This window comes from Streptomyces sp. KMM 9044 (genome assembly GCF_024701375.2).
Taxonomy (GTDB): Bacteria; Actinomycetota; Actinomycetes; order Streptomycetales; family Streptomycetaceae; genus Streptomyces.
Map to the genome: position 1 here is coordinate 515,964 of NZ_CP113910.1, position 55,868 is coordinate 571,831.

Below are 55,868 nucleotides of genomic sequence, written 5' to 3' on the forward strand. Positions count from 1 at the left end.
GCGGGGGTGCGGGCGCCCTGGCAGCGGCGGGCGAGGGTGACGGCACGGGTGCGTGCGGTGCGGGCGGCTCCCGGGTCACGGTGGGCGGTGGCGGCCTGGGCGTAGGCCTCGGCCGCGAACAGCAGGAAACCGCGCTGTTCCAGCTCCCCCGCCGCACGGTCCAGGGCGGGGCCGTCGGTGTGCGCGAGGGCGTCGGCATGGGCGGCGAAGACACCGGTGAGCCGCCCGGCGGCCCGCTCGGGGGTGCCCAGGCGGACGGCGTCGTAGGGGTCGTGGGAGGGGCGGCCGACGTGGGGGGCACCAGGGCCGTGCCGCACACTTGTGGTGCCGCCCGACTGTGCTTCGGCGAGGGCGAGTTCGGTTCGGCAGGAAAGGGCGGAGGGCGTCGTACGCAGTCCCTCGCGGGCCCATGCGGCAGCCTCCCGCACCTCACCCCGCAGCCGCGCGAACCGGGCCCTCAGCGCCGCGTACCCGGCGGGCACCGGGGTGCCCTCCGCCACCAGCCAGTCTCCCACGGGCGCCGGGACCGTCCGGACGTCGTCCTGTCCGACCAGCGTGGTGAGGGCGGCGGCCTCGGCGGCCAGGGCGGGTCCGTACTCCTCGGGAGCGCGGGCCAGCCGTCGCGCCCGCAGCCTGCCGGCCGCGGCCCGCAGGACGGAGCCGTGCAGGGCTTGGGTCAGGCGAAGGATCCCCTGGTCGTCGACGTGGACCAGCCCGTCGTCCTCCAGGCGTTCGAGGGCGTCGAGGGCGAGACCGTCCGGGCTCTCCGGGCTCACCCGGTTCACCGGCAACGGTTCGGCGAAGGCAAGGCGGTCGAGCGTCTCACGCTCGCCGGGGCCGGTGCGGGCGAGCAGGTGGGCGGTGCGCTCGCGGACGGCCGGGGTGAGCGGCACCGGGCCGCGCCAAGCCCACCCGGCGGTGCCCGGTACGCGGGTGAGCCGACCGCGTTCCCGCAGCGCGCCGAGGAGTTCGCGCAGCAGCCGCAGGTCGCCGCCGGCGAGGCGGTGCAGCCGGTCGACGGTGAGCGGCTCCAGGGTCCGGCCGTCCGGACCCGCCGCGACCAGGGGTGCGGTCTCCTCGCGGGGCAGTGGCTCCAGGGCCAGGCGGGACAGCAGTTCACCGGTCCACAGCCGGGACACCGCGGCGGGCACGGGGGCCCCGTCGGTGACGGCGATCAGCAGCCGGGTGTCCGACCGTACGGCGAGTTGGTGGACCAGGGCGGCGGAGGAGTCGTCGAGCAGGTGGGCGTCGTCGACCAGCAAGGTCCTTGTTCCGGAGAGGAGTCGGACCGCGCGGTGCAGGGTGACCGGTTCCGGCAGCAGCGGGGCGAAGGCGGCGAACGGTATCCGGTGGGTCTGCGGGATTCCCGTGACCCGGACGCAGTCGGTACCGCGGACGGCCTCGGTCACGAGCCGGGTCTTGCCCCGCCCCGCCGGCCCAGCCACCACGAGGCCGCGCCGGGCGCCGGTCAGCGAGCGCCGTATCAGATGGAGTTCGTCCCCACGGCCGGTGAACGGCCAGACCGGCAAGGGCTCCGGCGCCACCGCGCCCGTCGCGTACGGCGGGCGTCTCCCGTCCCGCTCGGCCGGCGTGGACGGCGTCTTCGGCGTGGTGTGCGCGGGTGGTGTGGTGCGCGTGGCCGTGGGCCCCGGGAAAGTCGTCACAGCAACAGGAGCGGGGATACTCACTCTTGATACAGGGCGCGTTGAGTAGACCCCGACTCAGGCGCCGAAGACCCTGCGTGGGGCACCCTGTCTCCCATGGCCCCTCGCTACTGCTCGCTGCCGCGGCAGCCGGTCCCCGCCTTCGCGCCGGGGCTCGCCGCCGAGCGGCTCGGCGCGCTGACGGCCGGGCGGCGGATGTGGGTCAACGGCACCGTGGTGCACTACTGCTTCTTCCGCGGCGACACCGGCGGGTCGGTCATTCCCGTGCCGGGAACCGGCCGGACCCGCTGGGTGTCGTGGGGTGGCGCCAAGACGCAGCAGGACGTGGTGCGCTCGTGCTTCGCCGAGTGGCAGGACCTCGGGATCGGGCTCACCTTCGCCGAGGTCCGCGACCACTCGGAGGCGGAGCTGCGCATCGGCTTCCAGTCCGGAGGCGGTTCCTGGTCGGCCGTGGGCAAGGAGGCTCTGCCGGCCGGTCTGCACGAGCGCACCATGAACTTCGGCTGGGATCTGACCGCGCCCGGGGAGCGCGGGACGGCCCTGCACCAGATAGGGCACGCCCTGGGCATGCTGCACGAGCACCAGAGCCCCCGCGCCGGTCTCCACTGGGACGACGAGGCCGTGTACGCCGAACTCGCGGGCCCGCCCAACCACTGGAGCCGGGAGCGGACGCACCGCAACATCCTGCGCAAGCTGGACGCGAACGAGGTCAACGGCCCTGTCTGGGACGCCGATTCGATCATGGGGTACGCCTTCGCGCCGGGGCTGATCCTGGAACCGGAGCAGTACCGCGGGGGCGTCCATCCGCCCGGCACCCTGTCCGCGGCCGACAAGGAGTTCGCCCTCGGCTGGTATCCCCCGGCCGAACGGCCCGGCCCGCCCACCCTGGTGCCGTTCCGCTCGATACCGCTGGGCCTCGGCCCCGGCGAACAGGCCGACTTCCACATCGATCCGGTGGAGACCCGCGCATACACGGTGGGCACCTTCGGCGACGGCGACCTGGTCGTCGTGCTGTTCGAGGAGCGGGACGGTGAGCCCCGCTATCTCGCCGGGCACGACGACGGGGGAACCCCGCGCAACGCGACGCTCGCGGTCCGGCTCGTCAAGGGCCGCCGCTACTTCGTCCGGATCCGCCTGTACTCCGCACGGGGTTCGGGCGAGACGGCGGTCATGTGCTGGTAGCAGCACCGGGCCGCCGCGACGGACGCCACGACCACTGTCCGGCGCCGGGGGCGGTCGGGCGTCGGTCACCTTCGGGGGAGGGTGACCGGCGCCCGGCCCACGCCACCCGCCGGTCCCTCGGGAGCGGACATGCTTTGCGGGACCGGCGGACGCTGTTGCTCCGTTGCGGAGAGTGACGTCGGTCTGTCGACGGGGCGCAGGGAACGGGTCTCGCGAGGAGGCGGTCCGGCCCCGGCCGGCCCCTCCCGGATGCGGTGCGTGACCCTCCCCCGAATGGAGCAGCAGAGTCCCGGTGGACGGCGGTCGGCCGGGGCGTTCAGCAGGGGCGGTCGCCCGCGATGGCGACACGCTCGGCGACCCGGCGCTCGCTGCCGTAGTCGTTGACGGCGTAGTGCTGGGTGGCGCGGTTGTCCCAGAAGGCGATGTCCCCCGGCTGCCAGCGAAAGCGCACCTGGAACTCCGGAACGTGTGCCTGCTGGAAGAGGTACCGCAGCAGCCGGTCGCTCTCGTCGCGGGCCATCTCGGTGATGTGGGTGGTGAAGGAGGTGTTCACGAACAGCATGCGCCGCCCGGTCTCGGGGTGGGTGCGCACGACCGGGTGTTCCACGGGCGGGAAACGGTCCTGATGGGGGATCAGCCGCTCGGGCCCGTAGAACCTGGCGAAGCCGGGGATGAAGTCGTGCACGGCCCGGGCGCCCTCGATACGGTCCTTCACCTCCTGGGGAAGGTCGTCGTAGGCGGCCGCCATGTCCGCCCACATGGTGTCCCCGCCGAACGGGGGCACCTCGCGCACCTGGAGAACGGCGCCGAGCGCGGGCCGCTCCCGGAAGGTGACGTCGGCGTGCCAGACGTTCTCGTAGGTCGGGGCGGCTGAGTCACGCTTGTCGAAGCGGACGACGTCCTCGGTGGAACCGGTGGCGAGCAGCGGGTTCGTCTCCAGTTCGCCCCAGTGGCCCGCGAAGGCGCGCTGTTGGTCGGAGGTGAGGTGCTGGGCGCGGAAGAACAGCACCTTCCACTCCAGCAGAGCCCGGTTGAGTTCCTCGCGAAGCTCGGTGCCGAGCGGGCGCGCGAGGTCGACCCCCTTGATCTCGGCGCCGATCGTGCGCGCCTGCGGGACGACGCCGAACCGTTCGTAGGGGCGTTCCTCCCGCCCCTCGGGCAGCCGGCGCAGCGTGCGCCGCCCCTCGTACATCCCGTCCTGCGGGATGCGCGCTTCGCGCAGGACGGTGGCCGGACCAGCATGCGTGACGGTCATGAAGTGCTCCTTCTCGTGTCTGCTTCGCCACGGTGTCCGGCGTCCGCGGAGGACGGGGGGTGCGGACGGTCTGAAAACTGCCGGGACGGCCGGGCGCAAGGATGTCCGGAGCGTCCGCCGGGAAGACGGAGGCACGGTCCGGATTCAGGGGCGGGGTGCGTCGAGCCTGCGGCTCGGAGGCAGCCGGTTATCGACCGGAGCGTTCACAACCGATTCGGTCCGGGACGCGCAGAGGCCCCGTCGTCGTGTTGAACCGGTGTGTGGTCACAGCACTGATTGTGTGATCTCCGTCGACTTCTGTCAACGGGGCGTCACGGGGAGGGAACAGCGGACGCCTGGAGGCCGGGCGTCACCGGAGTCCGCCCTGCCCCGTTCGGGGTCTCCCCCCCCCTCACCGGAACACTCTCCTGCGCGGGGCCGGTGGGCCCGCGCGGCGTCCTGGCTGCTCACGGTCCGTCTCGGCCGGCCAGGCAGCAGTCACCGCACTTGGAGCCGTTCGGCGCACGGTAGTAGAGGCAGCAACTGCGGCGTCGGAACGTGAGATCCGGTCCGGTGATCATTCCCGTGCCCGCAAGCCGTCCGGTACTCAGCAGTTCGGCCGTGAGGCCGGTGAGCGGCTCGCGCAGCCCGGGGCGGGCCCCCAGCAGGGCGTGGGACGCCCCGACGAGCGCGGAGGCGGCGTTCCCGTCCAGCAGACGCGGAGCGATCCTGACACGGAGTCCGGCCGCGAGCCCCCGCAGATGGCCCATCACCTGCTCGTTCAGGGTGAGAACGGGTTCGGGCAACCGCTCGGTGTACCAGCCGGCAGGGCGGGGCAGACGGAGGGCCGGTCCGTCGTCGGCACGCTGCAACTCCGTCAGGTCCAGGACGATGCCGTGCAGCAGTGCGCAAGCGAGGGCGGGGGACCACAGGCGTGCCGCGTGTCCGAGGTGGACGATGGACACACCGATCCGCGGTTCGCGGGTGTGGTGCCGGTGCGCCACGGCCTCGGCCAGGTCGGTGAAGCCCCTCGCATAGGAGTGGTCGAGCGGATGCCAGCCCTCGTCCCGGCCACCGACGTGCACGGCGAAGAACCCGCCGAGGGCCGTCACGTCCCGGAGAGCCGCGGCGACGGCCCCGGCAGCCGCCCGGGCATGTTCGGTCATGTCGGGGCGCTTCCCTTCCGGCGGATGTACCGACACAGGGTCGATGAATGGGTGAGCGTGGTCTCAGGAAGCCGTACGCCGCCGCGGTGGAGTGATGGCGTACAGGTCGAGGATCTCCGGCCGGGGCACTGTTCCGGGTCCGCCGGCGCGTGCCCAGGCGGCGATGTCCTCGATGGCGTCCGGGTCGTTGACCAGTCCGAGCCAGACGGGCCGGGCGCCGGCGGCCCGGCCCGCCGCGGAGGGCTGGACGACGATGACGTTGGCCTGTTCGCACACGTCCAGGCACTCGGACACCCGCACAGGTACCTCCGCGCGCAGGCGCGCTGTCTGCGCCGTGTGGTCGACACCGATCACCTTCGGGCTGCCACAGCAGCAGTCCCTGCACACGACGACTCTGCAGGGCGCCGGGGCGGGCCCCGGGGTCGCGACGTCGACGGACGTCGTTCCGGCCGTGCTCGCTTCGGCGGGCATGCGGCATCGTTCCTCTCTCCGGGGAGATCCGCCCCGGGACGCGTCGAGGAGGCGACCGCGTGAGTCTCCTGGCTCTCGGGTCGATGCGCGCTCCGCGCCTTCCCGCCCTGGTGCGGGCAGTGGTCATGTGCGGGTCTCGCTCGCCGATCACAGTGGCGGGACCGCGCCGGATTCACACCGGCTTCCTCGTTCCGCCGTCGCCCTGTCGTCGGCCATCATTCCATCGCGCGGGCCCTCGCACCACGATGGCCCCCGCCCGCGTCCCCGAGGGGACCGGCCGGGCGGACCGGGCGTACGCGGTGCGCGCGGAACAGGGCCGGGCCGGATGCGCGGGATGCGCGGCACCCGTCGGGCCGTCGTGTTCGTGCACGGACGGGAACATCGTTCCGCCTCGCGGGCGTGCGGTGCCGTCACGGGCGGCCCGGCCGGACGGTCCCGTCCTCGGTCGCGCCGGACACCACGGCGACGGGGATCCCGGCGACGACGTACGCGTGCTGCGCACCCCCGCGCGCCTGCCTGGCCCCGGGCTGCGTCCTCATCCTGGACCTCGCGGGCAAGGAACCGCTCGCCCGCGAGGTCGTCCCGTCCAAGGTGGTGCGGCGCGGTGACGGCCCGACGGTGCGGACCGGCACGACAGCAGGGGTGTACGGCCGGTCCCGTACGCCCTTTCGCCCTCGCCCCAAGGAACCGCTCGCCCGCGAGGTCGTCCCGTCCAAGGTGGTGCGGCGCGGTGACGGCCCGACGGTGCGGACCGGCACGACAGCAGGGGTGTACGGCCGGTCCCGTACGCCCTTTCGCCCTCGCCCCGGGGAAACGTAGTATCACCTGGTCATCGCCGCGACGGGAGACAGGAAGCCGGTGCGAATCCGGCACGGTCCCGCCACTGTGACCGGGGAGCGCCCCTCCGACACGCCACTGCGCGCCGCGCGGGAAGGCGGAGGGGAACGTCGATCCGGGAGTCAGGACACTGGCCTGTCGCGGGCCCGTCCCAAGGAGCGCGGACTCCAGGAGGCTTCACGTGTTTCCCTTGCTCACCCCTGCGCGAAAGCGCCAGTGCCGTCGCACGACGGCCGCGGCGGTCGCACTGTCGGCGGTCCTGCTGACCGCCGGCTGCGGCTCGTCCGACGACGGCGCCGGCCACGCGAAGGCCACCTCGACCGTGCCCGGAGGCTTTCCCGTCACCATCGACAACTGCGGTGTGAGGACGACGTACGGCACACCGCCGTCCCGGGTGGTCACCATCCACCAGCACCCCGCGGAACTGATGCTCGCCCTCGGTCTGGAGGACCACATGGTGGGCACCGCCTTCCCCGACTCGGCCGTACTGCCGGAGCTGAGGAAGGACTTCGAGACGGTACCGGAACTCGCCCAGAGGGAACCGTCGTTCGAGAGGATCCTCGACGCCGAACCCGACTTCGTCTACGGCGGCTACGGCAGCGCCTTCGCCGAGAACGAGGGCCGCTCCCGCAAGGCGTTCGCCGATGCCGGCATCGACACGTACCTCAACCGTGAGTACTGCGGCGGGAAGCAGCTGACGATGGAGGACACCTACGCCGAGGTCCGCACCATAGGCCGGATCTTCGACGTGTCCGACCGTGCCGACGAACTGGTCGCCGACCTCCGGGGCAGGGTCGGCGAGGCCGCGTCCGCCGTCGAGGGGGAGCCGGAGGTACCGGTCTTCGTCTACGACAGCGGCGACAAGAGCGCCTTCACCGCGGGCGGCAAGGGCCTGGGCACCGAGCTGATCCGGCTGGCCGGCGGGAAGAACGTGTTCGCCGACCTCGACGAGGTCTTCGGTGACGTCTCCTGGGAACAGGTTGTCGAGCGCAGGCCCGAGGTGATCGCCATCTACGACTACGCCGGCGCAGGCGGCGTCGAGCAGAAGAAGAAGTTCCTGCTCTCCCAACCCGCCCTCGCCGACGTACCCGCCGTCAGGAACAAGCGGTTCGTCGTCCTCCCACTGACCGCGACCCTGATCGGTATCCGGTCGGCGTACGCGGTCGGGGACCTGGCCCGCGGGCTGCATCCCCAGAGTTTCCGATGACGCGCACCGTCACCGGACCATCCGTGGGGCCGGTTTCGACGGAGGGGCGGGAAAAGGGCCGCACGGCCACGGCCGGCATCCTGCTCGTGCTGGCCGTTCTGCTCGTGGCCTCCGCCACGGCGGGCCTGGCCATCGGCTCGGTCCAGGTACCGCCCGGCCAGGTCTGGGGCATCGTGACGCACGCGCTGGGCGCCGACTGGACGCAGCCGGCCTGGTCCGGTGCACGGGAGACCATCGTGCTGGACGTACGGGCGCCACGCGTCCTGCTCGGAGCCGTGACCGGCGCCGGCCTCGCGGTGGTGGGCGCCGCCCTGCAGGCGCTGGTACGCAACCCGCTCGCCGAGCCCTACCTGCTCGGGGTCTCCTCCGGGGCGTCCCTCGGCGCGGTCGCGGTCATCGTCTTCGGCGTCAGCGTCGTCGGTCCCCTCTCCCTGTCCGCCGCCGCCTTCGCCGGTGCCCTCGGCGCACTGCTGCTCGTCTACTCCACCGCCCGCACCGGCGGGCGCATCACCTCGACGCGTCTGGTCCTGTCCGGGGTGGCGATCGCGGCGGTACTCACCGCCGTGCTCAACCTGCTGCTGCTCACCACCGACCGCGGCAACGAGGCCCGGACCGTGCTCGCCTGGACTCTTGGCGGCCTCGGTGGCGTCAACTGGGGCACTCTGTGGCTGCCGGGGCTGACGGTGCTGCTGGGCATCGGCGTTCTCCTGGTGCAGGCCCGGAACCTGAACCTGCTGCTGGCCGGTGAGGAGGCGGCGACGACCATGGGCCTGGACGTGGCCCGCTTCCGGGCCCGGATGTTCGTCCTGCTCTCCCTGGTGACAGGTGTCCTGGTCGCGGCGGCCGGCCCGATCGGCTTCGTCGGCCTGATGCTGCCGCACATCGTGCGCCTGTTCGTCGGCGGCGAGCACCGCCGGGTGCTTCCCACCGCCGCGCTCGCCGGGGCGGTCTTCCTGATCTGGGCCGACATCGCCGCCCGCACGATCGCCGCACCCCTGGAGATACCGGTCGGCGTGCTCAGTGCGCTGTGCGGCGGGCCGTTCTTCCTGTGGCTGATGCGCCGGGACGCCCGGCGTAACACCGACCGAGGAGTGGCATGAGCGCCGCGACCGACCTGTCCGTCGAGGGTGTCACCCTCACCGCCGGTGCGCGCCAGTTGGTGCGCGACGTGTCACTGACCGTGTCCGCGGGACAGGTGGTCGGGCTGGTCGGCCCCAACGGCAGCGGCAAGTCCAGCCTGCTCAGGGCTGTTTACCGCGTGCTGCGCCCCGTCGCGGGGACGGTCCGTGTCGATGGCACCGACGTCCGGTCGATGCCCGTACGGCAACTGGCACGCACGGTGGCGGCGGTCGTGCAGGACTCGGCCGCGGACTTCGACCTCGCCGTCCGTGAGGTCGTCGCCATGGGCCGCACCCCGCACCAGCGGCTGCTGGCCGGCGACACGGCGGAGGACGCCGCCGTCATCGACGACGCACTCGCCGCGGTGGATGCCACCCGACTGGCCGACCGTCGCTTCGACCGGCTCTCGGGCGGCGAACGCCAACGCGTCCTCATCGCTCGTGCCCTCGCCCAGCGGCCCACCCTGCTCGTACTCGACGAACCGACCAACCACCTGGACATCCGCCACCAGTTGGATGTCCTCGGCGTGCTGCGCGGGCTGCCTGCGACCGTGCTGCTGGCCCTGCACGACCTGAACCTGGCCGCGTATTACTGCGACCGCCTCCACGTCCTGTGCGAAGGCGAGGTCGTGGCCTTCGGCCCGCCCGCCGAGGTCCTCACGCCCCGACTGCTGGCCGACGTGTACGCGGTCGCGGGCGAGGTGACCGTCCATCCGCGTACGGGCGCCCCCCAGGTGACCTTCCTTCCGGGTGGGCGTCGGCGCGACCCTGCGGCGGACGCGCCGCACCACTGAACTCGCATCCGGCCCGGCGGACCGGTCGCGCCGGTCCGGGAGGACGTCCGCCTCCAGCCGGTCCCCAGGAATGGTCAAGGGCCGGTTTCGGATCTCTCCGAGACCGGCCCTGATCCGTGACTCCCACGAGTCGGGACGACAGGACTTGAACCTGCGCCCCCTTGACCCCCAGAAGTGTGGGTCACCGGTTTCGTCGGCGCACAACAGACTTGATCCGGGGCGTGTGGTGCGTCGACAGCCCTACCGTGCACCATCGCGCACACCGTGTGGTCCCCGACTCGTCCCCGAGCCGCCTCGGAAGAGCGCCGTACACCGGCCGTCGGTGGCACCGGACACCACACGCCACCTCCATGGGAACGCCCCCTTTCCGGGACGCCTGCGCAGTCGACAAGGGCCGGCCGCCTCTTGAGCCGCCGGGCCCGTGGACGCGGATCGCGTCCTGTGCGGCGCGTCGTCAGTCCGCCCTCACTGGATGCGTAAGGTTCGCTCCGGTCGCCGGGTCGAACACGTGAGCCTTGGCCATGTCGGCCTGCAGTTCGACGGGTTCGCCCTCACGGGCACGCGTGGCGGCGTCCAGGCGGGCCACGAGGTGACGGGTGTCGGCGCCGGTGTCGCGCAGGCCCGAGTCCTTGGCGACCTCGTCCAGTTCGGTGGTCGTCGCGGGCCCGCCCTCCGCGGTGAAGTAGACGTACACATCGGATCCCAGCGACTCCAGTACCTCCACGACGGCGGTGAGGACCGGGCCCGTCCGGTCCCGGTCGGGTGACAGGGCCACGTCCTCGAACGCCTCCGGTCGCAGCCCGACGATGACCTCGCGGGGCGCGTTCTGCCGTTCCAGCGCCTGCCTCGTGCGGTCGTCGAGGGGCAGGTCACCCAGGGACGAGCGCAGGACACCGCCCTCCAGCGCGGCGTTCAGGAAGTTCATCGCCGGGGAGCCGATGAAGCCCGCGACGAAGAGGTTGCGCGGCAGGCCGTACAGCTCGGCAGGTGTGCCGATCTGCTGGACCAGACCCTGTCTCATGACCACGACCCGGTCCCCGAGCGTCATGGCCTCGGTCTGGTCGTGGGTGACGTACACGGTGGTCGTGGCGAGGCTCCGCTGCAGCCGGGAGATCTGGGTGCGCATCTGTACCCGGAGTTTGGCGTCCAGGTTGGACAGCGGCTCGTCCATCAAGAACGCCTTGGGATCACGGACGATCGCCCGCCCCATGGCCACCCGCTGGCGCTGGCCGCCAGAGAGGTTGGCGGGCTTGCGGTCCAGGTGCTCGGTCAGGTCGAGGATCCGGGCGGCTTCCGTCACCTTGGCCTCGATGGTGGCCTTGTCCACCTTGGCCAGGCGCAGCGGGAAGCCCATGTTCTCCCGGACGTTCATGTGCGGGTACAGGGCATAGCTCTGGAACACCATGGCGACGTCGCGTTCCTTGGGAGCGAGGTCGTTGACGACTCGGCCTCCGATGCGCAGGGTGCCCTCGGTGATGTCCTCAAGTCCGGCGATCATGTTCAGGGTGGTGGACTTGCCGCATCCCGACGGGCCGACCAGGATCACGAACTCGCCGTCGGCGATCTCGAGGTCCACATCCTTCACGGCGAGGGCCCCGTCGGGAAAACGCTTGGTGACTCCCTCAAGGATGATCTCGGCCATGGATGGTGCCTCCTTGACTTCACGCCCCCGGGTCCGGGACTGCGGTCGGTGCTCCGGACCGGTGGCCTGTCTGCCGTGGTGGGCCTGTTCATCCCTTGACTGCCCCGGAGGTCAGTCCGGCGACGATCCGCCGCTGGAAGAACAGGACGAAAACGATGATCGGGATGGTGATGACCACAGCGGCGGCGGCGATCGACCCCGCGGGCTGCTGGAACTGGGAACTCCCGGTGAAGAACGCGATCGCGGCGGGCACTGTGCGCGCGGACTCGGTGGAGGTCAGCGAGATCGCGAACAGGAAGTCGTTCCAGCAGAAGATGAACACGAGAATGGCCGTGGTGAACACGCCCGGCGCGGCCAGCGGCACGATGACCATCCGGAAGGCCTGCGCGGGCGTCGCCCCGTCGGCCTTGGCGGCCCTCTCCAGATCCCAGGGGATCTCCCGGAGGAACGCCGAAAGGGTGTAGATCGCGAGCGGCAGGGAGAAGGTCATGTACGGGATGATCAGCCCGACCCAGGTGTCGAAGATCCCGATGATCCGCTCGATGTTGAACAGCGGTGACACCAGGGAGATCGGCGGGAACATGGCGATCAGCAACGACATGCCGATGAGCACCCGCTTGCCGGGGAAGCGCAGTCTGGCCACCGCGTAGGCAGCCATGGTGCCCAGCGCCACCGCGATCACCGTGGCGATCAGGGCGATGCCGATCGAGTTGATCAGCGCACGGGTGAACTCGGCGGTCGCGAAGATGCCCTGGTAGTTCTCCCAGGTCCAGTCCGTGGGGATGTAGTTGCCGTCGGTCAGGGTGCTGGGGTCCTTGAACGACAGCGCGGCAATCCACCACACCGGGAACAGGGCGTACAGCACCACCACCACGTTGATGACACCCCATCGGGCGGCGTGCGTCTTTCCCACCGCGGCCATCAGCGCTTCACCTCCGCGCCGGGTGCGGCGGTACCGAAGAGTCTGACGAAGGTGAAGGCGATGATCCCGACGCAGATGAAGATCAGGACCGAGATCGCGGACCCGATGCCGAGGTTCAGCGCGGTGAACAGGTTGTCGTACCCGAGGATCGACAGAGAGCCGGTTCCCTGGGCGCCCGCGGTCAGGATGTAGATGTTGTCGAAGATCCGGAACGCGTCCAGTGTGCGGAAGAGCAGTGCCACCAGGACGGCCGGTTTCATCAGCGGCAGCATGACCTTGGTGAAGCGCTGCCAGGCGGTGGCGCCGTCCACCATGGCCGCCTTCAGTGCCTCCTCGGGGATCAGCGCGAGGCCCGCGAGCAGCAGCAGGCCCATGAACGGCGTGGTCTTCCACACCTCGGCGAGGATGATCAGCCAGAGGGCGGGCCACTGCTCGGTCAGCGGAGCCTCCCCGCCGGGCAGCAGCTCGGCGAGGTATCCGAGCTCCGGGGTCCAGGCGTACTGCCAGGAGAAGGCGGCGACCACGGTGACGATCCCGTACGGAATGAGGACCGACGTGCGGACGACGCCGCGCCAGAAGATCGTGCGGTGCATCACCAGGGCGAGTCCCATTCCGAGGGCGAGTTCGATCGCCACGGACACGATGGTGATGAACAGCGTGACCCAGAAGGCGTCCCACCAGAACGGGGAGGACAGCACCGCCCCGTAGTTGCTCAGGCCCACGAACTCGGCCCTTCCGGGAAAGCGCAGGTCGTACCGCTGGAGGGACAGATAGACGGCGTACCCGATGGGGTAGGCGGTCACGGCGGTCATGACGACGACGGCGGGCGCGCAGAGCAGCCAGCCGAGCCGCCGCTCCTGCCTGGCGCCCGCCGAGAGTACCGCCCGGTCCGGCCCCGCCCGCTCCGTCTCCGGCTCGGGGGGCCTCGGGGGTCCGGCGGGTTTCGCCCGCGTGCTCATCTCGGCCCGCCCGGGGACGAGGCCCGCCCGCTGCGGCGCCGGGCGACGACATGGTGCGGGAGGTGGTGGTTCACGGGATCACACCCTCGGATCGCAGGGCATCGTCGATCTGTTCCCCGATGGTGTCGACCGAGCTCTCCGGTTTGATCCCGGACGGCGGAGACAGCGTGTGGGAGACCGCGATCGAGACGTTCTGATAGACCGGAGTGACCGGGCGCACGCCCGCCGACTCCAGGGCGGCCAGCACTTCCCCGGAGAAGGGGTACTCCTTCATGAACGCGGGCTCGTCGTACAGAGCGCGCAGGGTGGGCGGCAGACCGCCCTCGATCGCGGCGGTGAGCTGGTTCTCCCGGTTGCGCAGGCACAGCGCCGCCTCGAAGGCCAGGCCGGGGCGGCGCGAGTAGGCGCTCACAGCCAGATCGATGCCGCCGATGGTGGGACGTGCCGGGCGGTTCGCGTCGACCCGAGGGTACGGCGCCCAGCGGAAGTTCTTGAACAGCTCGGGGTTGTTCGCCTTCATCGACGGATAGACGAACGGGTAGTTGAGCTCGAACGCCGCCGTCCCCGACTCCATGGCGAGCCGGTTCTGGTCCTCCATCTGGTTGGGCAGGGAGGGGTCCGCGGCCGGTGAGTTCGCCAGGTCACGCATGATCCCGGCGGCCCGCACGGCAGGAGGACCGAGGGATGGCTCGGTCGCGCTCGCGTCGAGGATGGAGCCGCCCGCGCTGTTGATCAGCGTGTTGAACCAGACGGTCAGGCCCTCGTACTGGGCGCCCTGGACCTCCACGAAGTGCGGTTTGCCCTGCCGGGCGAGGGCGCCGGCCATGTCCAGCATCTCGGCCCAGGTCCTGGGTGGGGTGGGCACCAGGTCCTCGCGGTACCACAGGATCTGGGTGTTGGTGTTGTACGGGACGGCGTACAGCTTGCCCTTCCAGGTCGAGGTCTGCAGCGGTACGCGCAGGGTGCCCTCGACGGCCTGCCGCTTCGCCGCCCCCGTCCATTCCCGGATCCAGCGCGCCTCGGCGAACTCCGCCGCCCACGTGACGTCCAGGCCCAGGATGTCGAGCGAGTCGTCCTGCGCGGCGAGCCTGCGGACGAGCTGCTGGCGCTGGCCGTCCGCGGCACGCGGAAGCTTGTGGTAGCTGATCCTGTAGCGGCCGCCCGACGCCTGGCCGCACCGGTCGGCCGCCTTCTGGAGCGCGCCGGAGTCGTCGGGGAAGTTGTACCAGTTCAGGGTGGGGTTACCGGAGCCCTCGTCACTGCCACAAGCGGCGAGCACCGACGCCAGCAACGGCATTACGGCGAACGCCCGCAGCCCTCGCGCCCCTCTGGGACGTCTCTTCCGGCCCGGAACCGGCCGGCAGCCGCACCTCGCGTGCACGCGCTCCACACCTCACTTCCGGACGGTGGCACGGACCTCGGACCTCGCAGCGCTTGCCTCCCGGCGAACACTAAAGGCCACATAAAGCAAGATCAAGCACATATCGCATCCAACCGCCCAGCGGCCCACCGCGGGACCGGCTCGGCCAACCTGCGGGCGCGGAGGGGGAGACGATCGGCCTCGGTGCCTCCTGCTGTCCTACGGCAGGGTGCGCGATCCGTTCGGCAGGGAACGGTCCGTCGAACCCGGTCGGGCGCCGGCTTGCGTGCGGCCGCGCCCTGCCGAACGGACGTGGCATCAAGGGAAACGTCTGCTCAGGTCAGAGCGTTTGAGGATCGCCCCGGTGACGCACCTCGACCGAGTCCAGGTGCGTCACGTGACCGCCCCGCAGCGTCCGGTCCCCGTCTGGCTCCCGGGAACGACGAAGAGGCCACTTCCGGTCAACCGGAAATGACCTCCGACCTGCTACTTCGCAAGTCGGGACGACAGGATTTGAACCTGCGACCCCTTGACCCCCAGTCAAGTGCGCTACCAAGCTGCGCCACGTCCCGATGCGGTCCGCGGGGTGAACCGCGTGATCACGCAGGTCAATCCTACCGCATACGGGGATGCCCCAGAGACCCCGTGCGGCGCTCGCCCCGCGGTGCCGAATGACCGGCCGTCAGCCGCGCGGCACCTCGATCACGCTGGCGAGGTGGGCGCGGACGGCCGCCTCGGCCGCCTCCGGGCCCCTGGCCCTGATCGCCTCGATCAGGGCCAGATGCTCGGTCAGGGAGTGCTGCGAGCGTCCCGGCCTGAGCGTCAGCTGGAAACGCTGGCGCACCCGTTGGCCGTTGAGGCGGTCCAGTAGGGCCACGGCTGTGCGCCGGCCGGAGAACTCCTGGATGCGGGTGTGGAGTTCCTGGTCGAGCCGGGAGTGGGCGAGGGGCTCGCCGTCGGCCACGGCCTTGGCCATCGCCGTGCCCAGTTCGGTGAGCCGGTCCAGTTGCGCGTCGTCGGCCGTGGCGGCGGTCTTGGCCGCGCACAGCCCTTCGAGCACCGTCCGGCATGCGGTGATGGCGACCGCTTCCTCCACGGTCACCGCCCGTACCGTGAGCCGCGGTGCGGATCCGCTCGACCCGTCCCTGGGCCTCCAGGTCGATGGGCGCGGCCCGGATGCCGGCCCGGGTCGCCCCGAACCGCTCGGCGAGCTCGTTCTCGTTCTCGTTCTCCACCAGCCGCTGGTCCGGCACCATCTCGCCCCGCAGGATCGCCTGCCGCAACTGCGCGACGGCATGCCGCTTGGCCTGCTCGCCGGTGTTCGGACGGATTTGGTCGGACATCGTCACTCTCCCCTGAGCGGGCGCCTGGTGACCCCAACCCCATCCCGGCAGAATGGTCAACAATTTCGTTTGCTTCTTTACAGACAAGTGCCGCCCGCCTGCCCCCTCCTTGACACCCTCACCCGTACACACTCAAGGTTTGTCTGGACAATACTGGACGGAACAGGGAACGGTCCGGTCACGAAACGGTCCGAGGAAGGGCTCTCATGGTGGATACGCTCGGTGTCGCCGTCATCGGATTCGGCTGGATGGGACGGGTGCACACCCAGGCGTACGCGCGCGTGCCGCACCACTATCCGCAGCTCGCCCTGCGCCCGGAGCTGATCACGGTCGCCGAGGAGGTGCCGGGCCGGGCCGAGGAGGCCGCGGCGCAGTTCGGGTTCGCCCGCACCACCCGCGACTGGCGCGACGTGGCCGCCGACCCCCGCGTGCAGGCGGTCAGCATCACGGCCCCGAACTTCCTGCACCGTGAGATCGGCGTCGTGATGGCCGAGGCCGGCAAGCACATCTGGATCGAGAAGCCGGTCGGTCTCACCGCCGGGGACGCCCGCGCGGTCTCGGACGCCGTCGCCAAGGCCGGAGTCCGCAGCGCGGTGGGCTTCAACTACCGCAACGCGCCCGCCGTCGAGACGGCCCGTGCCCTGATCGCCGCCGGCGACATCGGTACCGTCACCCATGTCCGAATCCGCCTGTTCAGCGACTACGCCGCCCACCCCGAGTCCGCCCTGACCTGGCGCTACGAGCGGGAGCGCGGCGGCAGCGGAGTGCTCGGCGACCTGGCCTCGCACGGTGCCGACCTGGCCCGCTTCCTGCTCGGCGACATCGCCTCGCTGACCGCCGACACGGCGATCTTCCTGCCCGAGCGGGCCCGCCCGGCCGGCGCCACGGCCGGCCACGCCCGTGCCAGTGGCGGCGAACTCGGCCCGGTGGAGAACGAGGACTACGTCAACTGCCTGCTGCGCTTCGCCTCCGGCGCGCGCGGTGTGCTGGAGGCCTGCCGGGTCTCGGTCGGCGAGCAGAACAACTACGGTTTCGAGGTGCACGGCACCAAGGGCGCCGTGTTCTGGGACTTCCGCCGGATGAACGAACTCGGCGTCAGCCGCGGCACCGGCTACCAGGACCAGCCGGTGAGCACGGTCCACGTCGGCCCGGGCGACGGCGAGTTCGGCGCGTTCCAGCCCGGCGCGGCGAACGCCATGGGCTACGACGACCTGAAAGTGGTCGAGGCGCACCGTTTCCTGCGCTCCGTCGCCGAGGGCGCCGAGTACGGCGCCACGCTCACCGACGCCGTGCACAGCGCGGCCGTACTGGATGCGATGGTGCGGTCGGCCGGGAACGGGGCCTGGGTGGCGGTGGACGCCACCTCGTGACGGTTCAACGGGCCGCGCTCTCCCGGCGGCCCAGCCAGACCGTGAGCGGCGCCAGCACCAGCCACCGCCACACTGCTGCGGGCCCGACGGCCAGGACCAGCGGGATGGTCACGAGGAACACCGCCACCGTCGAGCCCAGGTCGGCGATGGAGAGCTCCTCGTCCCGCACCGGGGCCGCGTCGCCGCACAGCCGGGGGCGTCTGGCGAAAAGGACGGCCAGTATGAGATGGACCCCGCCGAGTCCGGCGACCGCCGCCGAGTAGACGACCACCGAGACGTGCTCGTCGCCGTACTCCGAGACCAGCGCGGTCGGGAACGGCAGCAATGCCGCGATGCCCAGGCCGAGCACGGTCAGCGAAATCACCTGTCCGTCCACCTGCCGAACGGTGCGGAAGATCGCGCGGTGCTCGCGCCAGAAGCCGGCCGGCACCACCATGCTGATCGCATAGGCGCCCGGGTTGGGCACCAGCTCGCGCAGAGCGTCGTGGTACTCCTCGGGGCTCAGTCCCCGAGGCACGGAGAGGTCCGGGACGAGCAGGGTGACGGCGATGGCGGACACGCCGTCGGCGAGGGTCACCAGCCGCTCGGGCCCGCCTTCCGGGGTCGGTTTCCTCATGCGCACGACGGTAGGCAGCCCCGGCCCGCCGGACGGGGACACACGCCCGGGCCGCGGCTCCTTCACCGCGGACCGTCACCCGGCCACCCTGCCGGGCGGCATGTTGTAGGGGGTGACCACCTGGATCACGGAGGGGAGGGTGGGCCCCGCGGGCGGCAGGGCGCCGTGGGCGCGCATCACGAGGTGGCAGGCCTCGCGCAGGTCGTGGCGCAGATCGTGGTGGAGCACGGCGGACAGGCGGTGCTCGCGCAGCAGCCGGGTGTTGTCGTGGTCGAGGTCGTGCGCGACGAACACGGCGCACTCGCGCCCGGCGTCCTCGAAGGCCCGCAGGGTGGCGATGTTGCCGCCGCCGATCGAGTAGACCGCGCGGATGTCCGGGTCGCGGTCCAGCGCCGCCCGGACGAGCTCGTACTGGGTGGTGTCCAGGCCCTGTCCCCCGGCGATCTCCGCGAGGGCGTGCTCGGGGTACCGGGCGCGCATGACGCTGCGGAAGCCCATCTCGCGCTCCTCCTCGTTGCGGAAGAAACCGCTGGAGAGGCTGGTGAGCACATTGCCGGGGCCGTTGCCGAGCCACTGCCCCGTGAGATACGCGGCGGTCGCGCCGGCCGCCCGGTTGTCGCTGCCGACGTAGCCGACACGGGCGCTCGCGGGCAGGTCGGTCACCAGCGTCACCACCGGGATGCCCGCCGCCGCGAGCCGGCCGACGGCGGCGGTGACCTCGGGGACGTCCGGGGCTTTGAGGATCACCCCCTGTGTGCCGCGCCGCCCGATCCGGTCGAGGGCGGCGACCAGTTCCCCCGCCGGACCCGTCTCGCGGAAGTGGAAGCGGGAGCGGACCACCGCCGGGTGCAGTGCGGGCAGTTCGGCCTCCAGGGCGGCCCGCACGGCGGTGGAGAACCGCTCGGGCGACTGCATGACGATGTCCACCATGAACGTACGGCCGACCAGCCGGACCTGGGTGCGCTGCCGGTCCAGGTCGGCGATCGCCCGGCGCACCTCCTGCGCGGTGCTGTCCCGCACCCCGCCCCGGCCGTTGAGCACCCGGTCGACCGTGGCCTCGCTCAAACCTGCCTGACGTGCGATTTCCCTGATCGGGAAGGGGTGGCCCATACGACCGGCTCCTGGGACTCCTGAGGGGTTTTTGATGGCTGACTGCTGATTGTTCGAAGGCTTTGTACTGACAAGAATGACAGAGCCGAGTCCCCGTGACCCGAAACGTGACCCGAAAGGACGACCATGTCCTTCTCCACCGCCTCCAACCCGGTCCAGCCGTCCGCCGCCGCCCCCGCGCAGGCAGCGGAGCGGCGGCCCTGGCTGTCCGGGCAGGACTGCGACCTGGACGCCTTCCGTGCCGTGGTCGAGCGGACCACGGACCCCGCCGCCCACCCACACGCCGCCGCCGTGGAACGGAACGTGCTGCTCTACGACGCCGACCGGCTCGCCCTCGCCGACCGGCGCGAGGTCCAGGCCGAGCTGGTGCGCGCCCTCGCCGACGGCCCCGGCGTCGTGGTCGTCCGGGGCGCCTTCCCCGACCCGGCGGTCGTGGACCGGGCCACCGCCGTGTTCGACGCCCTGATCTCCGAGCAGCGCGCCACGGGCGCCACCGCCGGCGACCACTTCGCCAAGCCGGGCGCCAACGACCGGGTGTGGAACGCCCTGGAGAAGGCCGCCCTCTACGACCCGCAGGCCTTCGCCGAGTACTACGCCAACGACGTGATCGCGCTGGTGTCCACGGCCTGGCTCGGCCCCGGCTACCAGGTCACCTCCCAGGTGAACGTGGTCAACCCGGGCGGCGCGGCCCAGACCGTGCACCGCGACTACCACCTCGGCTTCCTCTCCGACGAGGCCGCCGCCGCCTACCCGGCGCACGTGCACCGCCTCTCCCCCTTGCTCACCCTGCAGGGCGCGGTCGCGCACTGCGACATGCCCGTCGAGTCCGGACCCACGCTGTACCTGCCGCATTCGCAGAAGTACGGGCCCGGCTATTTCGCCTGGCGGCTCCCCGGGTTCCAGGCGTACTTCGAGGAGCACCACGTGCAGCTGCCGCTCGCCAAGGGCGACGCGGTCTTCTTCAACCCGGCGCTGTTCCACGCCGCCGGCGCCAACCGCTCGGCGGACATCCGGCGCATGGCCAACCTGCTCCAGGTGTCCTCGGCGTTCGGACGGGCCATGGAGACGGTGGACCGCGAGACCGTGACGGGTGCCGTCTACCCGGTGCTGTTCAAGAGCCGGGCGGAGGGCGCCGGCGAGCAGTGGCAGGAGAACGTGATCGCGGCGAGCGCGGAGGGCTACCCCTTCCCCACCAACCTCGACAACGACCCGCCCGTCGACGGCCTGGCCCCGCCCTCGCAGGCGGACCTCGTACGGCGGGCACTGCGCGAGAACTGGACCGTGCGCACCCTGCGGGAGGCGCTGCGGGCCAACGCCGGACGACGTGAGAGCTGAAAGGAACCGGAACACGGTCATGGGGCCTCTCGACGGCAAGGTCGTCCTCGTCGACGGCGGGAGCCAGGGCGTCGGCGCCGCCGTCGCGCGGGCCGCGGTCCGCGAGGGGGCGGCCGTGGCCGTCACCGGGCGGCGGCCCGAGCCCGGTGAGGCCCTCGTGGCGGAGCTGACCGCCGCGGGCGGCAGGGCGGTCTTCGTCCGCGCCGACCTGGCCGACGCCGAGCAGGCCAGGGGCTCCGTCGCCGAGGCCGTACAGGCGCACGGCCGGGTCGGCTGCCTGGTCAACTCGGCAGGGCTGACCTCGCGCGGAACCCTGCTGGACACCACACCCGAGCTGTTCGACCAGCACATCGCGGTCAACCTCAAGGCACCGTTCTTCACCATGCAGGCCGCCGTCGCGGACATGGTGCGGCGCGAGGAGCCCGGCACGATCGTCAACATCATCGCCTCGTCGGCGCACGGCGGGCAGCCTTTCCTGGCGCCCTACGTCGCCGCGAAGGCCGGACTCGTCGGACTCACCCGCAACGCGGCGCACGCCCACCGGTGGGACCGGATTCGGATCAACGGGCCGAACATCGGCTGGACCGCCATCGAGGGTGAGGACGCCACCCAGCGCACCTTCCACGGTGCCGGCGACGGCCGGCGCGAGCGGGCCGCCGCCCGGCTGCCGACGGGCAGACTGGGCCGGCCGGACGAGACCGCCGACTTCGTGGTCCTGCTGCTGTCCGACCGCTCCGGCATGGTGACCGGCTCCGTGATCGACTGGGACCAGAACGTCCTCGGCGGCCCCGGCTGGCGGGACAGCACCCGCCACGCCACGCCCTCTCCCCACGCAGGACCGCACCCACGCCCCACGCCCCGCACCCCGCACCCCGCACCCCGCACCCCGCACCCAAGGAGCACCACCTCCATGCGCATCGGAATCCTCGGTCTCGGCCGTATCGGCGCCTTCCACGCCGAGACCCTCTCCGGGCTCGACTCAATCGAGTCGCTCGTCGTCTCCGACCCGTTCGCGGACGCCGCGAAGGCCGCCGCCGAGCGCTTCGACGCCGAGGTCGCGGACTCCCCCGAGGCCGTGCTCGCCGCCGGCGTGGACGGTGTGGTGATCGCCGCGGCGACCGACGCCCACCCCGGGCTGATCCTCGCCTGTGTCGAGGCGGGCGTCCCCGTGTTCTGCGAGAAGCCGGTGGCCCGCACGATGGCCGAGGGGGTGCAGGTACTGAAGGCGGTCGAGGGCCAAGGCGTGCCGATCCAGATCGGTTACAACCGCCGCTTCGACGCGGGCTTCGTCGCCGCGCGGGCGGCCGTGCGCAGCGGGGAGCTGGGCAGGCTGCACACCGTGCGCTCGACCACGCTGGACCCGGCGCCGCCGCCGGCCGCGTACATCGCCGCGTCCGGCGGAATCTTCCGTGACTGTTCCGTGCACGACTTCGACATCATCCGCTGGGTGACCGGCCGCGAGGTGACCGAGGTGTACGCGGTCGGCGGCAACCGGGGCGCCGACTACATCAAGGAGGCGGGCGACGCCGACACCACCGGTGCGATCCTCACCCTGGACGACGGCACCATCGCCGTGGTCTCCAACAGCCGCCACAACGCCCGGGGGTACGACGTCCGCATGGAGATCCACGGCTTCACGGACTCCATCGCGGTCGGTCTGGAGGACAAGCTGCCGCTGCGGTCGGTGGAGCCCGGGGTGGCCTTCCCCGCGGACACCCCGCACGACTTCTTCATGGACCGCTTCACCGCCGCCTACCGCGCCGAGCTCACCGCGTTCACCGAGGTCGCGGCCGGCTCCCGGCCGTCCCCGTGCACGGTGGCGGACGCCCTGGAAGCGGGCTGGATCGCCGACGCCTGCACCCTGTCCCTGCAGGAGCACCGCCCCGTCACCGTCGAGGAAGTAGGGCAGGCCTGAGCGGCGGCACGCGCCCCCGGACCCCGGGGGGCGAACAACGTGTGGGGCCGCCCTCCAGGAGGCGGCCCCACACGCATCACGTCACCTCACCGGTACAGCGCCGGTCTCTCCGCCAGTTCGACCGCAACGAGGCCGCCCTCCTCCGGGGCCCGGACGCCGGCCTCGCAGACTGCGGCCGCCGCGTAGCCGTCCCAGGCGCTGGGGCCGTCGGCCTCGCCCCGGGGGTGGTGAAGAACGGTGAACCGGTCACGTCGCGGTGCCGGTTGTGCAGCATCAGGGGGCGGCCCAACCGCCCTGTCTCCAGCAGCGCCTTGAGGCGGGCGTACTCGGCGTCGTAGCGGCGCATGAAGCCGACCCGGATCCGGCGGTGGCCGAGTGCCCGTTCGGCTTCGACGACGCGCAGCGCGGAGGCCGCGTCGGGGGTGAGCGGCTTCTCGCACAGGACGGGCAGGCCCGGCTCGAACGCGGTGAGCGGGGCGGCCTCGTGGGCCGGTCCCGGGGAGGCGGTGAGCACCGCGTCGACTCCGGCCGCCGCCATCGCGGCGGCCGGGTCCGTGTGTGCGGTGCAGCCGTCGATGCCGGCGGCCACCGCCTTGGCCCGTTCCGCGTCGGTGTCGGCGACGGCGGCCACCCGCGCGCCGCCGATCGTCCGGTCGATCCGGCGCACGTGGTCCGCGCCCATGCGGCCCGTGCCGATGACGGCGATTTCCAGGGGCGGGTTGCCGTGCATGGCTCCACGCCTCCCTTCCGGGTCGTCCGGCGGCGGTTTCAGGCTCCGCAGGAGCGGAGGAACCTGCGGGTGCGGACCGCGATCGGCAGCGGCTTGTCCGGCTCGCAGGGGTACATGTCCTGCTCGACGATCGCGAACAGGTCCACGTCCAGCTTCTGGGCGGCGGTCAGGACCGCGCCCAGCTCCGGTACCCCGGCGGGCGGTTCACACATCACTCCGCGCTGCACGGCGGGACCGAACGGGATCCCGTTCGCGACCACGTCGTCGAGGACGTCCGGGTCGACCTGCTTGAGGTGCAGGTAGCCGATGCGTTCGCCGTAGGTCTCGATGAGCTTGACGCTGTCGCCGCCGCAGTAGGCGTAGTGCCCGGTGTCGAGGCACAGGTTGACCAGGGAGGAGTCGGTGGAGTCGAGGAAGCGCTCGACGTGTTCCTCGGTGTCGATGTGGGTGTCGGCGTGCGGGTGGACGACGATGTCGAGCCCGTAGGTGTCCCGCACCTGGCGGCCGAGGCGCTCCATGCCCTCGGCGAGGTGGCCCCACTGCTCGGTGCTGAGCTCCGGGGGCTCCAGGATCTCGGCGGTCTTGTCGTCGCGCCAGAAGGACGGGATGACGACCAGGTGCTTGGCGTCCATGGCCCGGGTGAGCGAGGCGACCCGGCTGACCTGCTCCCAGGCGGACTCCCACGCGGAGGGGCCGCGGTGCAGTCCGCAGAAGATGGTGCCGGCGGAGACCTTGAGGTCCCGCTTCTTCACCTCTTCGGTCAGACGGGCCGGGTCGGTCGGGAGGTAGCCGTAGGGGCCGAGTTCGATCCAGGAGTAGCCGGCCTCGGCGACCTCGTCGAGGAAGCGCTGCCAGGGCACCTGCTGCGGGTCGTCGGGGAACCAGACGCCCCAGGAGTCGGGGGCGGAGCCCACCCTGATGCGGTCGAGTGCGACTGCCATGTCAGGATTTTCCTTCCGGGGATGCCACTGCGGGGGCCTGGAGGTCTCCCTCCTCGGGGAGCTCCTCGACGTCGACGCCGCGGACCTGTGCCAGTTCGTGTTTGAGTGCGGCGAGTTCGGTTCCGCCGGCCATGTGGTTGGTCAGTTCCTCCAGGGAGACCTCGCTGCGGGCGGCGGCGAGTTCCGTGGTGCCCAGGCGCAGGACGCTGAAGTGGTCGCCGACCATGTAGGCGTGGTGGGGGTTGTGGGTGATGAAGATGACGCCGAGGCCGCGGTCGCGGGCGGCGGCGATGTACTTCAGCACCACACCGGACTGCTTGACGCCGAGCGCGGCGGTGGGCTCGTCCAGGATGAGGACGCGGGCACCGAAGTAGACTGCGCGGGCGATGGCCACGCACTGGCGCTGGCCGCCGGAGAGGGTGCCGATGGGCTGTTCCAGGTCGTCCAGGACGATGCCCATGTTGCGCAGTTCCTCGTCCGCGGTCCTCTTCATCCGCTCGATGTCGAGACGGCGGACCGGCCAGGGGCCCCTGGTCGTCTCCGAGCCGAGGAAGAAGTTGCGCCACACCGGCATCAGCGGGACGACGGCGAGGTCCTGGTAGACGGTGGCGATCCCCTTGTCGAGGGCTTCGCGCGGGGTGGAGAACCGTACCGGGGTGCCGTCGACGAGGAACTCGCCCTCGGTGTGCTGGTGCAGCCCGGATACGATCTTGATGAGGGTGGACTTTCCGGCACCGTTGTCACCGAGTACGCAGGTCACGCGGCCGGGGTGGACGGCCAGGTCGACCCCGTGCAGGGCGCGGATGTTGCCGTAGGACTTCCCGGCTCCGCGGAGCTCGACCAGGGGGTGTCTCCCGTCGGGGGCGGTGTCCTGCAGGACGGCACCGTGGGTGCCGGTCGTGTCGTCGGTCATTGCGGTCACCTCCGGGTCGCCGTGCGCTGGACCCACAGATTGATGAGGACGGCGCCGAGGAGCATCACACCGAGGAAGGCCTTGAACCAGTCCGGGTTCCAGCCGGCGTAGACGATGCCCTGCTGCACCATGCCGAACATGAAGGCGCCGAAGACCGGGCCGATCGCGCTGCCGTAGCCACCGGTCAGCAGGCAGCCGCCGATCACCGCGGCGGCGATGTAGATGAGCTCCTGTCCCACTCCCTCGCCGGACTGGACGGTGTTGAAGGAGAAGAGCTGGTGCATGCCGACGAACCAGGCGCCGAAGCCGACCAGCATGAACAGGGAGATCTTGGTGAACGTCACCGGCACACCGACGGCGCGGGCGCTCTCCTTGTTGCCGCCGACCGCGAAGATCCAGTTGCCGTACCGGGTGCGGAGCAGCACCCAGGAGGCCAGGACCGCGAAGACCAGCCACCACACGACGGTGATCTTCACCTGGACACCGCCGACCTCGAAACTCGAGGCGAAGACGGCCTTGGCCTGCTCGAAGCCGTCCATGTCGCTGATGTCGTCGGTCGCGACGTTCCCGGTGACCAGCTTGGTCACGGCCAGGTTGACGCCCTGGAGGATCAGGAAGGTGCCGAGGGTGACGAGGAAGCTGGGCAGCCCCGTCCTGACCAGGAACCAGCCGTTGAACAGGCCGACGGCGAGGGACACCGCGAGGGCGACGATCACGCCCGCCCAGACGTTCATGGACAGCTGGTAGGCGAGCATGCTCGCGGTGAGCGCCGAGGTGACCACAGCCACCCCGGCCGACAGGTCGAACTCGCCACCGATCATCAGCAGCGCCACCGGCAGGGCCATGATCCCGATGGTCGATGACTGGTACAGGATGTTCGCCATCGAGCTGCCGTCCCGCATGGGCGGGGCGGCGATCAGGAAGAAGACCAGCACGGCCAGGGCGCCGAGGAAGACGCCGACCTCGGGCCTGGCCAGCAGCCGCAGTGCCAGCGGGCGCCGCGCGGTGCGGCCGTCGGTCTCCTTCGGGCCGAGGGCCGGCGGTGGGGTCACCGCCGGCCCAGCCTGTCGGGTCATACTCATCACCGAGTGCCCTTCGCGGCGTACTCGGAGACCGCGTCGACGTTGGACTCGTCGACGAACGCGGGGCCGGTGAGCACCGGCTGCTCACCTCCGCCGCTGTAGTTGCCGTTGTTCTCGTAGAGCCACAGGCCGTCGACGGCGAGGTAGCCCTGGAGGTAGGGCTGCTGGTCCACGGCGAACTCGATGTCGCCGGCCTGGATCGCCTTGGTCAGGTCCTTGTTGAGGTCGAAGGTGGCGACCTTCGCCTCGCTGCCGGCGTCACCGACCGACTGCACCGCGGTCTGCGCGAAGGGGGCGCCGAGGGTGGCGACGTAGTCGATGGAGGAGTCCTGCTTGAGCTTGGCGGTGATCGTCGACTTCACCGACGGCATGTCGGTGCCGTTGACGTTGAGGATCTGGGTCTCGCCCTCGAAGGTCTCCTTCAGACCGTCGCAGCGCTGGGTCAGGCCGACGTTGCCCTGCTCGTGGACGACACAGACGGTGTTCTTGGCGCCGACCTCGTTGAGCTTCTTGCCGAAGGCCTCGCCGGCCACGGACTCGTCCTGGCCGAAGAACTCCAGCAGGCCGAGGTCCTTCCAGTCGCTCAGACCGGAGTTGAGGCCGACGACGGGTATGCCGGCCTTCTCCGCCTTGGCGAGGACGCTCTTGAGGGCGTCCGGCTTGGCGAGGGTGACGGCGATGCCGTCGACCTTCTGGTCGATCGCGTTCTGCACCAGGTTGGCCTGGTTGCCCGCGTTCGGGTCGGCGGAGTAGATGAGATCGACGTTGTCCTTCGCGGCGGCGGCCTCGGCGCCCTTGCGGACGATGTCCCAGAAGGTGTCGCCGGGTGCCTGGTGGGTCACGAGGGCGACGGTCATCTCGGGCGTGTTCGCCTTGCCGGCCGACGCGCCGTCGCCGCCCTCCTCGGCCTTCTTTCCGCCGGAGCCGCTGGAGCAGCCGACGAGGGTCAGGGCGGTCGCCGCGGCCACCGCGACGAAGGACACGATTCTGCGGGGGCGGTGGTGGGAAGAGGGGTCCATCTTGCCTGCACCTCACTGTGCTACGCGGAAAAAGGGCGGGGGTCCGGGAATCCTTCCCGGACCCCCGGACGTCCGGGTCTGTGTCGTCGTGCGAAACAGCTGTCGTGCTGGGACGGGATCAAAGTCCCTGACGCGCACTCTGTCAATACTTTGTTAAGACATCATTTCACTTGCTAGTCCGAATGTAAGTACAAACTATTGACATCGCCGCCCTCCGAGACCTACACCTGAGAGGCGGCAGGTCCCCTGGCTTCCACGTCCCCACCGTGGCAGGGCACCCCGGGACCCGCATCCCCAGCAGTTCGAGGAGCTTCGCTCGATGACCGACTCAGACGCACCACAGTATTTCGACCTGATCACCATGGGCCGCATCGGGGTCGACCTTTACCCACTGGAGACCGGCGTTCCGCTGGCAAAGGTCGAAACGTTCGGAAAGTTCCTCGGTGGTTCGGCCGCGAACGTGGCGGTGGCCGCCGCCCGGCTCGGCCGCTCCACGGCCGTGATCACCCGTACGGGAGACGATCCGTTCGGCACCTACCTGCACGAGGCTCTGAGGGACTTCGGTGTCGACGACCGGTGGGTCACCCCGGTCGCCGCGTACCCGACGCCGGTCACCTTCTGCGAGATCTTCCCGCCGGACGACTTCCCCCTGTACTTCTACCGCCGGCCCAAGGCTCCCGACCTGGAGATCCACACCGCCGAGCTGGATCTCGCCGCCGTCCGCGCGGCCGGGATCTTCTGGATCACCGGCACCGGCCTGAGCGAGGAGCCGAGCCGCCGGACGACGCTCGACGCGCTCGAGGCGCGCGCCAGGGCGGGCACCACCGTGTTCGACCTGGACTGGCGCCCGATGTTCTGGCGCGACCCCGACGAGGCCCGCCCCTACTACCGCCAGGCACTGCGGCACGCCACCGTCGCGGTCGGCAACCTCGACGAGTGCGAGGTCGCCACCGGAGTGCGCGAGCCCGAGGCGTGCGCCGCGGCGCTGCTGGCGGCCGGCGTGGAACTCGCCGTGGTCAAGCAGGGTCCCCGGGGCGTACTCGCCGTGCACCGTGACGGCACCCGCGCACAGGTGCCGCCGGTCCCGGTGGACGTGGTCAACGGTCTCGGCGCGGGCGACGCCTTCGGCGGCTCGCTCTGCCACGGTCTGCTCTCGAGCTGGGACCTGGAGCGCACCATGCGTCACGCCAACGCCGCCGGCGCCCTCGTCGCCTCGCGTCTGGCCTGTTCGTCCGCCATGCCCACCGGGCCGGAAGTCGCGGGCCTCCTCGCGCGGGCCGTGCCGCCGGGCGACGCGAGCCTGCCGAGCCAGTCCTGAACGGAGTCCTTCCTTGAACCTCAGCATCTGTGACCTCACCACGGTCCGGGCCCGGCATCCGGAGGCCGTCGCCGAGGCGGCCGCCCGCAGGGCCCGCCGTCCGCTGATCGGCGACAGCGGACGGCTGATGATCGTGGCCGCCGATCACCCCGCGCGGGGTGCGCTCGGCATCGGCGACCGGCCCCTGGCCATGGCCGACCGCGCCGATCTGCTGGAACGGCTGCGCGTCGCGCTGTCCCGGCCCGGCGTCGACGGGGTGCTGGCCACCGCCGACATCCTCGAGGACCTGCTGCTGCTCGGCGCGCTCGAGAACAAGGTCGTCATGGGGTCGATGAACCGCGGAGGCCTGGCCGGCGCGGCCTTCGAGATGGACGACCGCTTCACCGGCCACCGCCCCGAGGACATCGAGCGGTTCGGCTTCGACGCGGGCAAGCTGCTGGTCCGCATCGACTACGCCGACCCGGGGTCCCTGACCACCCTGGAGTCCACCGCCCGCGCCGTCGACGCCATGGCCGAGCGCCGGCTCCCGGTGTTCGTGGAGCCGTTCATCTCGCGCCGGGTCGACGGGAGGGTCCGCAACGACCTGTCCGCCGAGGCCGTCACCCGCTCCATCGCCATAGCCTCCGGTCTCGGTGGCACCTCCGCCTACACCTGGCTGAAACTGCCCGTCACCGAGAACGCCGACGACATGGCGGAGGTCCTGCGCGGCTCCACGCTGCCCGTGGTCCTGCTCGGCGGGGAGGTCGGCGACCAGGACGCGGCCTACGAGCGGTGGGGCAAGGCGCTGAAGCTGCCCTCCGTGCAGGGCATGGTGGTTGGCCGCTCGCTGCTCTACCCGGCCGGCGGCCGTGTGGAGGAGGCGGTGGACACGGCCGTGAGCCTGCTGTGAACGGTGCGTCAGCCGTGAACCATAAGTCTGCTGAGCCTGTCGTGAACTGTGAACCGTGAGCCGGCTGTGACCGGAAAGGCTGCCATGACCCATCACCTTCCCGCGGACCGTGCCCCGGCCGGCCCGTGCCGTGTCGACGTGACTCCCGAGTCGGCCGGCTGGGGCCATTCCAGCCTGTGTGTGCTGGAGCTGGAGCCGGGCGGCACGCACACCTTCGACACCGGCGGCAGCGAGTGGATCGTCCTGCCGCTCAGCGGCGGCTGCACGGTCGCCTCGGCCGACGACTTCGGCCACGACTCGTTCGAACTCGCCGGCCGCACAGGCGTGTTCGACGGCGTCACCGACTTCGCCTACGTGCCGCGCGACGCCCGCGTCACCGTCACGTCGGCCGGCGGCGGACGGTTCGCGCTCACCGGCGCCCGCTGCACCCGGTCGCTGCCCGCCCGCTACGGACCCGCCTCGGACGTACCCGTGGAACTGCGCGGTACCGGTACCTGCTCCCGTCAGGTCAACAACTTCGGGGCGGCCGGCACGTTCGAGTGCGACAAGCTGATCGCGGTCGAGGTGATCACCCCCGGCGGCAACTGGTCATCGTTCCCGCCGCACAAGCACGACGAGCACCGGCCGGGCGAGGAGTCCGTGCTGGAGGAGATCTACTACTTCGAGTTCGCGGACCACGAGGGCACCCCTGGCCTCGGCTACCAGCGGGTCTCCCCGTCCGGTCCGGGCCGGGACACGGACGTCCTGGCCGAGGTGCGCGACGGCGACGTGGTGCTCATCCCGGACGGCTGGCACGGGCCGTCCATGGCCGTGCCCGGCCACCACATGTACTACCTCAACGTCATGGCGGGCCCCGGGGACGAACGCGCCTGGCTGATCTGTGACCATCCCGACCACGCCTGGATCCGCTCCACCTGGCCCGACCAGCCCCTCGACCCCCGCCTGCCCCTCTACACCGCCCCGGAGAGGTCCGTATGAGCGCCGCCACCCGCCGACTGACGACCGCCCAGGCCCTGGTGCGTTTCCTGGCCGCCCAGTACACGGAACGGGACGGCGTACGACACCGGCTGATCGCGGGCACGTGGGGCATTTTCGGCCACGGCAACGTGGCGGGCGTCGGGCAGGCACTCGTCGAGTACGCCGATGTCATGCCATACCACCAGGGCCGCAACGAGCAGTCCATGGTGCACGCGGCCGTCGCCCACGCCCGCCAGCTCAACCGGTTGTCGGCGCAGGCCGTGACGACCTCGATCGGCCCCGGCGCCACCAACCTGGTCACCGGCGCCGCGCTCGCCACCGTCAACCGGCTGCCGGTGCTGCTGCTCCCCGGCGACTGCTTCGCCTCGCACGCGGCCGACCCACTGCTCCAGCAACTGGAGCACCCGGTCGAGGCGGACGTGTCCGTCAACGACACGCTGCGCCCCGTCTCCCGTTACTTCGACCGGATCACCCGCCCCGAGGCACTGATCGCGTCCGCGCTGAACGCCGTGCGGGTGCTCGCCGACCCGGCCGAGACCGGCGCCGTCGCCCTCTGCCTGCCGCAGGACGTGCAGGCAGAGGCGTTCGACTGGCCGCAGGAGTTCTTCGCCGACCGCGTCTGGCGCGTGAGGCGTCCGGCTCCGGACCCCGTCGAGCTGGAGGCGGCGGCCAAGGCTGTGCGGGCCGCCCGCCGTCCGCTGATCGTCGCGGGTGGCGGAGTCCACCACAGCGAGGCCGAGGAAGCACTCCGGGCCCTCGTGGACGCCACCGGAATCCCGGTCTCCTCCACCCAGGCCGGCAAGGGCTCCCTGCGCCACGACCACCCGGCGGACCTGGGCGGCATCGGCCACACCGGCACGGCGGTGAGCGACGGACTGGCCCGCACCGCCGACCTGGTGATCGGCGTCGGCACCCGCTACTCCGACTTCACCACGGCCTCCGGCACCCTCTTCGCCGACCCGGACGTGCGCTTCCTCAACCTCAACATCACCGGCTTCGACGCCCACAAGCTGGGAGCACGCACCTTGGTCTGCGACGCGCGGACCGGTCTGGAAGCACTGGCCGGGGCACTGGCCGGGCACCGCGTGGACGCCGCGTACGAGGCCGGGTACGCAGCCGGGAAGGAACACTGGGAGCAGGTCGTCGAGGCCGCCTACCGTGCCGACGACGAGAACGCCGTACCGACGCAGACCCAGGTGCTCGGCGCGCTCGACGCGGTCGTGGGCGACGCGGACGTGGTGATCAACGCGGCCGGTTCGCTCCCCGGCGACCTTCACAAGCTGTGGCGGGCGCGCAGCCCGCGCCAGTACCACCTGGAGTACGGCTACTCCTGCATGGGCTACGAGATCCCGGCCGCGATCGGCGTTCAGCAGGCCGCGCCCGGCACACCGGTGTGGGCGCTGGTCGGCGACGGCACGTACCTGATGATGCCGACGGAGATCGTCACGGCCGTCCAGGAGCGGCTGCCGGTGAAGCTGGTGCTGATCCAGAACCACGGGTACGCCTCCATCGGCGGCCTGTCCGAGGAGACCGGCGGCGAGCGCTACGGCACCGCCTACCGCTACCGGGCGAAGGACGGCACCTTCACCGGCGCCCCGCTGCCCGTGGACCTCGCGGCGAACGCGGCCAGTCTGGGCATGGACGTGCTGCGCGCCAAGACTGTGGGGGAACTGCGCCGTGCCCTGGCTCAGGCCGGCACCGCCGAGCGTCCGACCTGCGTGTACGTCGAGACTGACCCGGCGCCCACCGCTCCCCCGGCCGAGGCCTGGTGGGACGTGCCGGTGGCCGAGGTCGCCTCCCGCGAGGCCGCCGTCCGGGCGCGCGAACGGTACGACGCCCAGGCCGCCGGCCGCCGCCGCCACCTCTGAACCCCTGCGCCCCTGCACCGCCCCGCCGGGCCCGGCATCTCGAGCCCTCCCGTATCAACTCACCGCGCGTGAAAGGTCGTCCGCTCTCATGAAGACCATCAGCCACTGGATCGGCGGCAAGCCCGCCGAAGGCACCTCCGGCCGTTTCGGCCCCGTCTGGAACCCGGCCACCGGCGCCCAGGAGAAGCAGGTCGCGTTCGCGGGCACCACGGAGGTGGACGCCGCCGTCGCCGCAGCGAAGGACGCCTTCGAGAGCTGGGGCACCTCGTCGCTGGCCAGGCGCACGGCGATCCTGTTCAAGTACCGCGAGCTGCTGGACGCCCACCGTGACGAGATCGCGGAGCTGATCACCGCCGAGCACGGCAAGGTGCACTCCGACGCCCTCGGCGAGGTCGCGCGGGGCATGGAGATCGTGGAGCTGGCCTGCGGGATCAGCGTGCAGCTGAAGGGCGAGCTGTCCACGCAGGTCTCCAGCCGCGTCGACGTCGCCTCGATCCGCCAGCCGCTGGGCGTGGTCGCCGGCATCACGCCGTTCAACTTCCCGGCCATGGTGCCGATGTGGATGTTCCCGCTGGCCATCGCGTGCGGCAACACCTTCGTACTGAAGCCGTCCGAGAAGGACCCGTCGGCCTCCGTCCGCCTCGCGGAACTGGCCACCGAGGCGGGCCTGCCGGACGGTGTGCTGAACGTCGTGCACGGCGACCGCACGGCCGTGGACCGCATCCTGGAGCACCCCGGCATCGAGGCCGTCTCCTTCGTCGGCTCCACCCCGATCGCCCGGCACATCCAGCTGAAGGCGACCGAGCACGGCAAGCGGGTCCAGGCCCTGGGCGGCGCCAAGAACCACATGCTGGTCCTGCCCGACGCCGACCTGGACCTGGCCGCCGACCAGGCCATCAACGCGGCGTACGGTTCGGCCGGCGAGCGCTGCATGGCCGTGTCGGTCGTGGTCGCGGTCGGTGACGTCGGCGACGACCTGGTCGGCCGGATCACCGAGCGGGCCAGGAAGCTCCGTATCGGTCCGGGCGACGACCCGGCCTCCGAGATGGGCCCGCTGATCACCCGCGAGCACCGCGACAAGGTGGCCTCGTACGTGACGGGCGCGGCGGCGCAGGGCGCCGAGGTCGTGCTCGACGGGACGGGTCTGACGGTCGACGGCCACGAGGACGGCTTCTTCGTCGGTGTCTCGCTGCTCGACCGGGTGCCGCTGACCGCGGACGCCTACCGGGACGAGATCTTCGGTCCGGTGTTGTGCGTGGTCCGCGCGGAGACCTACGACGAGGCCATCGCGCTGATCAACGACTCCCGCTGGGGCAACGGCACCGCGATCTTCACCCGGGACGGCGGCGCCGCCCGCCGCTTCCAGCTCGAGGTGAAGGCGGGCATGGTCGGCGTCAACGTGCCGATCCCGGTCCCGGTGGGCTACCACTCCTTCGGCGGCTGGAAGGACTCCCTCTTCGGCGGCCATCACATCTACGGCAACGACGGCGTCGCCTTCTACACCCGGGGCAAGGTCGTCACCACGCGCTGGCCGGACCCGTCCGACGGAGGCATCAACCTCGGCTTCCCGAGCAACTCCTGACCCCCGGCCCCCGGGGCCCTGCCTTCGGCAGGGCCCCCGACAGGAAGGTACGCCCGTGACTCCTCCCCCTCGTGAACGAGGCGGCTTCTCACTCGACCCCGAAGGGTCTTGTGGCTGCCAGGCCCTGACCGCTGCCGAAGCAGGTGGGCGGCGTCCTGCACCGCTTCGCGGCTCCGAACATCAGGACGCGTTTTTCGCCCGGCCTGAAGGCCGGGATTCCCGCGCAAGATCAGGGATGGCGAAGACCGTGACCGGGCCCGTGCCGTGACCGGACCCGTGCTCAGCTCACTGGACTTCCCCCTGGACCGGGGCAGTCCGGTGCCGCTGTACCACCAGCTCGCCCAGCAGTTGGAAGCGGCGATCGTGCAGGGCGTCCTCGCCCCGGGCAACCTCCTGGGCAACGAGGTCGGCCTCTCGGTGCGCCTCGGTCTGTCCCGCCCCACGGTCCGCCAGGCCATCCAGTCCCTTGTCGACAAGGGGCTGCTGGTCCGGCGGCGTGGAGTGGGCACCCAGGTGGTGCACAGCCAGGTCAGGCGTCCCCTGGAGCTCAGCAGCCTCTACGACGACCTGGAGGCGGCCGGGCAGGGACCGAGCACGGAGGTCGTCCGCCACGAGAAGGTCCCGGCGCCCCCCGGCGTGGCGACGGCCCTGGGTCTGCCCGAGGGCGGAGAAACGGTCCTCCTCGAACGTCTGCGCCGCACCCACGGCCGGCCCGTCGCCCTCCTGTGCAACTACCTCCCGTCGGGCCTGCTGGAACTGGACGACGCCCGGCTGGAGTCGACCGGCCTGTACCGCATGATGCGCGCGTCGGGCATCACCCTGCACAGCGCCAGGCAGACCGTCGGGGCCCGTTCGGCCACCGCCGGGGAGGCGTCCCGCCTGGACGAGAAGGAGGGCGCCGCCCTGCTCACCATGCACCGCACCGCCTACGACGACACGGGCCGCGCGGTGGAGTACGCCGCCCACGTCTACCGCGCCTCGCGCTACTCCTTCGACTTCCAGCTGCTGGTCAGATCCTGAGCGGGCGGCCTTCGGCGGGGCGGGCGCCCCGAGTGTCTCAGTGCGCCGCGTCCAGCCGGGCCCGCTGCTCCGGCGACAGCTCCAGGTCCACCACCGCCAGGTTCTCCTCCAGTTGGGCCACGGAGGACACTCCGGCCAGCGGCAGGATCGGCAGTTCGTGGCCGAGTTGCCAGGCCAGCACCACCTGGCCGGCGCCGGCCCCGGTCTCCCGGGCGACCTCGTGCAGCACCTTCAGCCGGGCGGGTGTCCCCGGGTGGTCGTAGTCCCGGGGCAGCCGCTCCGGCCGGGCCTATGCGCCCTTCAGCAGCGGCGAGTAGGCGACCAAGGTCAGCCGGGGCGCGTCCCGCAGGTAGGTGAGCAGTTCGGCGCCGGCGTGCCCGAGGCTTCCGTCGGGGAAGAGGTCCTCGGGCACGTCGGCGCGGGGACGCAGGTAGCTGTGCTGGTACTGGAGCACCTCGTAGCCGGGCGTCCCGCGGCGGCGGCGAGGGCGCGGGCCCGCTCCACCCGCCACACCGCGTGGTTGCTCGCGCCGAGCAGTCCGACCGTGCCCTCGGCGACGAGGGCGGGGAACACGGCCTACTTGTTCGTGGCCCGGAAACGGCTGAACGCCTTCGTGAAGCCGCTGAGCGGCGAACCCTCCTCCCCTGCCGCCGGTCCCGGCACGGGTGGCCGGGGCACTCCGTCGCCGCCGGTCACCTCGGCGAGTGCGGCCTGCGCCGCCTCGGCCGCTTCCCGGTACCGGTCACGGGACTCCGTCATGGTTTCGAGCGCGTGGGCGTACCTGGCGACCATGTCCTGGGCGTGGGCGAGCTCCTCGTCCGGGCTGAGTAGGTGCCAGCCCTCGCGCAGCCGCGTCAGGGCCTGCTCAGCCCCGGACGGCAAAGGCCTCGGCAGTGCGGCGAACTCGATGATCCTGCCGAGGAACTCGACCGGCTCCGAGCCGTCCAGGAAGATGTTGCGCACCGTGAAGTGCTCCGGGTCGTAGTCCGGTTGCCGCGGCACCGTGGGCAGGACGACGGCGCCTCCGCGCGGCATCCGCAGCTTCAGCTCCCGCTGCAGCGCGAAGTCGGCGATCCGGGCCTGTTCCGGCGTGCCCCGGTGCTCGACCACCCGGTGCCGCAGGCTCGGCGGCAGGAACTCCGCGACCGGCCGCTGCCCGCGCGCGTCCGGTGTCATGGCCTCGTGCACCACGACATGGACGCACCAGCTGTCGCGCGCGCAGTCCCGCAGCCGGCGGCGCACCTCGTCGTCGTCCTTCGGCAGGTGGTTCACCGTCCGCAGGCGCACGCCCGGTACCGTGTCGTGGTCCCACTCGACCCGACTGCTGTCCGGCCAGAACAGGGTGGCGGGCGACGGCCAGCGAGCGTCCCACGCACGCCCCGCCTCGGCGACGAGGATCCAGGTGACCCCCTCGGCCCCCTCCCCGCGGGCCTGCGGGTCGTACGTGGTCAGCTGCGCGCGCACCGTGATGTCCCCGGCCACACGCCAGCGGGTCTCGAAGAGGCGGCGGGCCGACGGGCCGGGATCGGCGGAGGCGTCCCGGGGGTGCAGGACGGTGGACCGGACCGCCTCGACGGGGTCGAGCTCCAGGAAGTCGTCAAGGCCTCCGGCCGTCTTGAGGGCGATGAGGTTGCGCCGGACGTCACGTTCGGGCTCAGGGCCCAGATGGCGCCCGCGCGCCAGCCATACGGTGTCGGGGACGGCGGGTGTGGGAGTGCTGTTTTTGACCATGGAGTCGTTCCGTGAGTGGCCGGGGCCCGATCAGTATGGTCGGTGCACCGGTGCACCGTCCATGACCTCCGGCACCTCACTCACGGGCACCGGCACTGTCCCCGGCTCCCGGTACGCTCTGCACGTGCCCCACGACGGCGTGGGGAAACGCCCCTGACACGTCTTCCGCCATGCCGGCGGGCGTGGCCCCAGTTCATGAGCGAATACCGCCACCGGGTGTCCCGGACGTCGCCCGAGGGCCGCTGGGCCAGATGCCGCCGGACGTATCCGACGACCTTCCGTATGTGCTGGTCGTCGCCGTCCGAGAGGTCGTCCTTCTTCGCGCGCAGGACATCCACGCTCCGGCGGCCCGAGGCGTGCCCCGCGGATTCTTGGCTCTTCGGAGTTGGTGGGGGTGATCGTCGGCCGACGCGCCTCGGCCGCCCCACGGAGCGCCGCCCGACCAGGACGTTCGACGGGCAGTCGGCGCGTGCCGAGGTGCCGACGGTCGGCGGTACCCCCATCGAGTTCGAAGACCCGGATTCTTCCCCGCCCTCGTCCTGTCCGGCATTCTGCGACTGCTCCGAAGCCAGCCGCTTTCTCCAGTTCGGCCGGCTTCATGTTCACCAGCTCACGGAATTCGTCCCAGGTCCCTTTCCGCTCGCCGCCGTCCACGCGGCCTCACTTCTTCTTCAGGGCGGACGGCTTGTGCACCGCGGACCTGCCGGACTTCTCGCTGCGGACCTGATACTGCGGGTCGTCCGGCGAGGCGTCCACCGTTCGTCCCGCGGCTTCCGTCCGCTCGGTGATCTCCTTCTCCACCTCGCCCTCGACCTGACTTCCGTGACTGCTCCAGGCGACCTTGTCGCCTTTCTCGGGCTTTTTGCCCTCACTGCGGTTCTTTGCCATTCCGGGTAACCTCACCGTGCACTGCGGGAAGCTCGTTCTCCCTCCTTCCAGGGTAAAGAATCACCGTGCGCCCCGCAGCTCACGAGAAGGCCCGGGCCGGGGGAACGGCCCCGTACCGGGTCGTCGGTCCCGGGGAGAGTGCGGCCACGGCCACGTCCAGCCGCTGGAGGACCGCGCCCGGAGGCTGCTGCCGATCCGGTACCGGGCGCGTTCCGGAAGCGACGTCCCGCACACGGTCCCTGGGTGTCGCCGGTGCTACTTCTCGTAGGTCGACAGTGCCAGGCCGAGGGCGAAGAAGGTGGGTGCCCACTCTCCGACGAAGATGCCCCAACGGTCGGCGCGCTCCTCTCCCTTCTTCTCCACACGCAGTGAGGCTTTCCAGGAGACGACGGACAGACCGATGGAGATGAAGCCCGCCGTGTAGGCGTGTTCGGCTCGGACTCCGGACTCGTGCAGCTTCTTGACCAACACGACCGACTCGCTTTCTGCTGAGGGGGAGGTCACCCCCATCACAACCGCCGTCCGGCGAATCGGCGAGCGATGTACGGCCGAACGGCTCACCGCCTTCCGGCGGGGGCCGGGACGGAGCACCGTGACGGCCGCGCCCTTCCCCACCCACCCGCACGCCCATCAGGAGATGCGCCGACCACCGGATGCCACGATCGTGGCATCGCAGGCTCCGGCTCCCCGGCTCCCCGGCGAACAGGCAGGACACATGGACAGGACCCAGTTGATCGAGGCGACCGCGGGCAACGCGGCGGACAACGGCAACGGCCGTCAGCTCACCCCCGAGCATGCCGAGCGTGCGCTCGACGCCGTCTTCGGGACCGTGGAACACCCGGGCTCGATCGCCGAGGCCCTCCACCGAGGGGAAACGGTTGTCCTGGGCAGCTTCGGCAGTTTCCACACGGACGGCGAGACGGTCACGTTCCGGCCGGGCAAGGCCCTCACCGAGTACCTCCGGAACACGACAGGATGACCGCAGCGCATGGGGCGACCGCGTAAGGACGACGGTGCCGCTGCCCCGTGAGGGGCCCGGCGGGCACGGCCCCCGCCGGCGAGTGGCGCCGACGGGGGCCGTGCCCGACCATGGAGCCGCGGTCGCTTTCGCCCCGCAGGGCCGCCGCGGCAGCGGCCTCGGTCCGGCCCCGCTCGGCGTACTCGGGCTTCTCCCCACGCGCCCCGTCAGTCCGATCCGTCTGGCGATCTCCTCGCGGGGCAGAGCGGGCGGCGCCTTCCGGGCGGTCCTGCAGACGGGCGCCGCCCGCGCACATGGCCAAGGGCCGGGGCCGGATATCTCCGGCCCCGGCCCTTGCCTGCGACTCCCACGAGTCGGGACGACAGGATTTGAACCTGCGACCCCTTGACCCCCAGTCAAGTGCGCTACCAAGCTGCGCCACGTCCCGATGCGCTCACGTGCGGTGGACCGCGTGAGCGCGCGGTCCGTACTTTACCCCACCGACCCGACCGGGCCGAAAGCGGCCCGGGCAGGGGACAATCGGGGTATGGGCAGCAAGGACAGGATCTCCTGGGAGCAGGACGACAGGGCCGTCTCCGGGCGGGCGGACGACGCGCGCGACCGGGACGGCGACGGGCGGGCGCGCAGTGCGCGGCCCCGGGACGGGCTGGGGCGGCCGTTGCCCCACGGAGCCCAGGGGGTACCGCGACAGCCGGAGGGGGTTGTCCGGCCGCCGCTGGAGAGCGTCGCCGAGGCGCAGCGGCTGCTGGACGAGGGGAAGCCGTTCCACGCGCACGAGGTGTTCGAGGATGCCTGGAAGTCGGGGCCCGAGGAGGAGCGGGAGCTGTGGCGCGGGCTTGCCCAGCTCGCCGTGGGGCTCACGCACACGGCACGCGGGAACGTGACCGGCGGGGCCAGGCTGCTGCGGCGCGGGGCGGGCTCGGCCGAGGAGTGGGCGGCGGGCGCGGGAGAGCCTCGTCCGTACGGGATCGACCTCGGCGGTGTCGTCGCGTGGGCTCGGGGGCTGGCGGCGGAGGTCGAGCGGGGGGACGGCGTTCCCGTGGACGCCGGGGCACGGGCGCCCCGGCTGCGGGCTGGGGCGCGGGGGCAGGGCTCGTAGGCGGGAGGTTCCGGGAGGTTCCTTGACGGCGGCTCCCGGCAGCGGTGGCGCGCGGCAGGGGGCGGTGTGTGGAGGCGGTGGACCCGGTGCCGGTGGCGTGCGGCAGACTCGGGGCGTGCGAAAGATTCATGTCATCGGTATCGGCGCGGGCGACCCCGACCAGCTGACCCTGCAGGCAGTCAGGGCGCTGCGCGACACGGATGTGTTCTTCATCCTCGACAAGGGCGGGGTGAAGGCGGACCTGACCGGCCTCCGCCGGGACATGCTCGACGCGCACCTGCCGGAGCGTGCGTACCGCGTCGTCGAGGCGCGCGACCCGGAGCGGGACCGGCGGGCCGGCGGCGCCGCCTACCCCCCCGCCGTTGGCGACTGGCGCAGCGCCCGCGCGGACATCTACACCCGGCTGATCGCCGATGAGCTGGGCGAGGACCAGGCCGGCGCGTTCCTGGTGTGGGGTGACCCCTCGCTGTACGACAGTACGCTCGCGATTCTCGAGGAGGTCCTGGCGCGGGGCGAGGTCTCCTTCGACTACGACGTCGTCCCGGGAATCAGCAGTGTCTCCGCTCTCGTCGCCCGGCACCGTACGGGACTCAACCGGGTCGGCCGCCCGGTCCAGATCACCACCGGCCGGCGTCTCGCGGAGGGCTTCCCCCGGGGGGTGGACGACGTGGTCGTGATGCTGGACGCCCACCAGACCTTCCGGCAGTACGCCGACCAGGACGTCGACATCTACTGGGGCGCCTACATAGGCACCCCGGACGAGATCCTCGTGTCCGGACCGCTCGCCGAGGCGGCGCCCCGGATCGAAGCACTGCGCGCCGAGGCCCGCGAGCGCAAGGGCTGGATCATGGACACGTACCTGCTGCGCCGGAGCCCCGGGGCGGACGGCCTCGAAGACGGGTGAGCCCCGGGGGGCGTCAGAGAGGGCCCAGTCGCTCCAGGACGCCCGCGACGTCGGGCACAGCGTGCACGCCTTCCGGGAGGGGCGGGCGGCTGACGACCACGACCGGCAGACCGAGTTCGCGGGCTGCCGTGAGTTTGGCGGAGGTCGCCGGTCCCCCGCTGTCCTTGGTCACCAGGACGTCGATGCGGTGCTCGCGCAGCAGCGCCGTCTCGTCGGCCACGCCGAACGGGCCGCGGGCCAGCAGGACACGGGTGTGCGGCGGCATGGGCGGCCCGGGGGGTTCCACCGACCGTACGACGAAGTGGAGCCGGGTCAGGTGTGCGAAGGCGGCGAGGCCGAGGCGGCCGGTGGTGAGGAGGACCCGGTGCCCGAGCCGGGGCAGCAGTTCGGCGGCGGCCTCCAGGGTGGGGACCGGGTGCCGGCGGTCGCCGGGGCCCGGCTGCCAGCCGGGGCGGCGCAGGACGACCAGGGGCAGGCCGGTCGAGGTCGCGGCCCGAGCCGCGTTCGCCGTGATCGTCCCGGCGAACGGATGGGTGGCGTCGATCAGGGCGGTTACGCGGTGGGCACGCAGCCAGTCGGCGAGTCCTCGGGCCCCGCCGAAGCCGCCGACGCGCACCTCGCCCGCGAGCGCTCCGGGCCGCGCCACGCGCCCGGCGAGCGAGGTGGTCACCCGTACGCCGGGGCGGGCGGTCAGCTCGGCGGCGAGCTCGCGTGCCTCGGTGGTGCCGCCGAGGACCAGGACGTGCGGGGGCGGTGACGACGGCGAGGGGCGCGGGGGCTGCGACGGCTGCGGGGACACGGCGTCGAGCGTACGAGGCCGGTACGGGGCAGCCGCGGCGCAGGTACGGGGCCGGTTGCCGGAGGACGTGCGGCGGCCTCGGAAAGAGGCGCCGCGAGGGCCGGAAATGATCGGGGGAGGCGCGGGAACGGGGCAGGCGCACGGACGTCGGACATGCGGCGTGACCAGGTCACGGAACCCGGTCTCACCCATGGCCTCGTACGCCCTACGATGACGCCGGGGACTGGAGGAGTCATGGCCGTGGACTTGAGCAGGCAGGCCTACCGGGCCCAGCGGTGGGCCGCGCGGACGGCGCTGGCCGCGGCCGGGCTCGCGGTGGTGGTCCCGCTCGTCTACGGCGGTACACGAGGCCTGGTGGTGCTGCTCTGCGGTGCGGTCGGGCTCGCCCTCAGTGCCGCCGCCCTGTGGTGGACGCTGACCCTGCGGGGGCCGTTGCGCTGGGTGGCCGCGCTGGTCGCCGTCTGTGTGCCCGCGGCCGTCATCGCCGTGTACACGGTCATCCTGTTCTGGGCCCTCCCGCTGTCGCTGGTCCTGTGGGCGCTGGCCGTGTGGAGCGGCCGGTTCGCGCTGCGCGGGACGGGAGGCGAACGGCTGCGCGAACGGCCGGGGGAACGGCGGACGCCGCCGCCCCGGCGGGCGGTGCTCATCATGAATCCGCGGTCGGGCGGCGGCAAGGTGGGCCGTTACCGGCTGCGGGAGAAGGCGGAACGGCTGGGCGCCCGGGTCGTCCTGCTCGATCCGGAGAAGGAGAACGACGTGACGGCGATGGCCCGGGAGGCCGTCGCGGGCGGCGCGGACCTGCTGGGCGCCGCGGGCGGTGACGGCACACAGGCGCTGGTCGCGGCCGTGGCCGCCGAGCACGACATCCCGTTCCTGGTCATCAGCGCCGGGACCCGCAATCACTTCGCCCTGGACCTGGGCCTGGACCGCGGCGATCCGGCGGCCTGCCTGGACGCGCTCACCGACGGGGTGGAACTGCGCATCGATCTGGGTTTCGCCGGTGACCAGCCCTTCGTGAACAACGCGTCCTTCGGCGCCTACGCGTCGATCGTGCAGAGCCCGGCCTACCGGGACGACAAGATCGGCACCAGCCTGGAGCTGCTGCCCGACCTGCTCACCGGCCAGCAGGGAGCCCGGCTGGTCGCCCGTGTCGGGGACACGGAACTCGACAATCCGCAGGCCGTACTGATCAGCAACAACCCCTACCGCACCGACGACCCCTTCGGCCTCGGCCGACGGGAGCGGCTGGACACGGGTGTCCTCGGGATCCTCGGCGTCAAGGTCGAGAGCGCGGTGGACGCCGCCGTGCTGCTGCTGGACCCCTCGCGGGGCCGCCTCACCAACCTGACCGCCTCCGAGGTCCTCGTCGAGGGCGACCAGGCGGAGATCGAGGCCGGGGTCGACGGCGAGGCGCTGCTGCTGCCCGCGCCCGTACGCTGCCGTATCGCGCCCGGCGCGCTCCGTGTCCGCGTCCCGCGCAAACGGCCCGGCGTGGCCCAGGCGCCCCCGCGCCTGAACTGGCGGCGGCTGCGCAAACTGGCGGCGACGGTCGGCCGTACGGCGGCCCCGAGCCGGTTCCGGCACCACCCGGACCTCCCTGACGTACCGGAAGGGCAGGGGCCCTTCCTCGGGCGGTGAACCCGGCGCGCACAGCAACGGCTCTCTCGTCGACGCTTCCCGCTCCCTCCTCAGCGCAGCAGGAGCTGCAGGCCGCCCACCACCGTCGCCGCGATCACCAGCTGCTCGAACAGCCGCTGGTTGATCCGGCCGACGGCCCATTTCCCGAGCAGCGCGCCGGGTACGACGAACAGCACGAGCGCCGCGTCGAGCAGCAGTGAGTCCGCGTTGATCAGTCCGAGGCCCACGCTGAACGGTACCTTGGACGTGTTGACGATCAGGAAGAAGAACGCCGAGGTCCCGAGGAACCCCAGTTTCCGGAAGCCGACGGAGAGCAGGTACATGGACATCACAGGCCCGCCCGCGTTGGCGACCATGGTGGTGAAGCCGCCGAGGACACCGTACGAGCGGGCCTTGATCCGGCCGGCCCGGGAGGTGACCTGGTCCGGGCCGTTCCGTCCGCCCTGTTCACGCTCCGCCTCGGAGGCGGTCCTCGCGGCCCGGTCCGCCGCCCGCCGCCGCCACACCGTCACCGCGGCCATCAGGAGCAGGATCGCCCCGATCGATGTCCCCACGGCCTCGTCGTCCGCCCACGTCAGGAAGACGGTGCCGACGACGACACCGGCCGCGACCGCCGGGAAGAGCCGCCACAGCGTGGGCCAGTGGGCGTGCCGCCGGTAGGTGAGGACGGCGAGCACGTCACCGGCGATGAGGACGGGCAGCAGCACGCCGGTGGAGGCGCGGGCGGGCAGCATCGCCGCGAAGATCGCGAGGCTGACCGTGTTCGCCCCGCTGACGGCGGTCTTGGAGAAGCCCACGAGCAGGGCCGCGAAGGCGAGGGCGGCGAACTCCCAGCCGGTGAGGTGCCAGAGCGTCATCGTGTCCATTGCGGAGACTGATGCTATGTCCACCTAACGACCGCCGTAAGCACCGTCTCGCCTGTCGGCTCCCCGCACGGCGTTCGCTGCCCCCTGCCCAGCCCTGGGCCCACCGCGGCGGGCCCGCGTTTGCGCCGGGGAGCCGGGGCACCCGCGAAACCTACCGGCGAGGAGCGTTACCCCATGACTGTTGTGCGGAGCACCCTGCCCGACGAGGCCCGACGGGTCGCCGGCAAGGCACTCCAGGACACCCTGGTGGATCTGCTCGGTCTCTCACTGATCGGCAAGCAGGCCCACTGGAACGTCGTGGGTCCGCGGTTCCGCTCGGTCCACCTCCAGCTGGACGAAGTGGTCTCGACCGCGCGTACCGAGGCCGACACGGTCGCGGAGCGGGCCGCGGCGCTCGGCGTGCCGCCGGACGGTCGCCCGGAGACCGTCGCCAAGGTCTTCGCGCTGCCCGTTCCCGAGGAGGGCCGGCTGCGCGACGCGGACGCGGTGCGGCTGATGGCGGAGGCGCGGGGGCCGCGATCGTACAGCTGCGCGAGCGCGTCGACGCCACCGAGAAGCCGGACCCGGTCACCCGGGACCTGCTGATCTCCGCCACCGCCCGGCTGGAGAAGCAGCGCTGGAGGTTCGAGGCCGAGAACTCCCCCACCAGGCGTGACGGACCGCGACGACGGATCCCACGACGCTTCCCGCCTTCCGTCGGCCTCCCCTCCCCTCCCCTCCTCTCCCCTCCCGCCTCGCTCTCCCGTTCCCGGGACAACGTGATCACTCCGCGGGCACAATGGCCGCGACGGCCGGATCCGGTCGCAGGAAAAGGCGAAGGCAAGGGAGAGGGAGGGGAAGAGACGTGGGTGAGAACCACGCCCCGCCGCGCGGCTCGACGCGGCTGGACACCTCGGTGGCGCACAACGCACGCGTGTGGAACCACTGGATCGGCGGCAAGGACAACTACGAGGTCGACCAGCGGGTCGGCGACCAGGTCGCCTCGATCATCCCTCTCATCCGGGACATCGCCCGTGCGGACCGGGAGTTCCTGGGGCGGGCCGTCACCTACCTGGCCGGTGAGCGCGGTGTGCGGCAGTTCCTCGACATCGGCACCGGACTGCCCACCGCGGAGAACACCCACGAGATCGCCCAGCGGATCGCGCCCGACTCACGGATCGTCTACGTCGACAACGACCCGATCGTGCTGATGCATGCCCGGATCCTGCTCACCGGCACCCGGGAGGGCGCCACCGACTACATCGACGCCGATGTGCGCGACCCGGACGCCATACTCGAACGGGCCACCGCCACCCTCGGCTTCGACCGCCCGGTCGCGGTGATGATGCTGGGGATCCTCAACTTCGTCCTCGACACCGAGCAGGCGCGCGCAACCGTGCGGCGCATCATGGACAAGCTCCCCTCCGGCAGTTTCTTCGTCCTCACCCACCCCACCCACGACGCCGAGGTGGGCGGCGGGAAGCAGATCCCGGCGATGGAGTTCTGGAACGAGAACGCCACTCCCCCGATCACGGCTCGCAGCGCCGAGGTCATCGCCACGTTCTTCGAGGGGCTGACTTTGGTCGAGCCCGGCCTGGTGTCCTGCTCGCGATGGCGCGCCGGGACCGGCTCCGTCACCCCGGTGGTACCGCAGTACGGTGCGGTGGCCATGAAACCCTGACGCGTCGCCCCGGACTCCCGCCTCCGCCGACCCGGCCGAGCCCTTCGAGGAGGACACACCGTCGCGGAGCGGCCACCCCCGTCAGTCCGAACCGTTGAAAGTATGATCAAACAATGTCTGACACGACCGAAACCACGCCGGGATGGCTGTCCTCCGACGAACTGGAGATGACACGTGCCCGCATGCCGATCCTGTACGTCGAGTCCGTCCCCGTACGTGTCGACGACAGCGGCGAAGTCACCAGCGTAGGCCTGCTGCTGCGGATCGGGCCGGACGGCACGGTCAGCCGGACGCTGGTCTCCGGCCGGGTGCTGCACCACGAGCGCATCAGGGACGCGCTGCTGCGCCACCTGGAGAAGGACCTCGGCCCGGTGGCGCTGCCCCGGGTACCGGCGTCGCTCCAGCCGTTCACCGTCGCCGAGTACTTCCCCACGCACGGGGTCACGCCGTACCACGACCCGCGCCAGCACGCGGTGTCCCTGGCCTACATCGTGCCGGTGACAGGTGACTGCCGGCCCCGGCAGGACGCCCTCGACCTGGTGTGGTTCAGCCCGCAGGAGGCGCTGTCGGAGGCGGTGCAGAGCGAGATGCCGGGCGGGCACGGAGTCCTGCTGAGGCAGGCCCTCGCGCACGCGGGCTGCCTGAGCTGACGCGCTCCCCGCCGCTTCCCGGCCGTTCTCGTCGCACCCCGGTCACACGGCTCGCCAGATGTTGTCGAAGGCCGCCGCCTCGACGGCCCGGCGCTGCCGTACGCCGGCCAGTTCGACGACGGCTTCGTTGACCGCGACCAGTACGGTCACGATCCGGTCGTCGCCGAGATCCGCGAGATCGTCGTGGTCCCCGAGACCCTTGTCGGGGTCGTCGGCGCCCCGGGCGCCGACGCCCGCGGCGGCGGCGAGGGCGGTGAGCACCGGTTCGTGCGCCGCCCAGCGGTCGTTCGCATGGCGGCGCGCCGGTGAGTCGGCCAGCTCCGAGGGGGCGATGCTCAGCGAAGGTTTCCGCGTCCGCCGACGGGCGGCAGCCGATCCCGTCGTCCCCAGCTCCGCGAGATACGCGGCCACCAGGTCGCGGCCACGGCGCCACAGCCAGTCCTCGACCGGCTCATGCGGTTCCTGTCGGACCAGCGAGGACACGGCCTGCCGCAGCAGCGGATCGTCGGTGGCCGGCTCCGCGGCGGGCTCCGCCGCCTGCCGCGGGCCCGGCACCACCACTCGGTCTCCGTCGAGGTCGGCGGTCCCGGCGTCGATGAGGTCGATCAGCTCCGCACCTGCGAGCGCCAGCGACAGATCGCCCGGCTCGACGGACGTACCGGACCGTGTGTCGATGACGACGACGAGCAGATCCCGCGCTGTGGTCATGAGTGGCTCCACATCAAAGGGGGCGACGGAAAAGGGCAACGGGCTTCTGCGGGTCACCCGTTGCTCTCACAACCACGAGGACGGCCTCCTCATTCCCGGCTCATTCCCGGCTCATTCCCGGCTCGTTCCCGGCTCGTTCCCGGCTCGTTCCCGGGAGGGGACCACCGCCGACCGAAGGCGGGCCGGGCGAGGAGGGGCACGACGACCGAGACGATGCCGTGGGTGAGGAGCCGACTGGACAGGCGCCGGTCCGCGCGGTGGACGCATCACCACCGCCGCCCTGCGCGATGCCACGCACGGGGACGGCGTGGTCACCAAGCTCAACTGTGGGCACCTGCGCCACCATGACCTCCGGCACACCGGACCGGCCTGGTTCGCCGACGCCGGAGTCCTCGTGCACGTCCTACGCAGCATCGCCGGCCGCGGATCGCCGACCACCGCCCAGCGCTGCCTCCACGCGGACGTACACAAGATCACAACCGCCGGCGCAGCGCTCTCCGCCCGCCTCAGTGCGGTCCGCGCACCGCACTCCCTACCGAGCCCGATCGGCATGACCCGCAGGCGCCGGTCAAGGAGGCCGGCCTCCAACCGGTCCCCCGAGAAAGGCCAAGGGCCGGTTTCGGACACCTCCGAAACCGGCCCTTGGCCTGCGACTGTCTCCAGTCGGGACGACAGGATTTGAACCTGCGACCCCTTGACCCCCAGTCAAGTGCGCTACCAAGCTGCGCCACGTCCCGTTGCCCGTCTGACCTGGTGGTTTCCCGGGGCCGACGTGCACCGAAACAATACCGCACCCGGGAGGATGATCGCGCGCCCCTCTGGCCGAGGGGCAGCGCCTTCGAGGAGTCGGGTCCCGTCCGGATCACCGCTCCGGGCGAGCCCCGAACCGGCGTCCGACGCCCCGCATGCTCACTCCCCCGGCTGCCGGCCCAGCCCGGGATGGGCGTCGAGCAACTGGGGCGGGGCCGCCTGGCGCCAGGAGTCGGCGAGGATGTCACGCAGTTCGTCCTCGTCCTCCAGGGTGGCGAGGCGGGCCCGGACCCAGGCGAACTGCGCCTCGTGGCCCGCGATCCAGAACTTCTCCGGCTCCGCGAGGGCCAGTTCGTCGCGCTCCTCCTCGGGACAGCGCACGGCGATGGACGTCTCGTCCTCGGGCAGGGTGACGAACATCTTTCCCGCCACCCGGAACGTAGGCATGCTCCAGGCCACTTTCTCCGTCGTGTCCGGCAGGGACAGCGCGATCCGTCGTACGTCTTCGGCATCCGGCATGACAGGCACCGTAGCGGTCGGCACTGACAATCACCCGGCGGCGGCGAGGGGCCGTGCGGGCGCAGACGCCGTGCGCTCCTCACACGGTGCTGAGCACCACGCTCGTCATCAGCCCGCCGAGGAGCGCGGCGGCCGGGACGACGAGAGCCCGTCCCGCGTGGGAGGGGCAGGCGACGCGCGGCCAAGATATGGACGGCCGCCGTGCCCGGGAAGGCGAGCACGGACAGGGGACGACGCCGGCCAGGGCGGCGCAGGCCGCGGTGGCCCACCAGGGGACCTTGCGGGTGAAGTCACGGCGGGCGATCGGACAGGTACCCACGCCGGCGAACGCTGCGCAGTCGAGGGACACGCCGATCACCACCAGGGTGTCCGCGGCTTCCACGAGTGCGTCTTCTCCTCGAGCCCGTTCCCGCGTGGCTCGTGTGCCTCGCGTGGCCACATGGCTGACTGCGGAGACGGCCGGACAGACCGCTTCGGTTCCGCCGGGGGGCGACCCGGGAACGGGAAATCGGCGTCCCCGACGCCGCCGCGTCCGGCCCTACGCCTCGCCGGCGGCCTCACCGAGAGCGTCCAGGACCGGGCGGATCAGCGGGTGTTCCTCGGCTCCCCGGCGTACGGCGGCGAAGACCCGGCGGGTCGGTGCGACGCCGTCGACCGGCCGGACGGTCACGCCGGTCAGGTCCATGCCGCGCAGCGCCGAGCGCGGGACCAGTGCGACGCCCACGTCCGCCGAGGCCAGGGCCACCACCGCGCGGAAGTCGTCCGAGGAGTGCTCGAGCCGGGGCTGGAATCCGGCGTTCTCGCAGGCCAGGACGACGACATCGTGACAGGGGTTGCCGGGGTACGGGCCGATCCACGGATCCTTGGCCAGCTCGGCAAGCGGTACCTCGGCGACGCCGGCCAGCCGGTGGGTGACCGGGACGACCGCGTCGAAGGGCTCCGCGTACAGGGAGACGTGCGTCAGGCGGAGGTCGTCGGCGGGCGGCGCCCCGCGGTACTCGACGGCCACGGCGATGTCGACCTGCCGGTCCAGGAGCATCGGCAGGCTGGCGTCGCCCTCGGCGTCCTGGACACGGATGCGGATACCGGGCGCCCCCGCGGCGAGGCGGACCACCGCGGGGACGACGACCTGGGCGATCCCGGTCGCGAAGGAGGCGACGGTGACGGTGCCGGCCGCGCCCGAACCGTATGCGGCGAGTTCGGCCGCGGCCCGCTCCAGTTGGGCGAGGACCACATGGGTGTGGCCGAGCAGGATCTCGCCGGCCGGGGTCAGCCGTACGCCCTTGGCACCGCGCTCCACCAGCCGGTGGCCGGTCTCCTGCTCCAGCGCGGCAAGCTGCTGGGACACCGCAGACGGGGTCAGGTACAGCGCGGCGGCCGCCGCCGTGACCGTACGGTGGTCGGCCACCGCACGGAGGATGTGGAGCCGCCGTGCCTCGATCATGCAATCGATTCTCTCAGGCGTCGAGCTCCGCCCGCGCCGCCACGAAGGCCTCCACCACGCGGTTCACGTCCTCGGTCGAGTGTGCGGCGGACAGCTGGACCCGGATCCGGGCCTGTCCCTCGGGCACCACGGGGTAGGAGAAGCCGACCACGTAGACACCGCGTTCCAGCAACAGCTCCGCCAGGCGTCCCGCGCGGGACGCGTCGCCGATCATCACCGGGGCGATGGGGTGGTCGCCGGGGAGGATGTCGAAGCCCTCCTCGGTCATCCGGTGGCGGAACAGGAGGGTGTTCTCGCCCAGCCGGACCCGCAGGTCGTCGGCGGACTCCAGCAGGTCGAGGACCTTCAGCGAGGCCGCGGCGATCACCGGGGCGAGCGTGTTCGAGAACAGGTACGGCCGGGAGCGCTGGCGCAGCAGGGCGACGATCTCCGCGCGGGCGGCGACATAGCCGCCGGAGGCGCCGCCGAGGGCCTTGCCGAGGGTACCGGTGAGGATGTCGACGCGGTCCATGACGCCGTGCAGTCCGGGCGTGCCGCGTCCACCGGGTCCGACGAAGCCCACGGCGTGCGAGTCGTCGACCATGACCATGGCGTCGTGACGTTCGGCGAGGTCGCAGATCTCGGCCAGCGGTGCGACATGGCCGTCCATGGAGAAGACGCCGTCGGTGACGATCAGCTTGCGGCGGGCCCCGCCCTCGGTGGCCTCCTTCAACCGGCACTCCAGGTCGGCCATGTCGCGGTTGGCGTAGCGGAAGCGGCGGGCCTTGGACAGACGGATGCCGTCGATGATCGACGCGTGGTTCAGCGCGTCGGAGATCACCGCGTCCTGCGCGCCGAGCAGGGTCTCGAACACGCCGCCGTTGGCGTCGAAGCAGGACGAGTAGAGGATCGTGTCCTCCTGGCCGAGGAACGCCGACAGCCGCGACTCCAGGTCCTTGTGCACCTCCTGTGTGCCGCAGATGAAGCGCACCGAGGCCATGCCGTACCCCCAGCGGTCGAGGGCCTCGTGGGCGGCGGCGAGCACCTCGGGGTGGTCGGCGAGGCCGAGGTAGTTGTTGGCGCAGAAGTTGAGGACCTCACCGGGGCGGCCTCCCGCGGTGACGTTCACGGTGGCGGACTGCGGGGTGCCGATCACGCGCTCGGGCTTGTGCAGTCCGGCGGCGCGGATCTCGTCGAGGGTGGTGCGGAGGTCGTCGCGCACGGAGTCGAACATCGAGAAGCTCCTGAAAGGGCTCGCGGAAGAGGAGAGGAGAGGAGAGGAGAGGAGAGGAGAGGAGAGGGCGCTGAGGACAGCGTGCGGTGGGCTACGCCGTCCAGTCGAGGATGATTTTTCCGCTGCGGCCGCTCGCCGCGTCCTCGAAGGCCGCCTCGAAGTCGCGGTGGGAGTACCGGCCGGTGATCACGGGGGCGAGGTCCAGGCCGCCTTCGAGGAGCACCGACATGGCGTACCAGGTCTCGAACATCTCACGGCCGTAGATCCCCTTGAGGGTGATCATCGAGGTGACGATCCGGGACCAGTCGACCGGAAACTCCTCGGCCGGCAGGCCGAGCATCGCGATCCGACCGCCATGGGTCATGTTGGTGATCATGTCGCGCAGCGCCTCGGGCCGGCCGGACATCTCGAGGCCGACGTCGAAGCCCTCGCGCAGGCCGAGGAGGTGCTGCCCGTCGGCGATCGCCGAGTCCCGCACGTTCAGCGCCAGGCTCACGCCGATCTTGCGGGCGAGTTCCAGACGCTCCTCGCTGACGTCGGTGATCATCACGTGGCGGGCGCCGGCGTGCCGGGCCACCGCGGCGGCCATCAGGCCGATCGGTCCGGCACCGGTGATCAGGACGTCCTCGCCGACGAGCGGGAAGGACAGGGCGGTGTGCACGGCGTTGCCGAACGGGTCGAAGATCGCGGCGACATCGAGGTCCACGGGGACACGGTGCACCCAGACGTTGGCCGCGGGCAGGGTGACGTACTCGGCGAACGCGCCGTCACGGCCGACGCCGAGGCCGATGGTGGCACGGCACAGGTGCCGGCGGCCTGCCTGGCAGTTGCGGCACTTGCCGCACACCAGGTGGCCCTCGCCGCTGACCCGGTCACCGGCCTTGATCTCGCCGGCGTCCCGGCCGGTCTCGACGACCTCGCCGACGAACTCGTGCCCGAGGATCAGCGGGGTGCTGATCGTCTGGCGGGCCCAGCCGTCCCAGGCACGGATGTGCAGGTCGGTACCGCAGATACCGGTGCGCAGCACCTTGATGAGTACCTCGCCGGGGCCGACGGCCGGCTCCGGTACGTCCGCGAGCCACAGCCCGGGTTCGGCCTGGTCCTTGACGAGCGCCTTCAACGCCACGGCTCCTCGGGGTCGGTCCCGGCTTCGGGCATGCCGGAGCAGCCCTGGCCGGGAGCGGGGTGGGATCGCACTGCAATCTGCCGTACGACACCATCACCGGTCCATCGAGGATTTCTTAAGCGCGGCCACAGCTTTCCTTCACGCCGTCACCCCGTCGGCGGCAGCACACCACGTCCGTGGGATCGAGGGAGCAGGCCCGCCTCCGCGGTCTCAGAAGGGCAGTCCGTCTCGCTCCCCGCGTTCGAGGCGTACGACGAGATCCGCGGCCCGTTCCTTGATGACAGCGAGCCCTTCCTGCCCCCAAGCCCGGGGCCGGGTGTCGGAGACCGACACGGTGCCCAGCACCGTGCCGGTGCTGTCGATGAGCGGGGCACCCAGGTAGGAGCGCACCCCGAACTCGTCGACGACCGGGTTGCCCGCGAACCGGGGATAGTCGCTCACGTCCCCCAGGACCAGCGCCTTGCGGCGGGCCACCACATGGGGGCAGAAGCCGTGGTCGCGGGGCAACGACCGACCCAGCAGGGCGCCGGTGCCGTCACCGCGGAGGACGGGGGCGACCGCCGGGGTGTGCAGCCCGGCGAAGAACTGCCTCTCCTCCCCCAGGAAGTTGACCATGGCGTACACCGCCCCCGTGAGCTCGGAGAGGCCGTACGCGAAGGCGTCGAGCGTGGGCTCGGAGCGCTCGCCCAGTCCCAGCCGGCGCAGCCGCTCGATGCGGGCCGGGGCTTCCTCGTCCTCGGGGGTGAGCAGAAGACGACCGACCGGACGCGGCGGGTCGTACCTCATGGGCGTGCTCCCTGAATGTGGTCACATGGCATATACGGGCTCCGTGGTGGTGTGTGGGGATCACATGTGGGCGCGGTACCCCGTCGCGGGGGCCGGGGCGTGGGCGATGAGATGGCGGACCAGGGTCAGCAGGGTCTGGACGCCCGAGCTGGAGATCCGGGCGTCGCAGCGCACGACGGGGACCCCGTCCGGCAGGTCCAGGGCGGCGCGTACCTCCTGGGGGTCGTAGCGGAAGGCGCCGTCGAACTCGTTGACGGCGATGATGAAGCCGAGGCCGCGTTGCTCGAAGAAGTCGACGGCGACGAAGCACTCCTCCAGGCGTCGGGTGTCGGCGATGACGACCGCGCCGAGGGCGCCCTCGCAGAGTTCGTCCCACATGAACCAGAAGCGTTCCTGGCCCGGTGTGCCGAACAGGTAGAGCACGTGTTCCTGATCCAGGGTGATGCGGCCGAAGTCCATCGCCACGGTCGTCTCGACCTTGTTCTCGATGCCGTCGAGCCGGTCGGTGGCGGCGCTGACCGTGGTGAGCAGTTCCTCCGTGCTGAGCGGCGCGATCTCGCTGACCGCGCCGACGAAGGTGGTCTTGCCCACGCCGAACCCGCCCGCCACGAGGATCTTGAGCGCGGTGGGGAACACGTCGGCGGCGCCGCCGTGGTCAGAGCTGTCGTCGTAGTCCATCGAGCACTGCCTCCAGAAGGGCCCGGTCCGTCGGGTTGTGGTCGAACACGGGGGGCTTGGTGGTGAGGCCTCCGCTGTCGACGAGGTCCGCCAGCAGCACCTTGGTGACGGCCAGCGGCAGCTTGAGGTGCGCGGCCACCTCGGCGACCGGGAGGGGCGCGCGGCACAGTTCGAGTGCCTGCGCGTGCTCGGGGCCGAGGTAGCCGAAGGGGATGGCCCCGGTGGCCATCACCTGTGACAGGAGGTCGAGTTCGACGGTGGGGCGGGTGCGGCCGTCGCTGACGGTGAAGGGGCGCACCAGCCGCCCGGCCGCGTCGTCCAGCCAGGGGCCGTCACCGGCCGTCGTCACGTTCAAGGCCTCATCGCCGACGGTTCGACGGCGGGCTGCCGGGGGGCGGTCACCAGGTACGGCCTCACGCTCTTGACCAGCATGGCCATCTCGTAGCCGAGCACCGCCGCGTCGGCCTCGCGGCCGGCCAGCACGGCGAGGCAGGTGCCGGAACCGGCGGTGGAGACGAACAGCAGCATCGAGTCGAGCTCGACGACGACCTGGCGGACGTCGCCGCCCCCGCCGAAGCGGATGCCGGCACTGCGGCCGAGGGAGTAGAGGCCCGAGGCCAGGGCTGCCATGTGGTCGGCGCTGTCCGCGTCGAGACCGTGCACGGACTTCACCAGCCCGTCGCAGGAGAACAGCACGGCGCTGGAGGTGTGCGGCACCCGTTGCACGAGGCCGCTCATCAGCCAGTCGAGATCGGAAACGTGGGCGGTCGGCGCATCGCTCGCCATGGTGGATCGACTCCTTGGGGTACGAAGGTCTGCGGGAGCGCTGGGGGCGGACGGGGAGGTGGGGGCCCGCCAGGGGGTGGAGGGTGCGGGCGTGTTCATCCGGCGGTTGCGCTCCCGTCGTGCCGTGCTGTGGGGTGGTCGGTGCGGGGCGCGGGCACGCTGTCGCGGGCGTCGCGCGCTTCCTGGGCTGCCGCATGCGTGGGACGCGCGTCGGCGGGGTGGGTCTCCGCGGTGGGGGACTCCGTCGCGTGAGCCGTGATGCTGTGGTGCGGGTCCATGAGGCGGGCGTCCACGTAGCGGGTGTCGACGGGGTGGGCGTCCCCGGGGTGGGCGGTGGGACCGGAGCACTCGCCCATGGGCGACGACGGCAGCCTGGGCGGGGACGCCATGTGGTCGCCCGCCATGTGGTCGTCGGCCGTGTCGTCGCTGCGCAGGTCGCCACGGCCCACGTCCTCGTTTCCCATGCGGCCGGTTTCCATGGACTGTTGGGTTTCGGCGAGGCTGACGCCCCGCCGGAAGGCCGCCATCAGGTGGGGGTCGTGCCCGACGACGTGCTCGGTGTCCTGACGCGGCGTGGGACCGTCGCGGAGCTGGGGCACCAAGTGTTCCTGGGCGCGGCGGCGGGGCAGCTGGGGCCTGTCCATGGTGCCGCGCACCGTGGTGCTGCGTGGGGTGAGGGGGGCGTTCCCGATCCCGCTCTCCTCGAGTGTCTGCCGGTCGTCCGGGGCGACCCCGGGCACGGCCTCGGCCGGATTGGGCCGCACCGCGCGGGCGCCGCGCAGCGGCAGGGGTGGCGCCACGCCCTCGGGGGCCGTCGGGGCCGGGGCGGTGGCCTGGTCGTGGTGCCGCACAGACGGTACGGCGGGGAACGGCAGCGAGGTGGGGGGCGTCCCGCTCCCGGACCCCGGCGGCAGGCCGGATCCGGCCTGCCGCACAAGGCCGGTCCGCGCGTCGGGTACCGCCCGCGCGTCGGGGCCGGTCTGCGGGCCGGTGCCGTCGGCGTACGGATCGGTGCCCGTCTGCGGCCCGGTCGGCCGCCGGCCGTTCCCGTGCCCGGCGGGACCGGTCGGCGGGACGCTGCCGGGCGCGGGGACGGCATGCGCGGGCCGGTGTGCCGGCCCGCCACCGTGTTCCGCGTCCGGTGCCGCGTCACCCCGGGTCGGCCGGCTTGCGCCCGCGCCCTGTCCCGCGGACCACTGCTCGGCACCGAGCAGTGCCTGCGGCACCACGAGCACGGCCTGCGCCCCGCCGTAGATGTTGTTCTGGAGCCGGACCTGGATGCCGTGCCGCCGCGCGAGCTGTGAGACCACGTACAGGCCGATGCGCCCGTCGGCCAGCAGGCTGGCGACATTGACCTGGTCGGGGTCGGCGAGCAGAGCGTTCATCCGGTCCTGCTCGCCCACGGGCATTCCGAGCCCGCGGTCCTCGACCTCGACGGCAAGCCCTGAGGTGACGAGACCGGCGCGCAGCAGCACCTGGGTGTGCGGGGCGGAGTACAGCGTGGCGTTCTCGACGAGTTCGGCGAGCAGGTGGATGACGTCGGCGACGGCGTACCCGCGCAGGGTGCCGTCGATCGGCGGCACGAGTTTGACCCGTGAGTACTGCTCGACCTCGGCGATGGCCGAGCGCAGTACCTCGGTCATGGAAACCGGGTGGCTCCACTGCCGCCGGGAGACGGCCCCTCCGAGGACGGCGAGGTTCTCGGCGTGGCGGCGGATGCGGGTGGCGAGATGGTCGACGTGGAAGAGGCCCTTGAGCAGGTCGGGGTCCTCGATCTCGTTCTCCATCTCGTCGAGGATGGAGATCTCGCGGTGCACCAGGGACTGCAGGCGCCGGGCCAGATTGACGAACACCTCGAGCTTCTGCTCGCTGCCCGCCTGGCTGGAGAGCCGGGACGCCTGGACGACGGCGGTGACGGCGCTGTCGTGGGCCCGGGACAGATCGGCGCCGAGCCGGTCGAACTCGTCGGCGTCCCCCGGCGTTCTGCCCGGCTGCGCGCGCGGGGGCGGGCCGTCGCCGCGGCGCAGGGTGTCCACAAGGGCGCACAGGTCGGCCTCGT

General features: G+C 71.8%; 50 protein-coding genes, 3 tRNA genes, 6 pseudogenes and 2 riboswitches (2 of these 61 cut by a window edge). Of the genes and pseudogenes, 22 read left to right on the forward strand and 37 right to left on the reverse strand.

Going from position 1 to position 55,868, the window contains the following annotated elements; genetic code table 11:
- Positions 1–1,544, reverse strand: partial view of a LuxR family transcriptional regulator AbsR2 gene (locus HUV60_RS02435; RefSeq protein WP_257853166.1) — the 5' portion only. 277 nt of this gene lie to the left of the window's left edge; the window shows 1,544 of its 1,821 coding nt (coding positions 1–1,544); its start codon is at positions 1,542–1,544; the stop codon falls past the left edge of the window.
- Between the two features lie 216 nt (positions 1,545–1,760).
- On the opposite strand from HUV60_RS02435, the gene absR1 reads away from it, so the two are divergent.
- A complete protein-coding gene (gene absR1 / locus HUV60_RS02440) occupies positions 1,761–2,846 on the forward strand; it encodes a beta-glucuronidase AbsR1 (protein ID WP_257852556.1) in 1,086 nt (361 codons plus the stop codon).
- 316 nt (positions 2,847–3,162) lie between these two features.
- On the opposite strand, the gene HUV60_RS02445 is transcribed toward absR1, so the two are convergent.
- The 3 genes from HUV60_RS02445 to HUV60_RS02455 all read right to left on the reverse strand — a co-directional run bounded on the left by HUV60_RS02445 (position 3,163) and on the right by HUV60_RS02455 (position 5,717).
- Positions 3,163–4,101 carry a TauD/TfdA dioxygenase family protein gene (locus HUV60_RS02445; RefSeq protein WP_257852555.1) on the reverse strand — a complete coding sequence of 313 codons (939 nt, stop codon included), beginning with the start codon at positions 4,099–4,101 and terminating at the stop codon, positions 3,163–3,165.
- A gap of 446 nt (positions 4,102–4,547) precedes the next feature.
- A complete protein-coding gene (locus HUV60_RS02450) occupies positions 4,548–5,246 on the reverse strand; it encodes a (2Fe-2S)-binding protein (RefSeq protein WP_257852554.1) in 699 nt (232 codons plus the stop codon).
- Between the two features lie 63 nt (positions 5,247–5,309).
- Positions 5,310–5,717 (reverse strand): (2Fe-2S) ferredoxin domain-containing protein, encoded by a 408-nt coding sequence (locus HUV60_RS02455; protein ID WP_257852553.1) that lies wholly within the window; start codon positions 5,715–5,717, stop codon positions 5,310–5,312.
- A gap of 45 nt (positions 5,718–5,762) precedes the next feature.
- Positions 5,763–5,943, reverse strand: a riboswitch (cobalamin riboswitch).
- 173 nt (positions 5,944–6,116) lie between these two features.
- On the opposite strand from HUV60_RS02455, the gene HUV60_RS02460 reads away from it, so the two are divergent.
- The 4 genes from HUV60_RS02460 to HUV60_RS02475 all read left to right on the forward strand — a co-directional run bounded on the left by HUV60_RS02460 (position 6,117) and on the right by HUV60_RS02475 (position 9,673).
- The gene (locus tag HUV60_RS02460; protein WP_257852552.1) at positions 6,117–6,536 is read left to right on the forward strand and encodes a hypothetical protein; all 420 of its coding nucleotides are present in this window, start codon (positions 6,117–6,119) and stop codon (positions 6,534–6,536) included.
- Positions 6,527–6,707: riboswitch (cobalamin riboswitch) on the forward strand. (Overlaps the previous gene by 10 nt.)
- Positions 6,708–6,735: 28 nt before the next feature.
- Positions 6,736–7,761 (forward strand): ABC transporter substrate-binding protein, encoded by a 1,026-nt coding sequence (locus HUV60_RS02465; protein ID WP_257852551.1) that lies wholly within the window; start codon positions 6,736–6,738, stop codon positions 7,759–7,761.
- Positions 7,758–8,861, forward strand: coding sequence for a FecCD family ABC transporter permease (locus tag HUV60_RS02470; RefSeq protein WP_257852550.1), 1,104 nt, complete (start codon positions 7,758–7,760; stop codon positions 8,859–8,861). Before HUV60_RS02465 ends, HUV60_RS02470 begins: the two co-directional genes overlap by 4 nt.
- Positions 8,858–9,673 carry an ABC transporter ATP-binding protein gene (locus tag HUV60_RS02475; protein WP_257852549.1) on the forward strand — a complete coding sequence of 272 codons (816 nt, stop codon included), beginning with the start codon at positions 8,858–8,860 and terminating at the stop codon, positions 9,671–9,673. The genes HUV60_RS02470 and HUV60_RS02475 overlap by 4 nt, the downstream gene beginning before the upstream one ends.
- A gap of 454 nt (positions 9,674–10,127) precedes the next feature.
- On the opposite strand, the gene HUV60_RS02480 is transcribed toward HUV60_RS02475, so the two are convergent.
- The 6 genes and pseudogenes from HUV60_RS02480 to HUV60_RS02505 form a co-directional block, all read right to left on the reverse strand.
- Positions 10,128–11,315: an ABC transporter ATP-binding protein gene (locus tag HUV60_RS02480; RefSeq protein ID WP_257852548.1), complete on the reverse strand. Its 1,188-nt coding sequence runs from the start codon at positions 11,313–11,315 to the stop codon at positions 10,128–10,130.
- 88 nt (positions 11,316–11,403) lie between these two features.
- On the reverse strand, positions 11,404–12,237 hold the full coding sequence (locus tag HUV60_RS02485; RefSeq protein ID WP_257852547.1) for a carbohydrate ABC transporter permease: 834 nt from the start codon (positions 12,235–12,237) through the stop codon (positions 11,404–11,406).
- Positions 12,237–13,196 (reverse strand): carbohydrate ABC transporter permease, encoded by a 960-nt coding sequence (locus HUV60_RS02490; protein ID WP_257852546.1) that lies wholly within the window; start codon positions 13,194–13,196, stop codon positions 12,237–12,239. Before HUV60_RS02490 ends, HUV60_RS02485 begins: the two co-directional genes overlap by 1 nt.
- A 70-nt stretch (positions 13,197–13,266) precedes the next feature.
- A complete protein-coding gene (locus tag HUV60_RS02495; protein WP_257852545.1) occupies positions 13,267–14,493 on the reverse strand; it encodes an ABC transporter substrate-binding protein in 1,227 nt (408 codons plus the stop codon).
- Positions 14,494–15,054: 561 nt separating this feature from the next.
- Positions 15,055–15,128: transfer RNA gene (locus tag HUV60_RS02500), tRNA-Pro, on the reverse strand.
- Between the two features lie 110 nt (positions 15,129–15,238).
- A pseudogene (locus HUV60_RS02505) lies at positions 15,239–15,899 on the reverse strand (GntR family transcriptional regulator).
- A 206-nt stretch (positions 15,900–16,105) separates the two neighbouring features.
- On the opposite strand from HUV60_RS02505, the gene HUV60_RS02510 reads away from it, so the two are divergent.
- Positions 16,106–17,269 (forward strand): Gfo/Idh/MocA family protein, encoded by a 1,164-nt coding sequence (locus HUV60_RS02510; protein WP_257852544.1) that lies wholly within the window; start codon positions 16,106–16,108, stop codon positions 17,267–17,269.
- Positions 17,270–17,273: 4 nt separating this feature from the next.
- Here HUV60_RS02510 and HUV60_RS02515 read toward each other — a convergent pair whose 3' ends face one another.
- A complete protein-coding gene (locus tag HUV60_RS02515; RefSeq protein WP_257852543.1) occupies positions 17,274–17,885 on the reverse strand; it encodes a TMEM175 family protein in 612 nt (203 codons plus the stop codon).
- A gap of 75 nt (positions 17,886–17,960) precedes the next feature.
- On the reverse strand, positions 17,961–18,995 hold the full coding sequence (locus HUV60_RS02520) for a LacI family DNA-binding transcriptional regulator (RefSeq protein WP_257852541.1): 1,035 nt from the start codon (positions 18,993–18,995) through the stop codon (positions 17,961–17,963).
- Between the two features lie 126 nt (positions 18,996–19,121).
- On the opposite strand from HUV60_RS02520, the gene HUV60_RS02525 reads away from it, so the two are divergent.
- From HUV60_RS02525 to HUV60_RS02535, 3 genes and pseudogenes are all read left to right on the forward strand, one after another.
- The gene (locus HUV60_RS02525; protein ID WP_257852540.1) at positions 19,122–20,330 is read left to right on the forward strand and encodes a phytanoyl-CoA dioxygenase family protein; all 1,209 of its coding nucleotides are present in this window, start codon (positions 19,122–19,124) and stop codon (positions 20,328–20,330) included.
- Between the two features lie 19 nt (positions 20,331–20,349).
- Positions 20,350–21,117, forward strand: a pseudogene (locus HUV60_RS02530) (SDR family oxidoreductase); the annotation flags it as partial.
- 123 nt (positions 21,118–21,240) lie between these two features.
- The gene (locus HUV60_RS02535) at positions 21,241–22,245 is read left to right on the forward strand and encodes a Gfo/Idh/MocA family protein (protein WP_257853164.1); all 1,005 of its coding nucleotides are present in this window, start codon (positions 21,241–21,243) and stop codon (positions 22,243–22,245) included.
- Between the two features lie 86 nt (positions 22,246–22,331).
- On the opposite strand, the pseudogene HUV60_RS02540 reads toward HUV60_RS02535, so the two are convergent.
- The 5 genes and pseudogenes from HUV60_RS02540 to HUV60_RS02560 form a co-directional block, all read right to left on the reverse strand.
- Positions 22,332–22,975, reverse strand: a pseudogene (locus HUV60_RS02540) (Gfo/Idh/MocA family protein).
- Between the two features lie 38 nt (positions 22,976–23,013).
- Positions 23,014–23,916 (reverse strand): sugar phosphate isomerase/epimerase family protein, encoded by a 903-nt coding sequence (locus tag HUV60_RS02545; protein ID WP_257852539.1) that lies wholly within the window; start codon positions 23,914–23,916, stop codon positions 23,014–23,016.
- A gap of 1 nt (position 23,917) precedes the next feature.
- Positions 23,918–24,829 carry an ATP-binding cassette domain-containing protein gene (locus tag HUV60_RS02550; protein WP_257852538.1) on the reverse strand — a complete coding sequence of 304 codons (912 nt, stop codon included), beginning with the start codon at positions 24,827–24,829 and terminating at the stop codon, positions 23,918–23,920.
- A 5-nt stretch (positions 24,830–24,834) separates the two neighbouring features.
- Positions 24,835–25,911 (reverse strand): ABC transporter permease, encoded by a 1,077-nt coding sequence (locus HUV60_RS02555; protein ID WP_257852537.1) that lies wholly within the window; start codon positions 25,909–25,911, stop codon positions 24,835–24,837.
- Positions 25,911–26,930: a sugar ABC transporter substrate-binding protein gene (locus HUV60_RS02560; protein ID WP_257852536.1), complete on the reverse strand. Its 1,020-nt coding sequence runs from the start codon at positions 26,928–26,930 to the stop codon at positions 25,911–25,913. The genes HUV60_RS02555 and HUV60_RS02560 overlap by 1 nt, the downstream gene beginning before the upstream one ends.
- Before the next feature lie 319 nt (positions 26,931–27,249).
- On the opposite strand from HUV60_RS02560, the gene iolC reads away from it, so the two are divergent.
- The 6 genes from iolC to HUV60_RS02590 all read left to right on the forward strand — a co-directional run bounded on the left by iolC (position 27,250) and on the right by HUV60_RS02590 (position 34,585).
- Complete coding sequence (gene iolC / locus HUV60_RS02565; protein WP_257852535.1) at positions 27,250–28,248, forward strand: 5-dehydro-2-deoxygluconokinase; 999 nt, start codon at positions 27,250–27,252, stop codon at positions 28,246–28,248.
- Between the two features lie 13 nt (positions 28,249–28,261).
- On the forward strand, positions 28,262–29,137 hold the full coding sequence (locus HUV60_RS02570) for a Cgl0159 family (beta/alpha)8-fold protein (protein ID WP_257852533.1): 876 nt from the start codon (positions 28,262–28,264) through the stop codon (positions 29,135–29,137).
- Positions 29,138–29,221: 84 nt separating this feature from the next.
- Positions 29,222–30,115 carry a 5-deoxy-glucuronate isomerase gene (iolB, locus tag HUV60_RS02575; RefSeq protein WP_257852531.1) on the forward strand — a complete coding sequence of 298 codons (894 nt, stop codon included), beginning with the start codon at positions 29,222–29,224 and terminating at the stop codon, positions 30,113–30,115.
- Positions 30,112–31,983: a 3D-(3,5/4)-trihydroxycyclohexane-1,2-dione acylhydrolase (decyclizing) gene (gene iolD, locus HUV60_RS02580; RefSeq protein WP_257852529.1), complete on the forward strand. Its 1,872-nt coding sequence runs from the start codon at positions 30,112–30,114 to the stop codon at positions 31,981–31,983. The genes iolB and iolD overlap by 4 nt, the downstream gene beginning before the upstream one ends.
- Before the next feature lie 88 nt (positions 31,984–32,071).
- On the forward strand, positions 32,072–33,565 hold the full coding sequence (locus HUV60_RS02585; RefSeq protein WP_257852527.1) for a CoA-acylating methylmalonate-semialdehyde dehydrogenase: 1,494 nt from the start codon (positions 32,072–32,074) through the stop codon (positions 33,563–33,565).
- Positions 33,566–33,841: 276 nt separating this feature from the next.
- Positions 33,842–34,585: a GntR family transcriptional regulator gene (locus tag HUV60_RS02590; protein ID WP_257852526.1), complete on the forward strand. Its 744-nt coding sequence runs from the start codon at positions 33,842–33,844 to the stop codon at positions 34,583–34,585.
- Positions 34,586–34,622: 37 nt separating this feature from the next.
- On the opposite strand, the pseudogene HUV60_RS02595 reads toward HUV60_RS02590, so the two are convergent.
- The 5 genes and pseudogenes from HUV60_RS02595 to HUV60_RS02615 all read right to left on the reverse strand — a co-directional run.
- Positions 34,623–35,155, reverse strand: a pseudogene (locus HUV60_RS02595) (aldo/keto reductase); the annotation flags it as partial.
- 6 nt (positions 35,156–35,161) lie between these two features.
- Positions 35,162–36,316 carry a hypothetical protein gene (locus HUV60_RS02600; RefSeq protein WP_257852525.1) on the reverse strand — a complete coding sequence of 385 codons (1,155 nt, stop codon included), beginning with the start codon at positions 36,314–36,316 and terminating at the stop codon, positions 35,162–35,164.
- Between the two features lie 182 nt (positions 36,317–36,498).
- Positions 36,499–36,687 (reverse strand): annotated as a pseudogene (locus HUV60_RS02605) (DUF3140 domain-containing protein); the annotation flags it as partial.
- Positions 36,688–36,976: 289 nt separating this feature from the next.
- A complete protein-coding gene (locus HUV60_RS02610; RefSeq protein ID WP_257852522.1) occupies positions 36,977–37,204 on the reverse strand; it encodes a DUF2945 domain-containing protein in 228 nt (75 codons plus the stop codon).
- Positions 37,205–37,459: 255 nt separating this feature from the next.
- Positions 37,460–37,675 carry a hypothetical protein gene (locus HUV60_RS02615; RefSeq protein ID WP_257852521.1) on the reverse strand — a complete coding sequence of 72 codons (216 nt, stop codon included), beginning with the start codon at positions 37,673–37,675 and terminating at the stop codon, positions 37,460–37,462.
- Positions 37,676–37,796: 121 nt separating this feature from the next.
- Between HUV60_RS02615 and HUV60_RS02620 the strand changes: the two genes are divergently transcribed.
- A complete protein-coding gene (locus tag HUV60_RS02620; protein WP_257852520.1) occupies positions 37,797–38,183 on the forward strand; it encodes an HU family DNA-binding protein in 387 nt (128 codons plus the stop codon).
- Between the two features lie 353 nt (positions 38,184–38,536).
- Here HUV60_RS02620 and HUV60_RS02625 read toward each other — a convergent pair.
- Positions 38,537–38,610, reverse strand: a tRNA-Pro gene (locus tag HUV60_RS02625).
- Positions 38,611–38,709: 99 nt separating this feature from the next.
- Between HUV60_RS02625 and HUV60_RS02630 the strand changes: the two genes are divergently transcribed.
- Entirely contained in the window at positions 38,710–39,282 is a 573-nt protein-coding gene (locus HUV60_RS02630; RefSeq protein ID WP_257852519.1) for a DUF309 domain-containing protein, read from the forward strand.
- Positions 39,283–39,397: 115 nt separating this feature from the next.
- Positions 39,398–40,186: a precorrin-6A synthase (deacetylating) gene (cobF, locus tag HUV60_RS02635; protein ID WP_257852518.1), complete on the forward strand. Its 789-nt coding sequence runs from the start codon at positions 39,398–39,400 to the stop codon at positions 40,184–40,186.
- A 13-nt stretch (positions 40,187–40,199) separates the two neighbouring features.
- On the opposite strand, the gene HUV60_RS02640 is transcribed toward cobF, so the two are convergent.
- Positions 40,200–40,985 (reverse strand): cobalt-precorrin-6A reductase, encoded by a 786-nt coding sequence (locus HUV60_RS02640; RefSeq protein ID WP_257852517.1) that lies wholly within the window; start codon positions 40,983–40,985, stop codon positions 40,200–40,202.
- A 234-nt stretch (positions 40,986–41,219) separates the two neighbouring features.
- Between HUV60_RS02640 and HUV60_RS02645 the strand changes: the two genes are divergently transcribed.
- The gene (locus tag HUV60_RS02645; protein ID WP_257852516.1) at positions 41,220–42,623 is read left to right on the forward strand and encodes a diacylglycerol/lipid kinase family protein; all 1,404 of its coding nucleotides are present in this window, start codon (positions 41,220–41,222) and stop codon (positions 42,621–42,623) included.
- Positions 42,624–42,673: 50 nt separating this feature from the next.
- Here HUV60_RS02645 and HUV60_RS02650 read toward each other — a convergent pair whose 3' ends face one another.
- On the reverse strand, positions 42,674–43,489 hold the full coding sequence (locus HUV60_RS02650; protein ID WP_257852515.1) for a sulfite exporter TauE/SafE family protein: 816 nt from the start codon (positions 43,487–43,489) through the stop codon (positions 42,674–42,676).
- Between the two features lie 174 nt (positions 43,490–43,663).
- Between HUV60_RS02650 and HUV60_RS02655 the strand changes: the two are divergent.
- The 3 genes and pseudogenes from HUV60_RS02655 to HUV60_RS02665 all read left to right on the forward strand — a co-directional run.
- Positions 43,664–44,133: pseudogene (locus HUV60_RS02655) on the forward strand (Dps family protein); the annotation flags it as partial.
- Positions 44,134–44,333: 200 nt separating this feature from the next.
- Entirely contained in the window at positions 44,334–45,149 is an 816-nt protein-coding gene (locus tag HUV60_RS02660) for an SAM-dependent methyltransferase (protein WP_257852513.1), read from the forward strand.
- Positions 45,150–45,262: 113 nt separating this feature from the next.
- Positions 45,263–45,799: an NUDIX hydrolase family protein gene (locus HUV60_RS02665; protein ID WP_055570771.1), complete on the forward strand. Its 537-nt coding sequence runs from the start codon at positions 45,263–45,265 to the stop codon at positions 45,797–45,799.
- 42 nt (positions 45,800–45,841) lie between these two features.
- Here the strand turns inward: HUV60_RS02665 and HUV60_RS02670 are convergent, their stop codons facing one another.
- The 12 genes from HUV60_RS02670 to HUV60_RS02725 all read right to left on the reverse strand — a co-directional run.
- Positions 45,842–46,507, reverse strand: a complete 666-nt coding sequence (locus HUV60_RS02670; RefSeq protein ID WP_257852510.1) for a GPP34 family phosphoprotein — start codon at positions 46,505–46,507, stop codon at positions 45,842–45,844.
- Between the two features lie 663 nt (positions 46,508–47,170).
- Positions 47,171–47,244: transfer RNA gene (locus tag HUV60_RS02675), tRNA-Pro, on the reverse strand.
- A gap of 172 nt (positions 47,245–47,416) precedes the next feature.
- The gene (locus HUV60_RS02680) at positions 47,417–47,776 is read right to left on the reverse strand and encodes an MmcQ/YjbR family DNA-binding protein (protein WP_257852509.1); all 360 of its coding nucleotides are present in this window, start codon (positions 47,774–47,776) and stop codon (positions 47,417–47,419) included.
- A gap of 79 nt (positions 47,777–47,855) precedes the next feature.
- Positions 47,856–48,158 carry a hypothetical protein gene (locus HUV60_RS02685; protein ID WP_257852507.1) on the reverse strand — a complete coding sequence of 101 codons (303 nt, stop codon included), beginning with the start codon at positions 48,156–48,158 and terminating at the stop codon, positions 47,856–47,858.
- Between the two features lie 156 nt (positions 48,159–48,314).
- Complete coding sequence (locus HUV60_RS02690) at positions 48,315–49,220, reverse strand: LysR family transcriptional regulator (protein WP_257852505.1); 906 nt, start codon at positions 49,218–49,220, stop codon at positions 48,315–48,317.
- A 13-nt stretch (positions 49,221–49,233) separates the two neighbouring features.
- Positions 49,234–50,433, reverse strand: coding sequence for a glycine C-acetyltransferase (locus tag HUV60_RS02695; protein ID WP_257852504.1), 1,200 nt, complete (start codon positions 50,431–50,433; stop codon positions 49,234–49,236).
- Between the two features lie 91 nt (positions 50,434–50,524).
- Positions 50,525–51,553 carry an L-threonine 3-dehydrogenase gene (gene tdh / locus HUV60_RS02700; protein WP_257853163.1) on the reverse strand — a complete coding sequence of 343 codons (1,029 nt, stop codon included), beginning with the start codon at positions 51,551–51,553 and terminating at the stop codon, positions 50,525–50,527.
- Positions 51,554–51,769: 216 nt separating this feature from the next.
- The gene (locus tag HUV60_RS02705) at positions 51,770–52,345 is read right to left on the reverse strand and encodes a GAF domain-containing protein (protein WP_257852503.1); all 576 of its coding nucleotides are present in this window, start codon (positions 52,343–52,345) and stop codon (positions 51,770–51,772) included.
- A 60-nt stretch (positions 52,346–52,405) separates the two neighbouring features.
- A complete protein-coding gene (locus tag HUV60_RS02710) occupies positions 52,406–53,023 on the reverse strand; it encodes a GTP-binding protein (protein ID WP_257852502.1) in 618 nt (205 codons plus the stop codon).
- Positions 53,001–53,372, reverse strand: a complete 372-nt coding sequence (locus HUV60_RS02715; protein WP_257852499.1) for a DUF742 domain-containing protein — start codon at positions 53,370–53,372, stop codon at positions 53,001–53,003. The genes HUV60_RS02710 and HUV60_RS02715 overlap by 23 nt, the downstream gene beginning before the upstream one ends.
- A gap of 2 nt (positions 53,373–53,374) precedes the next feature.
- Positions 53,375–53,809, reverse strand: a complete 435-nt coding sequence (locus tag HUV60_RS02720) for a roadblock/LC7 domain-containing protein (protein ID WP_257852498.1) — start codon at positions 53,807–53,809, stop codon at positions 53,375–53,377.
- Positions 53,810–53,904: 95 nt separating this feature from the next.
- On the reverse strand, positions 53,905–55,868 hold the 3' portion of the coding sequence (locus HUV60_RS02725) for an ATP-binding protein (RefSeq protein ID WP_257852497.1). The gene runs 298 nt beyond the window's last position; only the last 1,964 of its 2,262 coding nucleotides appear in the window; the start codon falls outside the window, past its right edge; its stop codon occupies positions 53,905–53,907.

Bases quoted from the DNA above. Each gene is read 5' to 3' on its own strand.
- HUV60_RS02455 (WP_257852553.1), bottom strand. From the start codon at position 5,717: ATGCCCGCCGAAGCGAGCACGGCCGGAACGACGTCCGTCGACGTCGCG.
- HUV60_RS02485 (WP_257852547.1), bottom strand. From the start codon at position 12,237: ATGGCCGCGGTGGGAAAGACGCACGCCGCCCGATGGGGTGTCATCAAC.
- HUV60_RS02490 (WP_257852546.1), bottom strand. From the start codon at position 13,196: ATGAGCACGCGGGCGAAACCCGCCGGACCCCCGAGGCCCCCCGAGCCG.
- HUV60_RS02610 (WP_257852522.1), bottom strand. From the start codon at position 37,204: ATGGCAAAGAACCGCAGTGAGGGCAAAAAGCCCGAGAAAGGCGACAAG.
- HUV60_RS02510 (WP_257852544.1), top strand. From the start codon at position 16,106: ATGGTGGATACGCTCGGTGTCGCCGTCATCGGATTCGGCTGGATGGGA.
- HUV60_RS02535 (WP_257853164.1), top strand. From the start codon at position 21,241: ATGCGCATCGGAATCCTCGGTCTCGGCCGTATCGGCGCCTTCCACGCC.
- iolD (WP_257852529.1), top strand. From the start codon at position 30,112: ATGAGCGCCGCCACCCGCCGACTGACGACCGCCCAGGCCCTGGTGCGT.
- HUV60_RS02480 (WP_257852548.1), bottom strand. From the start codon at position 11,315: ATGGCCGAGATCATCCTTGAGGGAGTCACCAAGCGTTTTCCCGACGGG.
- HUV60_RS02705 (WP_257852503.1), bottom strand. From the start codon at position 52,345: ATGAGGTACGACCCGCCGCGTCCGGTCGGTCGTCTTCTGCTCACCCCC.
- HUV60_RS02695 (WP_257852504.1), bottom strand. From the start codon at position 50,433: ATGTTCGACTCCGTGCGCGACGACCTCCGCACCACCCTCGACGAGATC.
- HUV60_RS02670 (WP_257852510.1), bottom strand. From the start codon at position 46,507: ATGACCACAGCGCGGGATCTGCTCGTCGTCGTCATCGACACACGGTCC.
- HUV60_RS02690 (WP_257852505.1), bottom strand. From the start codon at position 49,220: ATGATCGAGGCACGGCGGCTCCACATCCTCCGTGCGGTGGCCGACCAC.
- HUV60_RS02525 (WP_257852540.1), top strand. From the start codon at position 19,122: ATGTCCTTCTCCACCGCCTCCAACCCGGTCCAGCCGTCCGCCGCCGCC.
- absR1 (WP_257852556.1), top strand. From the start codon at position 1,761: ATGGCCCCTCGCTACTGCTCGCTGCCGCGGCAGCCGGTCCCCGCCTTC.
- HUV60_RS02470 (WP_257852550.1), top strand. From the start codon at position 7,758: ATGACGCGCACCGTCACCGGACCATCCGTGGGGCCGGTTTCGACGGAG.
- HUV60_RS02720 (WP_257852498.1), bottom strand. From the start codon at position 53,809: ATGGCGAGCGATGCGCCGACCGCCCACGTTTCCGATCTCGACTGGCTG.
- HUV60_RS02555 (WP_257852537.1), bottom strand. From the start codon at position 25,911: ATGAGTATGACCCGACAGGCTGGGCCGGCGGTGACCCCACCGCCGGCC.
- HUV60_RS02585 (WP_257852527.1), top strand. From the start codon at position 32,072: ATGAAGACCATCAGCCACTGGATCGGCGGCAAGCCCGCCGAAGGCACC.
- HUV60_RS02665 (WP_055570771.1), top strand. From the start codon at position 45,263: ATGTCTGACACGACCGAAACCACGCCGGGATGGCTGTCCTCCGACGAA.
- HUV60_RS02495 (WP_257852545.1), bottom strand. From the start codon at position 14,493: ATGCCGTTGCTGGCGTCGGTGCTCGCCGCTTGTGGCAGTGACGAGGGC.
- HUV60_RS02475 (WP_257852549.1), top strand. From the start codon at position 8,858: ATGAGCGCCGCGACCGACCTGTCCGTCGAGGGTGTCACCCTCACCGCC.
- iolB (WP_257852531.1), top strand. From the start codon at position 29,222: ATGACCCATCACCTTCCCGCGGACCGTGCCCCGGCCGGCCCGTGCCGT.
- HUV60_RS02550 (WP_257852538.1), bottom strand. From the start codon at position 24,829: ATGACCGACGACACGACCGGCACCCACGGTGCCGTCCTGCAGGACACC.
- HUV60_RS02515 (WP_257852543.1), bottom strand. From the start codon at position 17,885: ATGAGGAAACCGACCCCGGAAGGCGGGCCCGAGCGGCTGGTGACCCTC.
- HUV60_RS02710 (WP_257852502.1), bottom strand. From the start codon at position 53,023: ATGGACTACGACGACAGCTCTGACCACGGCGGCGCCGCCGACGTGTTC.
- iolC (WP_257852535.1), top strand. From the start codon at position 27,250: ATGACCGACTCAGACGCACCACAGTATTTCGACCTGATCACCATGGGC.
- HUV60_RS02445 (WP_257852555.1), bottom strand. From the start codon at position 4,101: ATGACCGTCACGCATGCTGGTCCGGCCACCGTCCTGCGCGAAGCGCGC.
- HUV60_RS02630 (WP_257852519.1), top strand. From the start codon at position 38,710: ATGGGCAGCAAGGACAGGATCTCCTGGGAGCAGGACGACAGGGCCGTC.
- HUV60_RS02520 (WP_257852541.1), bottom strand. From the start codon at position 18,995: ATGGGCCACCCCTTCCCGATCAGGGAAATCGCACGTCAGGCAGGTTTG.
- HUV60_RS02560 (WP_257852536.1), bottom strand. From the start codon at position 26,930: ATGGACCCCTCTTCCCACCACCGCCCCCGCAGAATCGTGTCCTTCGTC.
- HUV60_RS02450 (WP_257852554.1), bottom strand. From the start codon at position 5,246: ATGACCGAACATGCCCGGGCGGCTGCCGGGGCCGTCGCCGCGGCTCTC.
- HUV60_RS02600 (WP_257852525.1), bottom strand. From the start codon at position 36,316: ATGGTCAAAAACAGCACTCCCACACCCGCCGTCCCCGACACCGTATGG.
- HUV60_RS02680 (WP_257852509.1), bottom strand. From the start codon at position 47,776: ATGCCGGATGCCGAAGACGTACGACGGATCGCGCTGTCCCTGCCGGAC.
- HUV60_RS02645 (WP_257852516.1), top strand. From the start codon at position 41,220: ATGGCCGTGGACTTGAGCAGGCAGGCCTACCGGGCCCAGCGGTGGGCC.
- HUV60_RS02545 (WP_257852539.1), bottom strand. From the start codon at position 23,916: ATGGCAGTCGCACTCGACCGCATCAGGGTGGGCTCCGCCCCCGACTCC.
- HUV60_RS02650 (WP_257852515.1), bottom strand. From the start codon at position 43,489: ATGGACACGATGACGCTCTGGCACCTCACCGGCTGGGAGTTCGCCGCC.